The sequence below is a fragment of the Solibacillus sp. FSL W7-1464 genome (assembly GCF_038004425.1).
Lineage (GTDB): Bacteria > Bacillota > Bacilli > Bacillales_A > Planococcaceae > Solibacillus.
Map to the genome: position 1 here is coordinate 172,672 of NZ_JBBORC010000001.1, position 49,829 is coordinate 222,500.

Genomic DNA, 49,829 nt, shown 5'->3' on the forward strand with positions numbered 1-49,829 from the left:
TTGAATACGGACAATATGGAATTTCGATTAAAGCGATTGCCCCGGGTGCGATCATGACGCCAATGGTAGAGGGATCCCTGCGCCAAATGGGCGGCGAAAACTGGGAGGAAGTCGGCAAGGAGTTTGTGAAGCCGAATCCGATGAGACGTTTCGGCAAGCCGGAAGAAGTCGGTTATTTAGTAGCATTCCTGCTATCAAATGAAGCTGACTTCATTAATGCGGCAGTTATCCCAATCGACGGCGGCCAGTCTTATAAATATTAAATGTACTAACCCCCTTAAAGCCAAACTTTAAGGGGATTTTTTGTCTTCTTTAAAATCTCTTTTTAACGCTTCAATATCCGGCTTTCAAGTAAATATGTCACTTCATATTTCTCGGCCAATCTTCTTAAAAAGGATAATAATTCACTGAAATTTGTTGTTTGTATCAATTGTTCGTACTGTTTTTTCTCCACTTCGTTTGCGACCTTTTTAAAATAGCCCCACATATGTTGGCAAGCATTGCGCATGCTGCCTTCTGATGGTGTTAAGCTTAATGCCTGTTCGATCAGCGCTGAAATTTCCTCATAAGAAGCCTGGTTTTTCATTGCCTGACGAATTGCATTGTAATGATTTTGACTATAAAACATCACATTGTATTTTTCCTCACGCCAAAGGATTTCCGTCATCTTTTGGTCCATAAAAGATTCCTCCTCACGTTCAGCTTTTGCATAATCTACTAATTGTTCACATTATATAAGATAGATAAAAGTTTTGCTTTTATAAAGAGTCAAATCCAACTTATAGTGTAAAAAATTGTATAATGGAATTAGTTGTAAAATTATCAGAATTTACTTAAATTTTAAAGGGAAAGAGGGATTCCAATGGTAAATGATCTAACATCAGTGAATGGACAAATAACAGGAGATCCGGTATTCCGCGAAAAACCGGTCATACAGGCTGCCGAAACAATATTCGTCAATGAATTTACAGACGGTGTATTAAATCCGAATGCGCCTATGTTAGGACCTTTAAAAGATGGAGGGACAATCATTGCCAACACTGCTCCCGGCTGTTGGGGCCCGATGATTACACCGGCGATTCGCGGAGGACATGAAGTAACGAAGCCTGTCTATGTGGAAGGCGCGGAAGTCGGGGACGCGATCGTCATTCAGATCAAGTCGATTCAAGTTACATCGATTGCGACTTCTTCGGGAACAGATGAAGCTCAAAATGAACGTTTTATCGGTGATCCTTTTGTGAAGGTGAAATGTCCGGGTTGCGGGAAGCTCCATCCGCCGACAATTGTACAAGGAATCGGCCAGGAATCTGTTAAATGTATGACTTGCGGGACGGATACAACACCATTTAAAATTTCCAACGGCTATACGATGGCGTTTAATACAAAAGGGAATGTTGGTTTGACGGTAGGGAAAGAGGCGGCACGCCGGATTGCGCAAGACAGCAAAAACTATATGCGTACTCCGGAAAATTCGGTTCAAAATCCGATTACATCATTCGCGCCGAGTGATTTGATCGGGGTACTTGCAAGAATGCGTCCGTTTGTCGGTCAGCTTGGAACAACGCCATCAAAAGCAATGCCGGATTCTCATAATGCAGGAGATTTCGGATCCTTTCTAATCGGAGCACCGCATGAATTTACGATGACCGAAGATGAGCTGAATATTCACCGTACAGACGGACATATGGATATTAACCGTGTACGAGAAGGGGCTGTTGTCATTTGTCCTGTAAAAATTCCTGGTGGCGGTGTATACGTAGGAGATATGCATGCAATGCAGGGTGACGGTGAAATTGCCGGACATACGACCGATGTATCCGGTATTGTACAGCTGCAGGTAAGTGTGCTGAAAAAAGTAAACTTGGACGGTCCAATTGTGCTGCCGAATGTAGAAGATTTACCTTATACCGCAAGACCTTTTACGAAAGAAGAAAAACGCATTGCACGCGAGCTGGCTGAAGAGTTTGGTGTAAAGCAGGTTGAGGAGAGTTTCCCGTTGTCGATTGTAGGAACAGGCGTTAACTTAAATGTGGCCACAGAAAATGCACTTGAGCGTGCGGCAAAGCTATTTGAAATGACAGTGGAAGAAGTGAGAAACCGTGCAACCATTACCGGTGCAATTGAAATAGGAAGACATCCGGGTGTAGTGACGGCTACAGTTCAAATGCCGAAAACACTTCTGAAAAAAGCGCGACTGTTTAAAGCGGTTAAGCGCCAGTATGATTGAATACAGTTGATCAATCGTTAAAAGGACTATAATCATAGTTAATTAGATAAGTTTTTGTTCTTTATTTTTCGGGAAATAGGAAATTACTAGAAAAGTAGAGGGGATGAAGCGATGCAGCCATTGATCAAGAAGATAGAAGCTCTTGTCATCTCGATTAGCGTTCAGTCCGGTATTGGTATTATTGAAGCAATTAGTGAAAAAGACGGCAATAAGAAAGTCATATTTCAAATTACATCAAAAACACCTTTAATGACAAAGGACGGGCACCAAATCGGGGCGTCTGCCATTCCGGTAAAGGCAAAAATTATTGCCTTTATTGATTCCAGAAATCCGCTGCCGATGGTTTCCCCGCCACATACGACACCACTCTTGATCATTTTTGATCAGTTTGATAAAGAGGGGGAGGTATGTGTCGGTGCATTTGACCGGGTGCTTTACTGTGACCAGCTGAAGCTTAAACTCCATGTCAATGAAAAGACGGAAATAGTGGATTTGGCTGGAAAACGTATAGATCAGAAAGATTTGGAAGGAAAGATGCTGTTCGTTTTTTATGACCGTGCAACGAAAAGTAAACCAGTGCAAGCCAATCCATCAAAAATAATCATGACCTCTATTATGCATAAAGACTAGTAGAGTGGCATATCGATTTCTAGTTATCAGTTTGTATGTTTTAAGCAATATTTCATACGAGTTGGTACAAATGAAACGATATGCTTTTTTTATGGAAGCAGCTTGAAGAAGAGTTTAAAAACGTTACATACACATTTATTTTTTGGTATATTTTTGTATAGAAATAAGGTGGAATAAATGGAGGGATCTTTGTTGTTGCTATCATTTGATGAGCAGCTCTTTCAACGGACGAAAGGACAAGCAGGGGAAAAGTTGGAGCAAGCTTTGGAAGCAAATATTCAATTTGTAAAACAAACTGCAATTTGGGGCGCACCTATACAAAGCGATAAATTTTTATTGGAGCAGGAGCGTGCAGAGAAGTTTTGCTTTCAGTTAATCAAAAATTACTGGGGTAATTTGAATTTAACTTTTAATAATTTAATTCATGAAATGAATACAGTGAATGAAAAAGTGGAGCAGTTTTTTGCCGCACAGCAAAACAGTAAAGCATTATTTTCATTTTTACATACACAGGGGAAAGTGACGTTTGAGCAGCTGATAGAATTTATTTATTCAAAGCCTGTTCCTTTACCGCATGTACAAACAGAACTTGAGGATATTTATATTTACAAAGTGAACAATCATTTTCTTGTACTGCCGATTTATCGGGAAAATGAGAAGTACTGGAAAATGATTGGGGCAAAAAAGATTTATTCACTGTTTTTACAGGTCCCTTTAATGATGATTATGAGACCTGTTGAATTAATGAAAGATTTTAAAGCTTTGCTTGCCGGGCAATTGACAGCGAATCGGATTGCGACAATTATCCATAAGCTCGTACAGAAGATTGATTTTGAAAATCCAAAGTCGGATGAAGTTAAGCAACTGCATCTCTTAAATGTCCGCACACATTTTACAAGCGGGAGACGCCATATGCTGAAACTTCGAAAATGCGTTCAGGCATTACTGGAAAATTGGTCAACCGGAAAATTTGCTTTGAATACGAAAGAGCAAACACTGCTTGGCTATATGTTGTTCCAGGAGGCGGTTTATAAAAGAAATTATCGGAGTATTTTACTGCAAGGAATGTATTTAATTGAGGAAGAGCGCATTAATAATCATGCGATTGAACTTGTCGTTGAATACGCGGATGTATTGAGCAGTATGAATCCGCAGCCCGATACACTTGTGAAAGATTACCGGAAGAATTATTTGGAGCATGTCTTTTATGAACTGGTTAATAGTGTTGTAAAAGAGGAGCAGTTTGAGCTTGGAATGGAGCTGTTAAAAAATTATGAGCTTGCATCATGTACAACCATTTTTCAGCTGTTGCATGCCGAAGAAAAGGAAACAATGCTGCATCTGATTGAAGCGACTGTTCAACGTGATATTGCTTTGTCCGTTGATGGTTCTCCGCAAAATATCCGGGAATCGATCATTATTTGGCAACAGCACGCTTTAAAAAAAGACAGTGCCTATTATAATATTTCTGAAATGACATCACAGCATATTTGCAATTTGTTGAAAATACTTTTTTGGGCTGAAGAAGATATTTTAGTAGAGAAACTATTAGCAGTCTATAAGAAATATTTGCTCATACCGCATCATTTCCAATATTTGCGCCAGTTTATTGAGCGCCGTGTCGTTCAGTGTTAAAAATAAAAAGGTGAAGCAATGCCGATGCTTGCCTCACCTTTTTGTATTACCGTAATACACCTGCGTTTGTTAGTTGCTCGATTTCTTCTTTACTATAGCCATAAGCAGTTAGAATTTCCTCGGTATGTTCACCTATTTTTGCCCCGACATGTTTGTAAGTTGGTTCAACCCCGCTTATTTTCAAAGCAGTTCCGATTTGGCGCTGCGAGGACCCATCTGATTTCTGAACATCTACAAGCATATTCCGTGCTCTAATTTGCGGGTGTTCGCAAGCCTCTTCAAATGTAAGAACAGGCTCAACACAGCCGTGGAAATCTTCATTGAAAATTTCAAGCCATTGGTCAAAGGTTTTCGAACAAAACGCATCGGTAACTGCTTCTTTAAAGCGTTGCTGTGTATAGTAGGAGTCATTAAATGTACTGTCGATCAGTTCCGGGATGCCAAGCGCTTCACATAATAATTTGCGGAACTGAGGCTCCAGGCTGCCGACTGAAAAGTATCGTCCGTCTTTCGTACGGTAGTAATCATAAAATGTCCCGCCATTTAGAATTTCCTCTTCTGGCTGTGGCGAACGGCCACTTCCAAGATATTGCGTGCCATATAAAGCATTCATCGAAAACATCGCATCGGTCATCGAAACATCGATAAATTTTCCTTCACCTGTTTTTTCACGGTGAAGAGCGGCAGCTAAAATTCCGACCGCAGCATGCATTGTCCCGCCGGCAATATCCGCGATTTGAATGCCCATCGCAACAGGCTTTTTGTCCTTCAAACGGGAATGATTGAGCACACCGCCAATCGATAAATAATTATTATCATGTCCTGGCCGCGTTGCATATGGCCCCGTTTGCCCATAGCCTGTAATTGCACAGTAAATGAGACGCGGGTTGTATTCACGTAATGTTTCATAGTCAATTCCAAGGCGCTTCATCACACCAGGACGGAACCCTTCTATGACAATGTCGTAATCTTGAATAAGTTTCTTTATAATTTCTATGCTCTCCGCAGACTTTAAATTGAGCTGCAAAGATTTTTTTGAGCGATTTAAATGCTGGTGGAAGTAGGATTCCTTGTCCTCGTCATATGGTGGCATAATCCGCATTAAATCAACGCGGCGCTCCGACTCCACATGAATCACATCTGCCCCAAGATCCGCAAACATCATCGACGCAAGTGGTCCTGGCAATAGTGAACTAAAATCCAAAACTTTTAAGCCATTTAAAATAGTCATACCCATCCCCCTTATGTGTTGAACAGTTGTTTTTGTAAAAAATATTGAATGTGCTTCGAATGAGCAAAACACACCAACACTTCCAATAAAATATAAATATAAGAAAAAGAGTCCCCTTATTTTCTAATTCTTCTATTATCTATTATATTTTAAATACTCTGAAAATTATAGTGCGAAAATAAGCAAAATGTGCAGGAATATAGAAAATATTAACAAAACAAGTTAATAGGTGCTCTTATTGCTACAGCTGCCAGTGCCCCCATTGCAGTTAGTAATATTTCAAACTTAATTGCACTGAAAATTGTTGGACTCACTTTAAATGATTATGTACTCATGATGTTTATCCCATCGATGATTGGTATTTTTGTTATCGCGTGGCTGCTTTTTTTATATTTCAAAAAAGATATACCGAAAGTTTCTACCATGATACCCTTTAAACGTGCACACCTCCATTCTACTCAATTATATACACATCCTCTTGATCCGGCAGGCAATCCGGAAGATATCGACTGGAAGATGTTCAAAGTATGCTTACTCATTATTATCACAACTCGAATTGCGTTTTTTGCCCTCACCCCTTTTGGTATCTCGCTTGAATTTATCGGATTATTCGGTGCTGCCATCCTCATTATTTATCGATGGATTCGTATCCGCATTGGAATTAAAGACGTAATAAGAAATACACCATGGCAAATATTTTTATTTGCCTTTAATATGTATGTCCTTGTTTATGGGCTGAAAAATGTCGGTTTAAATGATTTCATTGTCTCTACGTTAAGAGAAATTATAGCCCAGGACGCGCTGCAGGCCACGATTATTATGGGAATGCTTACAACTGTACTTTCAAATTTAGTAAATAATTTGCCGGCTGTCATGTTCAGTACAATGGCAATTGTCGATATGGGAATGGAACCACTAATTGTACAGATTGCATATCTTGCCAGTGTAATCGGTAGCGATATAGGGGCACTTTTAACACCAATCGGTACACTTGCCACATTAATTTGGATGTTCGAACTTAAAAAGTATGGTGTGAAAATGACCTGGAGGAAATATTTGAAAGTAACGTTCCTTGTCATTCCAATTGGATTATTTGTCAGTTTATTTAGTTTGTATTTATGGATTATGTTGTTTGTTCAGTAGATAGGAGGAAGCAATTTGTATCACATATGGCAAGGAGATCAGAAAGAATATGTCACAGTCAGTTTATTAGGAGATCAGCTTTTCAAAGGGATTATTTTCGATAGCGGAAGCGACATTATTGTATTATTTAACGGCGAAAATTTTATTTATATCCCCGTCAGCCATATTGAATATATTGTAGCCGATACACCAGATACTGAATTTGCAGGGCCGACCAATTCCCCGGTTATTCCTTTGGATGATAATAAAAAGAATCTATCGTTCGAGAGTATCCTGAAAGAGGCAAAGGGGATTTACCAGGAACTATGCGTTATCAATAAAAAGTACGTATATGGCAAGGTTTTAGAAGTAATGGAAGATTATCTAGTGTTCTATTCACCTGTTCATAAAAAAATCTATATTCCGAAAAAACATATAAAATGGCTTATTCCTTATACGCCTGATGAGCTGCCGTATGGTTTGTCCGAAAGGGAATTTAACTGGAAGCAAACAGAAGAGGGATTTAAAGCGAATTTCGAACAGCAGCTGGAGGTATTATTGAATAAGCTTATTGTGTTAAATATGGGTGAAAAAACTCATCATATTGGGAAAGTAAAGAGTATAAATGGCAAGATGCTCGAGCTGAAAACGGCGAAAGAGAAACGGACATTTGTGAATATTGAACATATTCAAACGATACAATGCGTATAGGCAACGCTGTAATAGTGGCGTTATGTAATGCCTATCCATTTTAACATGTGCAGAAGCTTATATAGAAATCCGGTGGAATATAAGCAGCGATGTTTAAATAACAGAGCTAAAAGTAACGGAGACACAATTCAATTTGAATTAGTGTCTTTTTTGTGGTGGTATTACTGGACTCCCTTCTGAACATTATACAAATTTAATGAATTTTATTAGAAATTGTATAATGATTAGAAAATGAAACTTGAGCAAAAAAATGGGAAATTCACTTAATAATTAGGATTGAAAGCAAATATTAAAGGGTAAACGTTTTAAAGGAAAAGTAAAAAAATTGAAAATATACTATGAGTAAAGGTTATACATTATCGATTTTAATGTATAACGTTCAACGGAAAGCTACCAGTCTACATATATGAGGAAAACAAATGTCATTTTAATAATTGATAGGGGAGCGCAAATATGAAAAAAAAAGTCATTGTAATAGGAGCTGGTGTAGCAGGGATGGCAAGTGCAATACGCCTACAGCAAGCGGGTTACGAAGTGGAACTGTTTGAAAAGGAAGCAATGCCGGGAGGAAAAATGCATCGTATTGAAAAGGATGGTTTTAAGTTTGATCTGGGACCAACGATCGTGATGATGCCTGAACTTTACAGGGAGATTTTCGAATTGTGCGGAAGGGACCCTGATGACTATATACCAATGGAGAAGCTCGATCCGATGTTTCAAGTTTATTTTAAAGATGAGATGGACCGCCCGTATAAAGGCTCGTCCGACTTAACAGAAATGATGAAAACACTGGAAAGTATAAACCCTGATGATGCGCAAGGTTTTCTGGATTACTTACAGGAAATATATAAACGTTTTATCATCGCAAAGAATCACTTTATCCAACGGCCTTTCCGCAAATTCACAGACTTCTACAATCCATTTATGATCAAGCAAACTTTCAAATTAAAAACCTTCGACAGCGCCGACCATTTCATTGGCAAATATATTAAAGATGAACGAATTAAAAATATGCTTAGTTTTCAAACATTGTACATAGGCATTTCCCCATATAACGGGCCTTCACTGTACTCGATTATTCCTATGATTGAATTTTTATACGGGGTTTGGTTTATCAAAGGGGGGATGCACACAATGGCGACATCAATGGAAAAACTGTTTTATGAACTTGGTGGTAAGATCCACTACAATGCCAACGTCGAGAGAATTTCCATCGAGTCCGGCCGTGCCGATGGGATTTATGTAAATGGCAGAAAGGAAGAAGCGGATTACGTTATGTGCAACGCTGATTTTCCATATGCAATGAAAGAGCTCGTTCAAGATAAAAAGGCAAAGGGCAAATATACCGATGAAAAAATTGATGCGATGAAATATTCCTGCTCCTGCTTCCTTCTTTATTTAGGAACGAACCGTAAATATGAACAAGTAGAAGGTGTTCATAATTTTGTATTCAAAAGTGAGATGAAGAAAAATATAAATGATATTTTTTCAGGAGAAAAGCTTCAGGATGGCGCATTTTACATTCATATTCCATCAAAAGCCGATCCGTCGATGGCACCGGAAGGGAAGGAAGCCATTTATGTATTGCTGCCGGTATCCGAACTTTCAACAGCGAAGTATGAATGGAATGATGAAACGATTCAATATTACCGTGATTACTTGATTCGTGAAATGAAAAAAATAAAAGGGTTTGAAAATCTGGAAGAAGAAATTGTTTCGGAATCGTACACAACACCAATGGATTTCAAACAGCGGTTTAATGCATACAATGGCGCAACATTCGGATTGCAGCCAACATTAAGCCAGAGCAATCATATGCGCCCGCAAAGCAAAGCGACCCATTGTGAGAACCTGTACTTTACAGGCAGCAGTACGCATCCTGGTGCGGGTGTGCCAATCGTTCTCCTTTCTGCGAAAATAGCTGCCCAGGAACTTATATCAGATGATCAAGGGATTCAGTTTGACTACTAAACTATTTTACAGAAGGGGAGATCGATATGATACAGCACCAATTGAATGCGGATTTACTATATTGTGAAAACATAATTAAAAAGCATTCCAAAAGTTTTTATTTTGCATTTTCCGGACTTCCGGCTGAAAAAAGATATGCTGTCTATGCAATTTATGCTTTTTGTAGAATAGCCGACGATAGTGTGGACGAAAACCCGATTCCGGCAGTCAAGAGCGCGGCGTTAAATCAATTACGCCATGAACTCGATCTTTTCAGCCGTCATGAAGAACCGGATCATCCATTATGGAGAGCGCTGCGCCATGTATTCAATACATTTGATATGGATATACAGCCTTTTTACGATCAATTGACAGGACAAGAGATGGATATCCATTTTTCTTCGCCGAAAACACTCCAAAAATTAGAAGAGTACAGCTATTATGTAGCCGGCTCGGTCGGGTTGATGCTTCTTCCGATTATTGCAACAAAAAATCACCAATATCTCAAAAAGACAGCGGCTGATCTCGGTATTGCAATGCAGATTACGAATATTTTACGAGATATAGGCGAAGATTTTTATGAAAAGAACCGTATTTATCTTCCGGAAATGGAGCAATTACGTTTCGGGTATGGCGAAGAAAAGCTGGAACAACAGTTGATTGATGAATCGTTTATCATTCTTTGGGAACATTTGGCGGTACGAGCCGAAACTTTATATGATGAATTTTCAGATCATCTTTTGAAGTTTGATAACGATAGTAAAGCACCGCTTATGACGGCGGCAACTGTCTACCGGGAAATTTTAAATGTGGTCCGGGAAAATCAATACGACTGCTTAACGAAAAGAAACTTTGTTGCCCTGGAACGGCTGGAGCAGATTAGAGTGTAAATAAAAGATAAACAAAAGGGGGAGACAATATGTCCGGTAAGAAAAAAGTGATTGTAATAGGCGGAGGGCTTGGCGGTTTATCTGCAGCAATTTCGCTTCGGCAAAAAGGGTACGATGTAGCTGTATATGAAAAGAACAATCATTTCGGCGGAAAGCTGAACCGTTTAGAGCAGGATGGTTTCGGTTTTGATTTAGGACCATCGATTCTGACGATGCCTCATATATTCGAAACTTTATTTCAGCAAAGCGGAAAACAAATGAGTGATTATGTAAAGATTCAGCGATTGAGCCATCAATGGCGCTCATTTTTCCCGGACGGCAATACACTAGATTTATATGAGGATCTGCAAGATATGGAAAATTTGAATCCGTCGCTGACGAAAAAAGATATTAAACAATACAGTAAATTACTGGAATATTCCAAGGGGTTATACGAAATCACGGAGCAAGGGTACTTTGATCAGGGGTTAGACAATCTGAAGGAAGTTCTCCAACATCACGGTATTATTCAATCATTGCGGAATTTTGATTTATCGTCGACAATGTTTGACGCGATTGATAAAAGAATCAAGAACCCGCAATTTCGGGATATGCTGAGTTATATTGTAAAATATGTCGGATCTTCCGCCTATCATGCGCCGGCAGTTCTTAATATGATGATTTACATGCAGCACGCCCAGGGAATCTGGTATGTGCCTGGCGGAATGCACAATTTAGCAAATGCTTTAGTGAAGTTAGCTGAAGAAATCGGTGTGACATTCCATCTTGGGAAAAAGATCGTGAAACTGGATAAAAACAAACGAGTTATTACGGCAGCCTATACGGATGATGGCACGAAACTGACTGCCGATTATTTTGTTTCCAATATGGAAGTCATCCCGGCATATAAACAGCTAACCGAAGAAAAAGAAAGCTATACCGATAAATTAGATGAAAAATTCGAACCTGCAAGCTCGGGTCTTGTTTTACATTTAGGAGTTAAAAACTGTTACCCTCAACTGGCCCATCATAATTTCTTTTTCTCCAAAAATATGAAACGGCAAATGAATCTGATCTTTGAGAAGCATGAACTTCCGGATGATCCGGTCATTTATTTAGTAAATGTGAATAAAACCGATCCAAAACAAGCACTACCGGGTCATGAGAACCTTAAAATCCTTCCGCATATTCCTCACCTTCAAGATAAGCCTCTAACTCGGCAGCAATATACCGAGTTTGCGGAAAGGGTATTAATTAAGCTGGAAAATATGGGGTTGGACAATCTTAGAGAAAGCATTGTCACGAAAGATATGTGGACGCCGCATGATATTGAACGAACATATTCTTCAGACCGGGGAGCCATTTACGGTACTGTATCCGACAGGGAAATGAATAAAGGATTTAAACATCCGAAGCAAAGTGAACGCTATGACAATTTATATTTCGTCGGGGGAACTGTTAATCCGGGTGGAGGTATGCCAATGGTGACGCTCAGCGGGCAGCAGGTGGCGAAGAAACTGATTGAAAGAGATCGGAAGAAGTAATAGTGCTAGCTATAAGATAAATGGAAGGAATATGGTTGATGGAAACTTTGTATTTGGTTGTGCAAACACTATCCTTACTCGGTTTATTATGTGGTGTGCTGATGTTCTGGTCTACAAGAAAACCGCCGGTAAAAGAGGGGAACCAGCCATTACCTGCATTGTCGATTATCATACCAGCAAGAAATGAAGCGCTTCGTTTGCCGCCATTGCTTAAGTCGCTTCAGGCGCAAAGTTGGAAGCGTTTCGAAATAATTGTAGTCGATGATGGTTCCTCAGATCATACCGCTGAAATTGCATTGTCATATGGCGCGAAGTTATTAAAATGTAAACAGGTTGGCGAGATGAGCCCGGGTAAATCCAATGCCTGTGCGTATGGGGCACAATCTGCAAAAGGAGAATGGCTGCTGTTTTTGGATGCAGATGTTCAACTTGCCGCCGAGGATAGCCTTGAGCGTATTGTAAACAGTTTTGGCAGGCAAGAAGGAAAAGGAATATTATCCATTCAGCCATATCACTTGATTGTAAAACGATATGAAAATTTATCGGTAATATTTAATATTATTGTGCTGACAGGAATGAATGTATTTACTGTCTTGAAAGAAAAGTTTGCAACGGCAGGATCTTTTGGACCATGTATTCTTTGTGATAAGGAGAGCTATATTACATCGGGAGGGCATGAAGCTGCGGAAGAATCGATTATGGATGACTTTGCGCTGAGTGATGTTTTTATAGCGAAAGACTTACCGGTGACCAATTATGCCGGAAAAGGGGTTATTAATATGCGAATGTATGAAGAGGGTACGAAGCAATTAATGGAAGGCTGGACAAAAAATCTGGCAACAGCTTCGCAATCCACTCATAAATTTGTCATGCTGCTCATTCAGCTTTGGATTTTTGGTGTCATTATGGCAGCATTGGCGCCCTTCCTTACCTTTTTAACGGATTTTCCTGTAGCGTTCTTCAGCAGTATTGTCATCTATTTAATATACGGTGGGCATTTGTATTTTCTTGCGAGAAGAGCCGGGAATTTCCACTTCGTTGTTTTTTTGATCTATCCTTTTTTTGTTTTATTTTTTACAGCTGTATTTTTGTATTCATTATACCGTACGCATGTTTTGCATTCGGTAATGTGGAGAGGGAGAAAAATCAAAGTGTAATAGGAGGGAGGTATGACAGTTATTAATGCAATTTGGCTTCTCGTAGTAAACATCGTAGCATGGCTCGTTCTTCATTTTTCGATTTCAGCGCTCTGTTTCAAAATTCCTTTACGCTTTTTTCTGAAGGATCTTGCATTTTTCCGTATCGCAAAGTGGGAGGAGCATGGGGAGATCTGGAACCGGTTATTTTTAGTGAAGAAATGGAAAAAGCACTTAATTGATGGGTCGGCGATTGCAAAGAAAAGTTACAATAAAAGCCATCTACACGGTACGAAGCGGGAAGATTTACTCATCTTTGCAGCTGAAACAAAAAGAGCAGAGATGACGCATTGGCTGCTCATTTTGCCGGCGCCTCTATTTTTTCTGTGGAATCCGGTTTGGGCAGGCTGCATTAATATTGTCTATGCACTTCTCGCCAATCTACCATTTATTTTAACGCAACGTTATAACAGAGGACGAATTGAGAATATTTTGGATTTATCTAATCGTGGTAATTAGAGAAATAAAACTATACACTATCCGAACGCAAAATAAGACGTAAAGAAGCTTGCTGTGATAAAATTATATCGGAATAACGTATAAAGGAGACGATGAAATTGGGTCAGTCATTACAAGGTAAAGTAGCGGTTGTAACAGGTGCTGCACGCGGAATCGGTAAAGCGGTAGCGGTAGCATTAGCAAAAGAGGGTGTGAACGTCGGGATTATTGCACGTTCAGAAGAAGCACTACAGCACGTGGCGAAAGAAATCGAAAGCCATGGTGTCAAAGCTGCCTATGCAGTGGCGGATGTTTCGAATTTAGAACAAGTACAGAAGGCTGCTGCCCATTTAAAAGAAGAGTTGGGGTTAACGGATATTTTAGTTAACAATGCGGGCGTGGGGAAATTTGAAAAGCTCGTGGATATGGACCCGGCAGACTTTAAAGAAATTGTCGATATCAATGTAATGGGTACATTTTATGTATCACACACAATTGTACCGCAATTAATCGAAAAAAATGCCGGGGATGTTATTAATATTTCATCAACAAACGGTTTAAATGGTGCGGCAACATCAAGTGCATACAGTGCTTCAAAATTCGGTGTCATCGGTATAACAGAGTCGCTTGCAGCAGAAGTACGCCGCAATAATATTCGCGTAACAGCACTAGCGCCAAGTACGATTGCAACAGATTTGGCGGATGCACTGAACTTAGTTCCGGACGAAAAAAGAGATCAGTATATGCACCCTGAAGATATTGCAGACTATATTATCGCGCAATTGAAGCTGAACAATCGCATGTATATTAAAAACGCAACATTAATGAATACAAATCCGTTCTAATTAACAATGTAAGAACTGATTGAATTTGAAAAGCCCTTCACTCTGAAAACAGAATGAAGGGCTTTATTTTTAATGAACAAGATTATACTATTAAGCCTGCTGGAACTCCTCTTTCAAAATAGAGTAATAAACACTATCTACGAGAGTACCTTTAATCATGTGATTTTTTCGCATCGTTCCTTCATGGGTCATCCCTAAACGCTCCATGACTTTAAATGTCTTTTATTCGAGCGTGTTATAGGTTTGCTTATCATAACAAAATATACATTTTTGACTATAAAAGTATATGTTTGTCATCTACACTCAATTAGAAAGCAGAGATTAATCAAATGGAAGCTGAATAAATTGATCAATGATAAAGGAGGCGGCACCTAGAGCAATAGCACGATCCTTTAACGTTGAAAATTGTACAGAATAGTTATCTCGCTGAAAATGCATCGTATTCGAGTGGATTGTATCTAATATAGATTGCTCAATAAACTTCTGCGCTTTTATTATGCGGTTACCAATAATAATCTTTTCCGGGTTAAATGTTTGAATTAAATTGGTGATACCGAGTCCGATATAGTACCCGGTTTCCTTAAATAATTGTATAACATCTTCATGACCCTCTTCGGCTAAAGCAATGATCTGCTCTAATGATAATTCTCTTTCTTTTAGCATATAAGTCGCATCATGGATAAGGGCATATTCTGAGGCGTATGCTTCCCAACATCCATTACGGCCGCATGTGCATTTACGCCCATTCATATGTATGATGGCATGTCCGCTTTCGCCCGAAAAGCCGTTAACACCTAGATAAATATTATGATCAATAATAATCCCGACACCTAGTCCGATGCCTATACTTAAATATAATAGATTTGAAGTTTCTTTATTATTTTCAAAAATATACTCTGCATAGGCACCGGCATTTGCCTCATTTGAGATATAGATGGGGAAGTCGAAGCGATCACGTAAATAGCCGCTAATATCAAAATTTTCCCAACGTAAATTAGGTGCAATAATAATGACACCGTCTTTATTGACAGAACCAGGAACAGCAACCCCTAATCCGACGATCGAGAATGGGCTGGGGGGTACATTTTCCATGAGTAACTTTATTAAATCCAAAATACTTCTTAAATATGCTTCAAGTTGAACTGATGATACGAGTTGGAAATGGTCGAAAACAATTTCCCCTTTTAGATTAAAGACTGCTCCGTATAAATAATTAACGCCAATATCAATGCCAAGTGCAAAACCCGCAGTTTCATTAAACCTTAATAATTGGGACCTTCTCCCTCCAGTTGAAAAATCTTTGCCATCTTCTACGATTAATTGATTCTCTATTAGTTCTGTTACCAGATTTGCAACAGTTGCTTTTTTTAATCCGATTTCTTCAATGATCTCTCCTCTAGAAACAATCCTTTTAGAGAAAATATAATTTAAAATTTGTTGCTTATTAAATTTTTTCCCTATTTGTTGATTCCAAGACAAAGTAACAATCCCTCCAATACAAAACGATCAAAATTTAATTAAAGTATAACAAAAAAACTTTGTTCATCCAATAGACAAACAAATTTTAACATGTTATTCTATTTTAAATTAAGAATATTACAAATATTAGAGGGGTGTACGTCATGCGTAAATGTAAGGGCTTTCTTTATGTGATGCTAGTAGTAATGTCCATGTTATTGGTTGCGTGCGGTCAAGATTCGGGCAATTCAAGTAATGCAACAGGGGAAAATTTGAAAATTGGTTTATCAGTATCAGATTTAACACTGGAACGTTGGCAACATGATCGGGATTTCTTCGTAGCAAAAGCTGAAGAGTTGGGAGCTGAAGTAGTCGTACAGTCTGCAAATGGTGATGAAGCAAAGCAATTATCGCAAATTCAAAATATGCTTTCTCAAGATTTAGATGCATTAGTTATTATAGCGATTAATTCAGACTCTTTATCTACTGTTGTAGATCAGGCAAATGCAGAAGGTGTGCCGGTATTGGCATATGACCGGTTAATTAACGGAACAGATATCAGTGCATACGTTTCGTTTGATAACGTACGCGTGGGTGAAATGCAGGCGGAGTATTTGGTGAATTTAAAACCTGATGGAAACTATTTCTTAATGGGTGGATCTCCAACGGATAACAATGCAAAAATGTTCCGTGAAGGGCAAATGAATATTATTCAGCCATTAGTTGATAAAGGTGATATTACGATTGTCGGTGATCAGTGGGCGAAAGATTGGGATGCAAATGAAGCATTAAAAATTATGGAAAATGCTTTAACAGCAAACAAAAACGATATTGATGTTGTCGTAGCTTCAAACGATAATACGGCTGGTGGTGCAATCCAGGCACTAGATGCTCAAGGATTAGCTGGTAAAGTGTTAATTTCCGGGCAAGATGCTGACCTTGCCGGTGTTCAGCGTATTGCGGAGGGCTTACAGACAATGACTGTTTATAAGCCGATTAAAGCAATTGCCGAAAAGAGCGCGGAAGTAGCTGTTCAATTAGCAAAAGGTGAAGAAATTTCAACTTCCGATTCTGTAAACAATGGCCAAATGGATGTTCCGTTCATTAAGCTAGATCCGATTTCAGTAGGTAAAGATGAACTTATGACAACGATTATTGAAGATAACTTCCATAGCTATGATGATGTATATAAAAATGTACCAGAAAGCGACCGTCCGTAAATAGTGGCTAAAGGAGGGGAGAATTCCTCTCCTTTCTTTTAAAAGAGGATATCAAGAATGGTGGTGGAAACATGACTGAATATGTTTTAGAAATGAAAGGAATAACAAAAGAGTTTCCAAGTGTTAAGGCACTGGACAATGTTACTTTTTCAGTACGGAAAGGTGAAATACATGCCTTATGTGGTGAAAATGGTGCAGGGAAATCGACATTGATGAAAGTATTAAGCGGCGTTTATCCGGCTGGCACATACAGTGGGAAAATTTTAATCAAAGGCAAAGAAGCAAGTTTCAAAAACATTAAAGAGTCCCAGGATGCAGGAGTGGCAATTATTTACCAGGAACTTGCGTTGGTTGGTGAAATGACGATTGCTGAAAACTTATTTTTAGGACATGATTTAATGCGCTCGCCCGTTATTAATTGGAATGAGATTTATAAAAAGTCGATGGTAGCACTTGAAAAGGTTGGGTTAGATCTGGACCCGCAAATGAAGGTATCCGAATTAACTGTAGGAAAGCAGCAACTTCTTGAAATTGCAAAAGCTTTAACGAAGGAAACGGATATTTTAATTTTAGATGAGCCAACAGCTGCTCTTACAGAAAGTGATGTAGCTGTTTTAATTAAGCTGTTAAATGAACTTCGAAAACAAGGTGTAACATGCATATACATTTCGCACAAATTAGGAGAAGTTATGGAGCTTGCAGATTCTGTAACAATTTTACGTGATGGTCAGACAATTTCAACGAACTCCATCGAATATCTAACTGAGGAAAAGATCATTACAATGATGGTTGGTCGTGAACTCACGGAGTTATTCCCTTATGAGGTACACGAAATTAGCGATGAAAATGTATTACATGTAGAAAATTACACTTCATACAATAAATCAGGAAAAAAAGTGGTATCTAATATCAATTTCAGTGTTAAAAAGGGTGAAATTGTAGGCTTTTCCGGCTTGATGGGAGCGGGTCGCTCAGAGCTATTTATTAGTCTGTTTGGCGGGATGCCCGGAAAAAAAGAAGGTACGGTCAAACTAAATAATAAAACCGTAACAATTAAATCACCAGCAGATGCCATTAAAGAGGGATTTGCTTATGTATCGGAAGATCGTAAGCGATACGGTCTAGTGCTAGGAATGGATATCGCAAAAAATACGACACTAATTGCATTAAACAAGGTAATGAAACTAAATGTGATTAGCCAGGCACTTGAAGTAAGAGCGGCAGAAGAGATTACAACTAAGATGAAATTAAAAGCACCTAATCTTGACATCGAGGTAGGTAAGCTAAGTGGTGGAAACCAGCAAAAGGTTGTTTTGAGTAAGTGGATTATGAATAATCCAAAACTATTAATCTTGGATGAGCCTACTAGAGGAATTGATGTTGGTGCCAAATATGAAATTTATAAAATTATGAATGAGCTTGTTCAACAAGGTGTAGGGATTGTTCTAATTTCATCTGAGCTGCCCGAAGTTTTAGGAATGTCAGATCGCATTCTTGTTATGTGTGAAGGAGAAATTACGGGTGAATTTACAAGAGAAGAAGCAACTCAGGAAAAAGTAATGATGTGTGCAACTGGAGGGGAAAAACGTGATTAATGAACAGACGATCAAAAAAGAAAGTAAATTATCCTTCAAATTCGATTTACAATCCTATACCTTAATTATTGCTTTAATTTGTATTGCTATTATTTTCACATTCTTTACTGGAGGAGAATTCTTATCTTCTCGTAATATTTCCAATCTATTTACCCAAATGTCAATCATAGCTGTACTTGCGGTAGGGATGACATTGGTTATTGTGGCGGGACATATCGATTTATCGGTAGGTTCAATAGTAGGGGTTACAGGTGGAATTGCCGCAATGCTGCAAGTTTGGCAAGGATGGAGTACACCAGTTGTTGTCCTCGCAGCCATTATAATTGGCGGTTTAATTGGATTATGGCAAGGATGGTGGGTTGCATACCGAGCAGTACCAGCATTTATTGTGACGCTTGGCGGGATGTTAATATTCCGAGGGGTTTTAATTGGTTTATCGGATGGTCAAACGATTTCATCATTAAATCCAAGTTTTAAACAAATCGGCAACAGTTACTTACCGTTTATACCAGGTTATATTGTAGCTGCTATAGCCGTTATTTTAATGATCGCATTCACGGTAAATGGTCGTAGAAAGCGTAAGGAAATGGGCTTATTATTATTGCCTTCAGTAATCGATTATGGAAAAGTGACAGTTTATTCTGTTGTTTTAGTGGTCATTACGTATATGCTGAATCGTTATTTAGGTATTCCTATCCCGTTTTTAATTGTAGCGGTAATAGCGCTTGTTTTCATGTTCATTACAACGAAAACGGCATTTGGACGTCGGATTTATGCCATTGGCGGCAACCCGGAAGCAGCAGCATTATCGGGGATAAATATTAAACGAAATACGCTATATGTATTCATCAGCATGGGGGCTTTAGCGGGAGTAGCGGGTGTGTTATTAACCGCACGTTTAAATGCGGCAACAGTATCTGCCGGTAACAGTTATGAACTTGATGCCATCGCAGCCTGTGTAATTGGCGGTACATCTCTAATGGGTGGTAAAGGGAAGATTTTTGGAGCAATTATAGGTGCACTGATTATGGCAAGTATTGATAACGGAATGTCGATGATGAATATCGGCGCATATTGGCAGTATATCGTAAAAGGGCTGATATTAATTTTGGCGGTATGGGTCGACATCATTTCAAAAAATAAATAAATCGGAGGAATATTATATGGCATATTTCAGCAATATTTCAGCAATCAACTATGAAGGACCAAAATCAACAAACGACTTAGCTTTTAAATACTACAATCCAGAGGAAGTTGTAGGCGGGAAAACGATGGAGGAAATTTTACGTTTTGGCGTAGCCTATTGGCATACCTTTACGTATGATGGCGGAGATCCGTTTGGTGCGGGAAATATGGAGCGTACTTGGGATAAATTTTCCGGCATGGACCTGGCAAAGGCACGTTTAGAAGCTTCATTTGAATTCTATGAAAAGTTGAATGTGCCATTCTTCTGCTTCCATGACGTAGACGTTGCACCAGAAGGCCAATCATTGGCGGAATCACATAAAAATCTGGATGAAATAATAGACATGATGGAAAAATACATGGCTACATCTAAAACAAAGCTCCTTTGGAATACAGCCAATATGTTTTCAAATCCACGCTTTGTTCACGGTGCTGCGACTTCACCAAATGCAGATGTATTTGCCTATTCGGCTGCGAAAGTAAAAAAAGGCTTGGAAGTAGCAAAGCGCTTAGGTGCTGAAAACTATGTATTCTGGGGTGGTCGTGAAGGTTATGAAACACTGCTTAATACAAATATGAAGTTGGAGCAGGATAATCTTGGTAAATTCCTGAATATGGCGGTGGATTATGCGAAAGAAATTGGCTATGAAGGTCAATTCCTGATTGAGCCAAAGCCAAAAGAGCCGACAAAACACCAATATGACTTCGATGTAGCAACAGGTATTGGTTTCTTGCGTACGTACGGATTAGAGGATAAATTCAAATTCAATATAGAAGCAAACCATGCAACATTAGCGGGACATACATTCGAGCATGAACTACATACAGCTCGTATTAACGGCATGCTGGGCTCAGTGGATGCCAACCAGGGCGATACATTACTTGGATGGGATACGGATGAATTCCCTACAGACCTTTATACAAACACGTTAGCAATGTATGAAATTTTGAAAAATGGCGGCCTCGGGAAAGGCGGTTTGAACTTTGATGCAAAAGTCCGCCGTGGATCATTTGAGCAGGATGATTTGTTTTATGCACATATTGCGGGAATGGACTCATTTGCAGTCGGGTTGAAGGTTGCGCATAAGCTATTGGAAGATGGTGTGTTGGAAAACTTCGTAGACAATCGCTATGGCAGCTTTAATGAAGGAATCGGCAAACAAATTGTTGATGGGACTGTCGGATTCAAGGAATTGGAAGAATATGCTTTAGAGCTCGGGGAAATAAAAAACAGCTCTGGTCGCACGGAAAAATTGAAAATGATTATAAATCAGTACATTTTAAATGCTATAGCTGAATAATTGATAAAAATACTTTTTGAGGCTAGAGCAAAAGATTTTAACTTTTGATCTAGCCTTTTATGCAGTATAAGGGTGGAGGCAGAAAAATGAAGTACGTAATCGGGGTTGACCTAGGAACAAGCGCAGTAAAAGCACTGTTAATGAATGAACAAGGAACCATTGTCGATGAAGCATCAAGAAGCTATCCGCTTGTTCATGAAAAGCCAAGTTATTCAGAGCAAAATCCAAATGATTGGGTGACTGGAACTAAAGCGGCGATTCAGGAAATCGTTAAACGGTTTACGGGAGATGTTTCTACTATTGTGGGGATTAGTTATTCTGGTCAAATGCATGGATTGGTGTTGCTTGATGAAAATAATGATGTTTTACGGCCTGCAATCTTGTGGAATGATACGCGGACGACAGAGCAATGTAAGCAAATTGTTGAACAGGTCGGGCAGGAGAATCTGCTTAGAATCACTAAAAATAATGCTCTTGAAGGTTTTACGCTACCAAAAATTTTGTGGGTGAAGAAATATGAACCGGAAATTTTTAAAGCGGTAAAAACTTTTCTTTTACCAAAGGATTATGTACGTTTTGTCATGACCGGAAATTTGCATATGGATTATTCCGATGCGGCAGGCACATTATTACTGGATATAGAAAAGAGCGAGTGGAGCCAGGAAATAGCTGCAGTGCTCGGGATTGATTTAGCAATCTGTCCGCCACTTGTTTCATCAACAACAGAGGTAGGTCAACTAACAGAGGAGTTCGCTAAAAGCACAGGATTAACAACTTCAACTAAAATCTATGCTGGTGGTGCGGATAATGCATGTGGGGCAATTGGTTCTGGTGTTGCAGGCGATGGTAAAACAATGGTCAGTATTGGTACATCAGGTGTTCTATTATCATATGAGGAATCCAATTCAAAGGACTTTGAAGGAAAGGTACATTACTTTAATCATGTCGTAAAAGATGCTTACTACACAATGGGAGTTACATTGTCGGCCGGGCATTCCCTTAGCTGGTTTAAAGAGAAATTTGCGGAAGGGCAGTCTTATGATGAATTATTTGCGGGGGTTGATACAATTGCTCCCGGAAGTAAAGGGTTATTATTTACACCATATATAGTAGGTGAACGCACACCTTATGCAGATTCTATGATTCGTGGAAGCTATATTGGCATTGATGCGGCACATACAAAGCTGCATTTTGCGAGGGCTGTGATGGAGGGAATCATTTTTTCACTGCGAGATTCTTTAGAGATTTTCCGTGCCAGAGGTAAAGACATTTCAGAAATGATTTCCATTGGCGGTGGTGCAAAAAATCCAGTCTGGCTACAAATGCAGGCCGATATTTTCAATGTTACAGTATATAAACTGAAAAATGAGCAAGGGCCAAGTATCGGTGCGTGTATGATTGCAGGGGTTGGGGCGAACATCTACGCAGATTTCGAAGAAGCTGTTCAGGCTTGTGTGCAAGTAGATGGGAAATTTGAACCGAATCCTGTAAATGCTGAAATATACAATCAGCTATATAAGGTGTATCAGCAAATCTATCCCCAGACAAAAACATTAAATGAGCAATTAAAAACTTTCCGTTAGGAGGAATTCATAATGAACACAGTAAAATGGGGCGTATTAAGTACGGCTGATATTGCACAAACGCAATTAATTCCGGCTTTAAAACGCGCTGAAAATGCGGAGATCATTGCGATTGCCAGCCGTGGTCCAAAGATACATGCGATCGCTGAAAACCTGGAAATTAAAAAAGCTTACGAGAGCTACGATGAATTATTAAATGATCATGAGGTAGAAGTGATTTATATTCCGCTCCCAAATGATTTACATAAAGAGTGGGTCATTAAAGCAGCAAAGGCAGGAAAGCACATTTTATGTGAAAAACCAGCTGCGTTAAACGAAGCAGATTTAGAAGAGATGATTACAGTTTGTAATGAAGAGAATGTACAATTTATGGAAGCGTTTATGTACCAATTTCATCCACAGCATATACGTGTGAAAGAAATTATTGGTTCCGGTGAAATTGGGGAGGTAAAACTTTATAAATCAAGTCACTCGTTTTATTTTGAAAACCGTCAAGGCAATATCCGCATGGACGCACAAAAGGGTGGGGGTGCCATTTGGGATGTGGGCTGTTACTCGGTTCATGCAATGCAACTCATTTTGGAGAAAGAAGTTAAATCAATTTCATTTAAAAAGATTGTGGATTCGGAAACAACTGTTGATGTTTCTGCATTTGGAATAGTCGAGATGGAAAATGAAATCCACGGCATGATCGACTGTAGTTTTGATATGACGGAACGTAATGAATATGAAATAGTTGGAACGAAGGGAACAATTAAAGTAAAGAATGCATTTAGGCCAGATCGTTTGAGCGGTAATGGACAAATAACTATTAATACATTAACGACAGAACGCATTGAACAAATCGGCGGAGACATATACAAGCTAGAGGTAGAATACTTTTCCGATGCTGTACGTACAAAGAGAGATCTTGCACTACAGCATAATTATTCAAGGCAAAATGTAAGAATTCTGCATGCAATTCAGCAATCGGTAACCACAAATCAACAAATCGAATTAGCAGATTACCTTTGCAATGATTGAAATAAGACCTTTTGGCCAAGTAAACAAGCAACCCGTTTATGCAGTTATCTTAACGAATGCAAACGGGATGTATGTAAGCAGTTGTACATTAGGGTGTACGATTACAGCAATCGCTACCCCCGATGCTAATGGAATAGTTGAGAATGTGGTTTGTTCATTTGATACGGCAGAAAAATATAAACAATATCCGCAGTTTTTTGGTGCGGCGATTGGACCTTTTGCAGGGCGTCTTGAAGATGCTATTTTAGAAATCAATGGAGTTTCTTTTCGAGCGAGGGCCAATGAGGGACATCATTTACTGCACGGCGGAAATGATGGCTTTCACAATCAGCTGTGGCAATTTGAAACAGGGGTTTCCTCACGTGGCCAATTTGTAAAATACTTTCTTAATTTCGAATCCGTTGATTTTCCTGGAAAGTTAAATATGTCTATTACCTATACATTAACAGCCGGTAACGAGCTAATTATTTCGTATGAGGGTATAAGCGATGCAGATACGATTTTAAACTGTACAAATCATAGCTATTTCAATTTAAGCGGAAATTTAAAGCGTACAATTGAAGGGCATGCACTAAAATTTGCCAGTAGAGAAATGCTTTATATTGACGAGAATGGGGTACCGCTAGGCAATATAGAAAACGTAGTTGGAACAATATTTGACTTTAATGAAGAGAAATATTTAAAGGAAGTCATTGAGAGTAACTCTACGCAAGTTAAGTTGGCGAGCGGAGGTATAGATCATCCGTTTTTATTAAAGAAAAATGAAATCGAATTATTGGAGGAAGAAAGTGGCCGCAAACTTACAATCATAACGGATGAACAAGCTTTAGTTGTTTATACGGGCAGTAAAATTGGCACTGGCTACTCCTTTAAGGAAGCGCCCGCACAAGATTTTTTAGGTATTTGTTTAGAAGTACAAAATGTACCAAATAGCATAAAATATAAACATTTACCAAGTTCTATTATAAAAAAAGGAGTTCCTTATCAGCGCGAAACAATCTACAGATTTACAAAACTATAAAAAGCTATAGAAGAAGCACCATTCGATTATAAAACGAATGGTGCTTTTTACTTTATATATTCGAATGATGGGCAGTCGAAGTAGAAATTTTTTCTTCTCTACCATTTGTTTTTCTCGTTAAAGAAAAGACTGCACATGCTAATGCAACAAGTACAAGTGCGCCACCATACCAAGCTGCATGTGAAAGTGTGTCTGTTTGAGTTATTACGATTCCGCCAAACGCTGATCCCATCGAAATCCCAATCTGTAAAGCCGAATTATTAAAGCTTTGCTGGATATCGGATGTAGCAGGATCTGTCTGAATTAAGTAGCTTTGCTGTGGTGGTGATAAACTCCAGCTTAGCGCTCCCCAAATCATCATAATTGGTATGAAGATGATAAGAGAGAAGGTTGTGAATGGCAGGATGAATAGTACGACTGCGAATGAAACAATGACGAAAATAATACTTTTTGATGCGCCGATTTTATCCGAAAGCGTTCCGCCAAATGCGCCCCCACTTACTGCAGCAATCCCGAATAATAGGTAGCAAACACTGATCCAGCTGGAATTCAGACTTAGTTCTGTTTCCAGAAATGGCGTGAAGTACGCGTACATCGTATAGTGTCCTGCCAGCATAAACATTGTTGCTAGATGCGCACTTCCGATTTTGGAACTTGCAACCGCCTTTAATTGTTGCGAAAGTGGAACTGACATTTCCCCAGGAACCTTCTCTAAGAAGATTGAAATGAGGATAAATGAACCGACCGATAAAACTGCAATCCCTAGGAAAATTACACGCCATCCGAAATAATCGGAAATTAAAATGCCAAGTGGTACACCTAATACAAGCGAAGAACTAATTCCCATATAAATGAAACCAAGTGCCTTCGCACGATGCGCCGGTGAAACAACTTTTGCAGCGATGATTAAAGAAAGCACGGTAATCAGTGATGTACTCATCGCACTTAAAATGCGGGCAACCATCATAAATGTGAATGTCACACTGAAATACATCATGATATTACTGATGAAGAAAATAAGCAACGAAATAAGATACAACTTTTTTCGTTCAACTTTACTAGTTAAAACTAATAACACAGGACCGGCGATTGCATAAATAAGTGCAAATACGGTAATCAGCTGTCCGGCAGTACTTATTGAAATATCCATATCAGTTGCAATGACTGGGAGAATGCCTCCAACAATCAATTCTACCAACCCGACAGCAACCGTTGATAATGCGAGTATTAAAACTTTGAAATTCATATTTTGTCTTACTTCCTTTCTTTAAAAAATAAAAAAATCCTGATTACAAAAAATGAAAAAAGATCATTTTCTGTAATCAGGATTTTATGGTTCCTGGTAGAGACCCTCAAGCCATATTCTTGAGGTTATACAGTTACTATTAACTTGGATGAATGAGCACTTTGATAGTTTACTTGTTTTCGAAAAAAATTTCAAGTATATGTTATTCGGTAAAAAAAGCTGCCCTCTCAATAGGGCAGCTTTTAATTAAAAGTTGAAGTTGTCAGGATCAGGACCGATACGCAAATCTTGGTTAAGACCATTAATCAGTTCCATATCTTCAGTAGTCAGTTCAAAATCGAAAATATCGGCATTTTCTACAATGCGATGTTCTTTCGTTGATTTTGGAATCGTTACAACACCGTTCTGAAGATCCCATCTTAAAATGACTTGAGAAACTGTTTTATTATATTTAGCAGCCAATTCGTTTAAAAGAGGGTTGTCCAATAATTTGGCCTGCATTAAAGGAGACCATGCTTCGAACTGAATGTCGTTGTTTTCACAGAATGCTTTTACTTCCGATTGAGCTAAGCGTGGGTGGTATTCCACTTGGTTGATTACCGGTTTGATTTCCGCATCTTTCAATAAGTCTTCCAAATGATGAACCTGGAAATTACAAACGCCGATTGCTTTTACTTTACCTTCTTTATAAAGTGTTTCCATCGCGCGCCATGCATCTTTGTATTTATCTACAACCGCCCAGTGGATAAGGTATAAGTCCAAATATTCAAGACCTAATTTCTTTAAGCTTGTTTCATAGGCAGCAAGTGTTTCTTCATAGCCTAAATCTGTATTCCATACTTTAGAAGTGATGAATAATTCTTCTCTTGAAATCCCTGTTTCTTTCATTGCTTCACGGATTGCTTCGCCGACGCCCTCTTCATTTTGATAAACGGCAGCTGTATCGATACTGCGGTAACCGTGTTTAATTGCAAATTTCACTGCATTTAACAGATCAGGACCTTCCTCTACCAAATATGTACCGAGGCCTAGCCAAGGCATTTGAACACCGTTATTTAATGTTGTTGTATCTTGTAAATTTTTAAGCATCGTAAAACCTCCATCTAAAAAATAACCGAAATGATACTGAATTGTGTAGCTTCAATAATATACCATAAAATTTATATCACACCTAGTATTTGAGCAGTCTTCTACCCGCAGAAAAGAGGCCGGGACATAACCCAAAAATGCTATTTTTCCTCTGAGAGAAAAATAGCATTTTTTGCTGAGCGTTAAAATTGATTTCCATTCCGGGACGCTTTCCGCGGGCGTGGCCTTACACGAACGTCTCAGGCGTCACGCTATTCCCGCAGGAAGCTTTGCTTGTAGCGAAAGGCGTAGTCGTCAGCTAGTGTTTTAACAGTGCGAAAGGTGAAACCGTCAGCACGAACACTCGCCCTACATTCCAATCAATTTTGCAAAATATCCGTTTCTTAATAAAGGATTTCCTATTATTTAACGGTCATTCTACTTATGTCCCAGCCTGTTTTCATCTTGTTTAATGTTACATGAGTCAGTTATTGCTGTTGACGACCTATTTCCTTATTTATACTTTAAACTTATGCATTACTTGCTGTAATTGATCTGCCATTTGGTTTAAAGCTTGAGCAGAGGATCCCATTTCTTCCATAGAAGCATGGATTTCCTCTGTTGCAGCTGCGACTTCTTCAGCTGCAGCAGCAGTCGTTTGGGCGTGTGTCACTAATGAAGTTGCTGTAGAAGAAGTTTGTTCGACAGAAGCAGCCATTTCCTGTGCAGTTGCAGTAACATCATTCACTTTAGGAGCAATAGTCTGTAGTGCTTCTAAAATCTGCTGGAATTTGTCGGCTGTCTCGCTTGTCAGCTTTATTCCTTGCTGAACATCTATCTTCGCATGATTCATTAATGAAACGGAATTTGCCGTGTCTTCCTGAATTCCTTTAATTAACACATTGATTTGCTCTGTTGATTGCTGTGAACTCTCTGCAAGCAGACGAACTTCCTGTGCAACAACTGCAAAACCTTTTCCATGCTCACCCGCACGAGCAGCTTCAATGGCTGCATTTAGCGCTAATAAATTTGTTTGGTTTGCTATACTGTTAATAACATCTACAATACTTCCAATTTCATCAATACGTTTTGATAATGCGCGAATTTTTTCATCTGATTGTGCTACAGAGCCATCAATTGAATTCATTTGGTTCACTGTGTTTTGAACAACAGTATTTCCTTCGTTTACTGTACTGATTGCATTAGTGGATAGAGAAGTGACATCGAGTGAACGATCTGCAATTTCAATAATATGTTGAGCTAATTGCTTCATCGATTGTGCATTTTGCTCATTACCTTTTAACTGCTCGTCAGTGCTGGCGGCTACTTCTTGTACTGCGTGTGCGGATTGCTCTGTCGCCTCGATTGTTAAATTTGTACTTTCTTTCAACGAAGAAGCGGCTTCTCTCACACCTTCCGCACTATGCAACCCTTGTTGTATTAAAATACTTAAGTTCTCGCGCATTGTATTAAATACTTCGCCTAAATGTCCAACTTCATCTTGGGAATTTATATTTACTTTTACGGATAAGTCACCTTCACTAATAAGGTTTGCTTTTTTAGTTAATTCCTGAAGCGGTCCATTGATCGATCGAATAATCAAATAGACAAAAACTGCTCCGAAAATAAAGGCAATAAAAACAACCGTTAAATCATTAAACAAGTTTTTATTTGCAACAGCCTCTGCTTCGCTGTCAAATGTTTTCGCAAGTACTGTCCATCCTGTTTGTTCATTTTTAACGTAAAAAGTTTTTGTTTGATCGTCTTTAATGACACCATTGTTACCATTAATATTAGTACTGATCGACTCTCCGGCTGCTGAACCGATCTCAATATCAGGTGCTGCCATATAATTGTTTTTACTATCCAAAAGCATTGTGAAGCCTTTCTCGCCAATCGATACTGAATCGTTAATTTCTGCTAACTTTTGAATCGCCAAATCAATTCCGATAACCCCTGATTTGTCCGCTAATTGTTGTGCAATCGTTACGACAAGAGTGCCTGAGCTTGTTGCAATATAAGGATCGGTAATGATTACTTCTCCCTTTGCTTCAACCGCCTGGATATACCATGGACGTTCCCGTGGATCGTAGCCTGCTTCGTATTGGTGTGCGGGGCGGCGGAGCATTTGACCATCAGCTGTCCCTACATAGGCTATATTGATTTCTGGGTGAAGTCCGAGATATTCATCAAATAGTAAATTAAATTTGTCATCATTTTCGAGAATATCCTGTGAAATATATGATGAAAAATATGACAGCTGCTGAAGCTTCGGCTGAATTGTTTCTGTAATCTTTGTATTCAATAAATTCAAGTTTTGTTCAGCAGTTGACTCATGTTCTTCATAAATCAGGTTTTTAGTGTTGTTATATGAAAAAAAAGATACGGTTAGCGTTGGCAATAAAAGTACAATGGCAAATGCAAAAATAAGTCGATATTTAATAGACCAGTTCGTAAAAAAATTCAAAATTATAACATTCCTTTGCTGTATAGGATAATAGCTTCAAAAAAATAAATCTATAACGCAATACTTTATTACTAAAGATGTTATATTGCAATACATATTTAATTAATAAAATTCAGAAACTATAAAATATTTTGCAAGGGGAGTAAATATCTTGCTTAATAGAGGGAGTTGCTTTTGTTTTAAAATGCAACTGCTTTTATCGCAAATGGGTTAGGGAAAATTATTTTACATAAGCGAGCACAATAAAAAATGCCATTCCAACTAAATTTGGAATGGCATCGCTCTCTGGCAATGCAGATACAATATTGCTGATAACGATATTTAAGTCAAACCCTGCAATTTTGATGCACGGCTATTTTTTATAATTCGGAACCGCGCTTATCTTCTGCTACCATAATTAAAATCTTGCCTGCTTCAAATTGTTCGTTGTAACGCTCGGCCTCATCTTCAGGAATCCCCATACCAACTAAAGCACCGACAATTCCGCCGACCATTACACCGGTAGCCAATCCTGTCAATCCGGCAGCGATTGGACCGGCCGCAACAACAGGTCCGATTCCTGGAATGGCAAGTGCACCGAGTCCGACAATAACACCGCCAAGTCCTCCTAATGTGCCGCCTGCAGCAACCCCTGTAATGGCACCTTCCATTGCATTTGCGCCGGTTTCATTGGAGATTGCATCTACATCCGATACATTTTTACTAATAATTGAGATTTCCTGAGCACTATATCCTTGTCGCTTTAACTCCTCAACTGCTTTGATTGCTTCTGCTTCTGTATCATAATAACCTACGACATGTTTTGCCATTTCCCTCATCCTCTCAAATCTCTTTGCTTATACTGAAATTTACCCTTGAGGAATATTTGTAAACATGAGGAAACAGGTGGAAGAACTCTTCATTTATGATTGAACAAAAAAGAAAGCCAACCCGATAAATCAGGAAGACTTTCTGCTGTTTTACTATAATAGTGTTGTCCCGCGAGTAGTTTCATCTACCATAATTAAAATTTTACCGGATTCAAATTGTTCGTTGTAGCGTGTCGCCTCATCTTCGGGAATCCCCATACCAATAAGGGCACCCGTCAAGCCGCCGACACCTGCACCAGCCGCCGCGCCTGTAATACCCGCCACAATCGGACCTGCTGCTACAATCGGACCGATACCTGGAATCGCCAATGCGCCAAGACCTGCAAGAACGCCGCCAATTCCGCCTAATGCACCGCCCGCAGCCGCGCCTGTAGCTGCACCTTCAGCAACGTTGGCACCTGTTTCATCGGAAATCGTATCAACATCCGATCGGCTTTTACTGATAACTGAAATATCTTCAGAACGGTAACCTTGTCGTTTTAGATCTTCAATTGCATCGATTGCCTCTGCTTCTGAATCATAATATCCCACAATATGTTTTACCATTTCTATCATCCTCCTCATCTGAATGTTGCACAATGTAAATTTACCCGCGTCATTTGATTATAAACATTGCACGTCAAAACAGATGCTGATTGGAGGGGAACCGGAGACATCAGGATAAATATAAGTTTGCCAACCCGAAGCCGGCAAAGGCAAATGACAGGCCGACCGTATATGTGAGTAAAGAATAGAGTACAAATTGCATCGACTGTTTTGCATGGACAAGTGTCAGGCTTTCCAATTTGAAAGTAGAAAATGTAGTGAAAGCACCTAAAAATCCGATACTCAAAATGAGATTTACATTTGCATGAATATGCATATTAACTAAAAAACCCAGTGCAAATGAGCCGAACACATTTACCGTAAAAGTGCCGAAGTGAACAAATCGGTTTTTATGATTGAGCCGCTTGGAAATGACAGCGCGCAAAATGGCACCGAAAAATCCGCCAACCGCCACTAACAAGAAATTGATCATACAGGTTCCTCTCTTTCCGAAAAGCCTTTCCCGATTTTCATGCCAAACCCAACAAATAGTAATCCGAAGATGGCGCTAATAAAAATATAGAGGATGGCTGAAAAATAAAAGTGGTGCTGCAGCAGCTGGATAACCTCGACACTAACTGTGGAAAAGGTTGTAAACGAGCCGATTAAGCCTGTTTTAAATGCTGAAAGATAGTAAGGATTTTTTATTAGTTTTAGTTCAAGACCGGAAGAGAGCATCCCTAATAGAAAGCAGCCTGCCAAATTTACTGCAACCGTTGCAAAAGGGAAGACAGCTGTATCGTTTGTTAAGAAGAGCAAGGAAACGCTATATCTTAATGCTGCTCCAATAGCACCGCCGATTCCTATTAAAATCATTTGCAAATTAGTCAACCCCCTTAAATAAAACAGACTCCCGCCAGTTCATCAAACTGACAGGAGTCATTCGTCTATAGGCGATTATGGGCGAACGTTATCGCCTATCATGTTCTATTTACTACATTAGTTTATCAATTAATGGTAAGTCAAGATGCTCGAAAAAAACGCTCTGCACTTTTGTCAATGAGTATCACAGACTATGCCTGAATCTCTTTAGCAAGAGGAGACAAATTGTTCATTCCCCGTTATTCTTAAATAATGGAAACAGGAGGAATAAATGTGCAACCTTTAATTCATGGAATCCTATTGGCATTTGGCTTAATTTTGCCATTAGGTGTTCAAAACGTATTTATTTTTAATCAAGGCGCAACACACAGGAAATTTACGAAAGCATTGCCTGCAATTGTAACAGCAGGCATCTGTGATACGATTTTAATTTATTTGGCGGTTGCGGGAGTATCGGTAATAGTCTTCAGTTTTGAATGGTTGAAAATTGCACTTTTTTTAGCAGGGTTCTTTTTCTTGGCATATATGGGATGGGTAATCTGGAAAGATAATCCTACGATAGATACGAAACGGGAAAAAAAAGAATTTTCAGCTCGACGCCAAATAACATTTGCTGCATCCGTGTCGCTACTTAACCCGCATGCTATTTTAGATACAATCGGGGTAATCGGAACAAGTTCATTAGCTTATACAGGTTATGAGAAATGGATGTTTACAGTGGCTTGTATAATCGTATCGTGGATCTGGTTTCTGTCGCTTGCCATTGTCGGAAGAAAGATTGGACAAATTGACGAGAACGGGAAATTTTTAAATTATCTTAATAAAGTATCTGCAGTCATCATTTGGATAATGGCGCTGTATATGGGCTATCAGTTTTATGCATTGATTGGTGAATAGGAAAGACGACCGAGCCATTACCAGGCCGAAGATATCGATTAATATTACGCTAGGGAAATTATACTCTTTACCGGAATGCTATAAATGCATCTATAAACTCAGAAACCAACAATTCCTCAAAACGTAGAAAACATAAAGAAATTAAATTGACCTGATGATAGTTTCACTTTTAGAAATTGGAGGAAGTGAAGAAGGTTTTTAAGCAAGTGAAGAAAACAAATAAAAAAAGAAACGCCGCTCACTTTGGCCAGGTTATCAAAAAGGGGATGGTATGAATGCAGTTTTTATGCTGATTGCCATGCTTATTCTATTGGCATCCTTTGTAATATGGGGAGTATCCTTCTTTTATAAAGAGCATTTTATTGTTCATGAGATGATGAATGCCCTTGCTGCTGCAGGGGTAAGTGTATGCTTTGGAATCGGGTTCATTGGGCTGGTATTTGGGATAAAGAACTGGTTTGGAAAAATGATGGGCGCAGTTAGTGCAATAATCATGATTGGAGTCGGTTACTCTTTTGCAGAAACATCAGCACTCCTTTATAAAGACAAAGTGGCTTATGAAAATCAAGACTTTGAAGAGATGGTTGCCTTACCGATAGGCGAGGAATATGAACCGCCCGACTACGGTCTGCCAAAACTGATGAAGCTTGAGTTTGAAAAACTGACAATCGATGTGTATAATTTGGAAATTCTCCGGAGAGATTACGAAGCAAATTGGAAAGGGAAACCGCTTGAAATAGTGTATCTGCCAAACAGCCGTTTTGCGGTAAGTGTAAAAGAATATGTAGAATAAACGGTTAGTCATATTGGCTATAAGAAACAACTCGGAAAACAAGGGAATTTTATGTTTTTCGAGCTTTTTTAATGTATGGAAAAGAGTGGGGTTCTTGTAGCCCTAAAGAACGACTTAGACCGAGAAGGCAAATAATTGCGTTAAATTATGTTAAAATATTTAATGGAGCTATTTAACTTACGCTCACAACTATCTGCGCGGTAAAAAAATCATTTCTTTTTTTGTTTCTGAATTGAAGGGATCAATTGCAGATGATTACCCGTAACCGCCCTTTCCCTTATAAAGATCCATCCGCCACTAATAAAAGTTCCATTGAAACAAAAGAAGTATAAGTACAGAAAGGATTTGATTGAATGAGATCTGATATTACTGCAGATCAGAATTTAAGAGAACGTGACTTATATCAAGAAGAAGCAACGAGTGACTATACGTTTGACCGAGTACCGCGTGAAGAGCGCAAAATGGGCTGGTTAAGTATCACGAATATTACATTTGGCATTGCGACTGCCATCTTCTATTTCCAGATGGGAAGCGTTATGGCACTACAGTTCGGCGCGGTCAATGCGATTATATCGGCTGGCTATGCCATCATTGTTGCAGGTATCCTTGGAAGTATCATTGTTTATTTATCGGCTAAGTCCGGCATGAACGTCAACTTATTATCCCGCGGAGGATTCGGTTATATCGGAGCCTCATTAACCTCATTAATTTACGCATCAAACTTTATTATGTATTGTGCATTTGAAGGTATGATTTTAGTCGCTGCAGTTCATGCATTTTTCCCGGCTATTCCAATCTGGCTTTTAATTGTAATCTTTGGTTCCTTAGTAATTCCGTTAAACTGGTTTGGCATTAAACAATTGGACAAACTTCAAAAATGGTCATTGCCGATTTTTGGATTATTCCTCATTACCGCCATTGTTATTGCTATTAATACCCCATCACTAAACCCCGGAAATTTCTGGACCTATATGCCTGAAGGTGTTCAAATAGGCGGTACGGCATTGCTGTTATGTATCGGAATGCAACACGGCATCATGGGGCTTACGGCTTTGATTGCCTCGGATTATGCACGTTTCCTGAAACCGAAAGACTTGAAAATCGGTTCTATTGCCATCGGTTTTATTCCGCAAATCTTCTGTTTTGGTGTAATGGGCGGGCTTGGCATTTGGTTCGGCGTAAAGTTTTCTGAAGCTAATCCCGGTGTTTATATCGTGACATTGTTAGGATTTGGTGGTGTGGTATTCACGGTACTGACGCAGGTCCGTATTAATATAACGAATATTTATAGTAGCTCACTTTCTCTCTCGAACTTTTTTGAAAACATGTTTGGTTTCACACCAGGCCGTCGTTTTTGGGTTGTAGTAGGTGGTGTCGCGGCGATGATCTTAATGCTTGGGGGTATTGTCGATCATCTTCAGATTGCGATGACCTTCCAAGGTGTAGCACTGATGAGCTGGGCAGCCGTTCTCGTCACGGAAGCACTCGTTCTCAAAAAATGGCTGAAAATAGGCCCACGCTATTACGAATCCAGACAGGAAAACCTGTTTAAATGGAATCCGGTTGGTGTCATTGCTTTGATTGTCCCAACTGTAATCGGCACAATTGCAGCGCTCGGATATATGGGCACTTTCCTGCAAAATACTGCTGCCTTTTTCGCAGCGCTTATGGCAGCAATTCTGACTGTCATTTTAGGGTTGACGACAAAAGGGCGTTACTATAGCAAGAAAGAAGCGAACGATATTCCGAAAGAGGATTGGATCGCTTAAAAATATAAACCGCACTTCCGTTTTAGTGGAAGTGCGGTTTTTAATTGTTGGAAGATGGGGAAAATAAAATGTTAAAACTTTATCATTTCTTCTTCAGAAAAGTACCAAATTATACTTGTTATAGGGGAGTTTAATATATACATTGTATTTAGAGTTATAGTAAAATAATACTATGGAAACTGTAGAGATAAATTGAAAGCGGGTCGTTTTTATGGAGATTGTTGTAGGGGGTATAGTAATCGGCCTAATCATATTATGTATACATCTGTACAAGGTAAAATCGAAGTTGCAACAAAAAATTGATTTAATTGATCCAATGATTAAAACGACTGAAGGCATTCGGGATATTTTATATTACTGCGAAGTCTATCCGAAACTAAAGTATCTTTATTTAAGCCCAAATATTAATAATATTTTAGGACCGCTTATGCTGGAAGATCATTTGAGAAATCCGGATAAAATTTTTGAGATTGTTCACCCGGATGACTGCCAAATTATAAGAATGAAGCAGATGGGAGCCCTTAACTTTGATGAGCCGATAACGGTAAGATTTCAAAACCACTTAGGACAGTATATCTGGTTTGAAGAATATGCGACACCTGTGTACAAAGACGGCAGAGTAATCGCGGTACAAGGCGTTTACAGAAACGTTCATAGTCATCATATTTTACAGGAGCAGCTGAAATACAAATCGACTCATGACGGATTGACAGGTTTATATAATCGGGAGTATTTCCAATTAAAAAAGAAAGAATATAATGAACTGGCAATCCCTATGTCCGTCATTATCGCAGACTTAGATGATTTAAAAGAAGTTAATGATCAATATGGACATCAAATGGGTGACCGTTTAATTATTGCCGCAGCTGATTGTTTGAAAAAAATGGCCGATGAAGAAATGATTGTTGCAAGAATAGGCGGGGACGAATTCATCGTAATGAGCCCAAACAAAAATGTTTTGGAAGTCGAACAATATATAGAAAAAGTGTACTTGGGAATGGAACAATTTTCAAAAGATTTACCATTTTCGCCTATTCGAATTTCAATCGGCTATGAGTATTCACCTTCTTCCTATGGCATCATGAGACAACTGTTTAGTAAGGCTGATCAGAAAATGTATAAAAATAAAAAGATGAAAAAGATGTTTATCGGAAGCTGAAAGGCTATTCGATGAACATCTCATCTATTCGTAGACTAACCTCGCCATGAGGTTAGTTTTTATTTTGGGTAAAGCCACATGCTGTTTGGGCTCAAGAATCCCGTTATTTCTTTTGTTTCCCCACAAACTCCAATGAATAAATATGGGTTTGGGATAGAGCGATGACTTCTTCAATAAAATCTTCTTTGGATTCTTTAAAATTGCTGTTGATCCAATTTTGAATGAGTCCGTAAAATCCGTATGCAGCATATCGTTTAAAGTATTCCATGTTTACCGGAATATTATTGATGGTCTGGAATATGAACTGCTCTTCGTATATTTTTAATATCGATTGAGGAAATTTTGTATGTAAGCCTGTTAATGTATCATCGTATGTAATCAGTTCAAAAAAATTACGGTTCTCGTATATGTAGGAAATAATATTAAAAGAAGGGGCATTCAGTTTTGTCGTATATACTTTTTGTCCGGGTATGTATGGCTTTCCAACGGACTCTTCCAATCCTGCAAGCATTGTTTCAAGTAACTCTTCTGCCAGCTGATATTTGTCCTGATAATGCACGTAAAATGTACTGCGATTGTAGGAAGCGTGATCGACAATATCCTTTACGGAAATGGCATGATAACCTTTCTTTTTAATCAGATCGATTAACGCTAGTTTAAAATGGTCTTTTGTACGACTTTTTCGCTTGGATGTATCCATTTGGTTATTTTCCATGACAATCCCTCCGTGTTAAAAAAGACAGAATGATAATAAGTGTCTACTAATTATACATTTTACAATATTCTACTGATTGTTGTATTTGTAGAAATTGTTACAATTGAGTAGTAAACAATGTTGCATATTCTTTTAGTTTGAATAAATTTAACTTTAATGTGCATCATTTCTATAGATCATTATACTGGAGGAATAAAAGATGGGTAAATTACAAAGTAAAGTAGCAGTCATCACTGGCGGTGCATCAGGTATTGGTGCAGCAACAGCAAAATTATTTGTCTCTGAAGGTGCTAAAGTCGTACTAGTTGATTTAAATGAAGAAAAAGGTAAAGCTTTCGAAGCGGAATTGAAAGCGCTTAACGCGGAAGCATTATTTGTTAAAGCAAATATTACAAGTGAAGAAGAAGTAGCAAATATATTTAAACAGACAATTGAAGCATTTGGCAAAGTAGATATTGTATTTAACAATGCAGGCATCGGCCGTGTTTTCCCTTCACATGAATTGGAATATTCGGAGTGGCGCAATACAGTCAATGTCGACTTAGATGGTGTTTTCCTGGTAGCGCGTGAAGCAATCCGTGAAATGCTGAAGTCTGGTGGAGGTTCAATCATCAACACCGCTTCAATGTACGGATGGGTTGGTTCACCTGGATCGGCAGCATACAATGCGGCAAAAGGTGGCGTAATTAACCTGACACGCTCACTTGCACTTGAATATGCAGAGCAGAATATTCGCGTGAATTCACTATGCCCGGGATTCATTGACACACCGATTATCCCTATAGAAAGCAAACAGGCATTAGCTTCGATGACACCGATGAAACGTCTTGGACAAGCAGAAGAAATGGCAAAAGCCGTATTATTTATGGCAAGTGACGATTCTTCATTCATGACAGGCAACAGCTTAACGGTTGATGGTGGATATACAGCTCAATAATTTCTGATTTTAAGCGCACTTTCAATTTGGAAGTGCGTTTTTTATGCGTGGGTAGTTTTTATTAGAACAGTTGCGCGGGATATTAGAAAAAGTGTTGTCGATATTAGCTAATCATAAACGGATATTCGAACAAAGCGGACTCTTATTAGAACAATGAAAAGATATATTAGAACATCGGCGTTTTATTAGAACAAATAAAAATATATTAGAACAATTCCATATATATTAGAAAATCGAATGCATTTAAATTCCTGCTAACCGCAAATAACTATTTCTGTTAGAATAAATTTACAGTAAATTCTAACAATTCAGGGGGATAATATGGAAGAGATTCAAGAGAGAAATTTAAACAGTGATGCAATTACGAAATTGGACGAAATAGTGGAGTCAATTTTAGGAGAGGATAAGGCAACTTTTACGCTGCGGGACAGAACTTTCGGAGAGATTGTTTATACATACCGAGGGGATTGTTTAATGCGCCCGGCGTCCAATATGAAAATCCTGACGGGTACGGCTGCAATTGCGGAGCTTGGACTGGACTACCGATTTAAAACAGAAATTTATATCGATGGAAATATTGAAGGCTACACGTTATACGGAAATGTTTATGTGAAAGGCTACGGTGATCCGACAATAAATGAAGCAACTCTTAAGTTTTTTGCGGAAGTTTTACGAAAATACGGCATCCATCAGGTGAAAGGTAAGCTAATCGGGGATGATACATATTTTTCAGGGGATACGTTGCCTCCAGGTGTTGATGAAGAAGGGGAAACCCATTATTACGGGGCCCGTATTTCACCTATTACGATGTCACCAAATGATGATTTTGATGCGAGCACAATAATTGTCCAGGCAACTTCCGGAAATATCGGGGAAAAGCCGAGTTTTACAGTCATCCCGCATTTAAGTGGTCTCCAAATTTCTAATGAAGCAAAAACAGTAGACAGAAATGCCGAAAGTACATTGGAAATCCGTCGCATTAATAATACAAGCCAAATCGTAATTACAGGAGAAATACCGGAAGAAGAAACGGCAAAAGTTTGGGTGTCCCACCAGGATCCTACGAAAAACACGCTGCTGTTTTTCAAAGAATTATGCAAAGATGCAGACATTCGCTTTGAACCGGAAGAGGCCATCGATAGCGGCGCAACGCCAGACCATGCCAAACTAATACACACGCACGAGTCTCGTTCGATTGCAGAGATATTTTCAATTTTTATGAAGCTAAGCAATAACAGCATCGCCGATATTTTCCTGAAAACGATGGGGAAACAAAAGCATGGAGTAGGGGATTACGAGCATGGCCTAAAAGTAGTGCGCGCTTATTTGGAAAAGCGGCAAATTAATTTTACAACGTGGCAATTTGCTGATGGTTCGGGACTGTCACATCATAATCGTCTGCACTCGAATGGTATATCCGAGCTGCTCTTTGTGCTGCAAAAGGAACCGTATTTCCAGAACTTTTACGAATCCCTGCCAGTTGGTGGAAATACCAACAGACTTGTTGGCGGAACACTAAAAGACCGCTTTTTAGAGCCGGAACTGCAACAGCGAATATTCGCCAAAACAGGCTATATTCATCAAGTGAATACATTATCCGGCTATGTAACAGGAAAAAGCGGGAGGGACTATATTTTCTCGATTATGCTTGAAGGAAGGGAAGAGGGAATTCCGTTTTTGGATGAAGGGTTGAAGGCGATTATTGAGGTAGTATAAAAATAAAAAACAGTCTCAATTATTAGCTGTTGTCTAATAGTTGGAGACTGTTTATTAAGGAATTAAATATACTGATAAAATAATCCGTCGCGTGTATCAAACCAAATCAGTTTCCCGTGCTTTTTACGAGGAATTGTAGCCTGCAAAGCCCATTCAGGGAACTGTTTGTATAACTGAATCTGATCACCTGTTGCCAGCGCGATAAATGATACGTAATGGTCTTTTGTCATCGGGTGGTCTGCAGAAATGCACCATTGCATATCGATCTCTTCTATATTTAGTTTTTGTTCGTCCGTAGCTTTTACAGCAGCTAATGGCTCCAATTTCCGTCCACAGCACGAAACTGTAAAATTCCCTGTTGCTAAACCGATATTCGAACAGCTTGGACATACATAATAGCTTGAATTTTTCATATTGCCTCCTACGAAATCGTTTTGATTTATTTCACCTGTCAGTAAATTTTCTATTGGAATATCGAAGAGGGCAGCGAGCTGAGGAATAAGTGTGATATCAGGACATCCGATTCCTCTTTCCCATTTTGAAATGGTGCGGTCCGATAAAAACAGTGCATCTGCTACTTGCTTTTGTGTCATCCCTTTCCCCTTACGCAATGTATAAATTAATTGGCCAATTTTTTCATTATCCATTCGTTTCCCTCCTACTGTTTTAGCATAAAAGGATTGAAGCCGATTCGCAACAAACGGAGCGTGGAGTTGGATGGGGAAAACGGGATTATAAATTCTGTTTTCCGACAATGGGGAAGCTTAAACCGTTCTTTTGATGAGGATATTAACCTTTATATACAACACAAAACAAAAACATCCAATTTTCTCCCCAGAGGAAAAATGGATGTTTTTCAATTTGCCCCGACGACTTTTTCAACTCACTACTCACTACTCACTGCTTTTCCAATACCTTTCGTTCAATCAGTTCAACGCCTTTATACATCATCGTTGCCAATACAATGATGATGAGAAGTGCCAGGAATACTAACGTAAAGTTAAACACTTGGAATCCGGAAATAATCAGATAGCCGAGACCGCTTGATGATACTAAAAACTCCCCGACAATAACCCCAACCCATGACAAGCCGACATTCACCTTTAAAGTAGAAATAATCGTCGGGGTAGAGGCGGGAAGAATTACATGTCGGAATGTTTCATATTTGGATGCCCGGAAAAGCTGCATCACTTTAATATAGTTTTCGTTTACTTGCTGAAACGCGGAAAAAATAACAATGGTCGAAATTATAACCGAAATGAGTACACCCATGACGAGAACTGCCAACATATTCGGTCCGAAAACTACAAGAATCATCGGTCCGATCGCTACTTTAGGCATTGCATTCAATACGACAAGGTAGGGATCCATTACATTGGCAAATGTTTTGGAAGACCATAGCGAAATCGCGAGCAATGTTCCGAGAAGAGTCCCTAATATAAAGCCGACAACGGTTTCGAACAATGTAATGGCAATATGCGGGAATAAGGTGCCGTCCGTTATTTTTGTGATAAAAAGGCTCCCAACCGCACGCGGGCTACTGAAAATGAGCGGATCCAGTATGCGGAAATGTGTAGTAACCTCCCAAAATAGAAGAAGGCCGACAAGGAGCAATATTTGGAAAGAGAAAATTTTGCGTTTTTCACGTCGCCGCTTTTCATTATATTGCTGTTGTAGCTGTTCAATATTCATCCGAATCAAGCTCCTTCCATATTTCCTGGAATAGTACTTGGAAGGCAGGGGCGTTTCTTGCTTCAAATGGTGCCAGTTCACGAATTTCCTCCGGGATGATGAAGCTTTTTACAATAGTCCCCGGACGAGGGCTAAAGATAAATACTTTATCACTCATCGCGATGGCTTCACTTATATCATGCGTAACCAAAATAGTCGTCGTTGAAAACTGTTTCAACGTATCGGATACAAAGTTTTCAAGTGATAATTTGGACCGGAAATCGAGCGCAGAAAATGGTTCATCAAGCAAAAGTAATGTTGGTTTCACGGCAAGTGTACGGGCAAGTGCAATACGTTGGCGCATCCCTCCTGAAAGCTGGGGCGGGTAAAGCTTTTTCGTATGTGCCAATTCGAATTGTTCGAGCAATTCATCAACAATTGAGCGATCTTCTTCTTTTTTTAACAGTTTCAAACCGAGTGCGACATTGTCTTCGATTGTTTTCCATGGAAACAAAAAATCCTGCTGAAGCATATAGCCGATTTCAACATCCGGTTCAGCAAAATTAATCGAACCGGTAGTTGGTTTTAATAAGCCTGCCAGTAAAGAGAGCAGTGTGGATTTCCCACAGCCGCTCGGACCTAAAAAGGAGACGAATTCCCCTGAATTAACTGTAAAATTCACATCTTCAAGAGCTGTTGCCACTTGCTGTTCTTTAAAGAAATGATGGGTAACATTTTTCACTTCCAAATAAGTCATTTACTTCACAACCGCATCTGCAAATGACCGGTTTACTAAATCTTTGTAAGCTGGCTCAAACTCCAGGACGCCTGCTTCGGTCATTACATCAAGAAGATTTTGGAATTCATCTTCACCGATAATCGGATCTTTTGCAAAAGACTCCTGATCGCGGTAACGCGTCACAACCTGCTCAATAATTTTTTGGTCGGTATCTTCAAAGTAAGGAGCAATCGCTTTTGCAACGTCAGCACTGGATGCTTCGTACACCCATTTTTGTGCTTTGTAAAGTGCCTTCGTAAAGCTATCCATCATTTCTTTTTCCGAGAATGTACTTTCTTTTGCCATAAATACCGTATATGGAATGGCACCAAGTTCTTCGCCGAATGAAGCAACGATTTTTCCGATGCCTTGCTGTTCAAAAATACTTGCAGTCGGCTCGAAAAGTTGAACATAGTCACCTGTACCTGAAGCAAAGGCATTCGCAATATTGGCAAAATCGATATTTTGAATCAGATTTAAATCATTATGCGGGTCAATCCCTTGTTTTTTCAGCACAAATTCACCGGCCATTTGCGGCATCCCACCAACACGCTGACCTAAAAATGTGCTGCCTTTTAAACCATCCCAGCTAAAGTCGACATTCTGATCACGCGCAACTAAAAATGTTCCGTCTGTTTGCGTTAGCTGAGCAAAGTTGATGACTTTATCATTCGGATTCTGCCCTGATACATAAACCGACGTTTCAGCCCCGATCAAGGCAATATCAATGCCGTCCGATAAAAGCGCGGTCATCGTTTTGTCTCCGCCGGGGATCGTTGACAGTTCAATCGATAATCCTTCTTCTTCAAAAAAACCTTCTTCAATCGCTGCATAAAGAGGAGCATAGAATATAGAACGGGTAACTTCGCCTACTTTTACTTCCTGTAAATCCTTCTGTCCACAGCCGACCAACAACAATAAAAGCCCAACGAAGAGGGCAGTTCTAAGCCATTTCATTTGGTCATCCTTTTCTCTAATAGTGTTGTTGTATCGTATGCAGTAAAGGGGTGAGAGGTGTTACTTCGACATTTCCGTTTCACCAGGCAAGGCGGTCATGGTACGATAAAGATAATTATTTAGTAAGGTGGAGAAGGATATGGATTTAAATCATCTGAAAGGACAGCTTGCAAAACCGCAGCCTCTGTTTTTAGGGGAAGACACTGCTTTTCGGTCGGCCGTGCTCATCCCGCTCGTGAAAAAACAGGGCGAGTGGCATATTTTGTTTGAGGTGCGTGCGTTCACGATGCGCAAACAACCTGGCGATATTAGCTTTCCAGGCGGAAAGATTGATGAGACAGATGAGTCGCCGCTCGCTGCAGCGCTTCGGGAAACACATGAAGAGCTCGGAATCGATCAACAGTCGATTGAACTAGTAGGGCATCTCAGTCCATTTGTTATATCACCGGCTTTTGTTGTCTATCCGTTTATCGGGATCATCGAGCAGTCGGAGCTGAACACATTTAATAAGGATGAAGTCGAAGAACTGTTCACGGTCCCGTTAAACTGGTTGCTGACACATGAACCATATGTACATTATGTTCCGGTTGAACCGAAGCCCCCGATTGATTTCCCGTACGATAAAATTGCGAATGGCGAAAATTACGAATGGCGCGCAAGCCGGATGGAAGAATGGTTTTACGAATACGGTAACTATACAATTTGGGGTTTAACCGCACGATTATTAAAGCATTTCATAGAAAAATTAAAATAAAAAATTCAGGCGTCTTCCTATTACCGGGGAGACGCCTTTTTTGGGGGTATTTCTACTATTTTCCTTAGTTTATTAATAGTTATGCGGGGAAGGGAAATAGAGAGTAAGTAATATAAAGGAGGTATATTTTGACTAAAAATAATTCATTTGTGGACACAGGCAGACCGGTGATGGAAGGGAAAAACGGGGCGGTTACGTCACCTCATTACTTAGCCACACAAGCGGGTAAACGGATTCTTGAACAGGGTGGGCATGCAGTTGAAGCAGCGATTGCCGTCAATTCCGTACTTGCTGTTGTAATACCCCATATGGCGGGACTTGGTGGCGATTTATTTGCCCTTGTGTGGGATGAAAATGAAAGTAAAGTAAGAGCGTTACACGGTAGTGGAAAATCAGGAAGCATGGCGACGAGGGAAGCATACAAACAAAAAGGGTACAACGAAATTCCTGAGCGCGGACCACTAGCGGCCAATACAGTTCCCGGCACGGTTGATGCATGGTGGAGTCTACACCAACAGTATGGAAAACTGGAGTGGTCACAACTGTTTGAAGATGCGATTCATTATGCCGAAAATGGATTTTCGGTTTCAAATAAATTAAGTGGTTTTATTCAGGAAAGGACCGATGTCATCAGGGAGTTTCCGACTACCGAAAAAATATTTTTAATTAACGGTCAGCCGTTGCAGGCGGGGAAAATTCTCATACAACCGGATTTGGCATGGTCTTTCAGGCAGATAGCCAATGGCGGAAGAAATGCGTTCTATCAAGGGGAAATCACTGAGAAAATCATAAAGGCTTTGGATAAGCATAATGCTTTCCTCACAATGGACGATTTCAAGAATCATACTTCTGAATGGGATGAACCCCTTTCAACAAACTACAGGGATTACGAAATTTTACAAGTAAAACCGAATACACAAGGGATTGCTGTATTAATGATGCTGAATATGATTGAAAAATACGATATAAAGGCACTGCAGGACGGTACAACGGATTACTATCATCTGCTGGCAGAAACAAGCAAGCTGAAATTCCGGTATCGAGATGAATGGGTTTCCGATCCCCGATTTATTCAGATCCCTTATGACGAACTACTCTCCAAAGATTTTTCATCGAATGTAAATGAGCATTTCTCCTGGGACAAAGCCTATATGGAAGATGAATTAAATAAACTACCATCCATTAAAGAAAGTAGAGATACAGCTTATCTATGTGTCACCGATGGAGAAGGGAACTGTATTTCACTTATCCAAAGTATTTTCCATGAGTTTGGCTCAGCGTTTATTCCGGAAGGCTGCGGATTCCTGCTTCAAAATAGAGGGGCATCCTTTAGTCTCGATGCAGAACACCCGAACACCCTTGAGCCGAATAAGCTTACGTTCCATACAATTATTCCCGGTATGGCTTTAAAAGACGGCAAACCCTATATGTTATTCGGGTCAATGGGCGGAGAAGGGCAACCCCAAACTCAATGTGCCATGTTAACGAGAGTAATCGACCTTGGATATAATATTCAGCAGGCGATTGAAGCGCCCCGCTGGCTGTATGGACGAACATGGGGAGAAGAAAGCTCGACTTTAAAGGTGGAAGCAAGAGTACCGGTGTCCATTGTTAATGAGTTAAAACAGCGCGGACATGAGGTCGAAGTAGTGGAAAACTTTTCTCAAAAAATGGGACATGCCCAAGGAATTGTAATCGACAGGGATAGGGGCGTTTACAGTGCCGGGGCGGATCCGCGCGGTGATGGGATTGCTTTAGCATGGTGATTATCCAAGACATAGCTTTAATGGAGGAATTCGCATATGGAAAATAATCTTCCGGTTGATCTATTACATTGGTCTTTGACAGTTTTGCCGTTGGTTCTGCTTTTAATAATGATGCTTGTTCTTAAATGGTCAGGGGGTACGTCTGGCTGGATAGGAATGGCAACCGCAACGATCATCGGTTACTTTGCTTTCAAAGCGCCTCTCGATAATCTGGCGGTCGGATTTGGGAAGGGACTTTGGGAAGCTTTCTATATTCTGCTTGTCGTCTGGTTTGCACTGCTGTTGTATCATTCGACAGAAGAAGCGGGGGCGTTTGAAGTGATAAGAGAGGAAATACAGGAACATAGTAAAAACTATTTATTCCTCATTCTCGGTTTTGGCTGGGTGTTCTCATCCTTTTTACAAGGAGTAGCCGGGTTTGGTGTGCCGATAGCTGTTGTCGCACCTCTTTTAGTAGGACTGGGAGTAAAGCCGGTCCAGGCGATTGTCATTCCGCTCATTGGTCATGCATGGGCGAAAATGTTCGGTACGCTTGGAATCGGATGGATTGCGACGAAGAATGCGGTACAGATTGATGATACAACGGCTACTTTGCTTTACACGGGAGTTCTGCTATGGATTCCTAATATTATTGCCGGATTAATGATTTGCTGGATGGTCGCAAAGTGGAAAGGAATAAAGGAAGGCTTCCCTGCTGTTGTTGTCATCTCCCTTATTCAAGGCGGGGGTCAATTGGCACTCGTGACGTTCAATCCGGAACTTAGTGCATTTTTACCTAGCATCCTTGCATTAGGAGCGCTTTTCCTGCTCGCCAAAATGAATCGCTATAAAGAAAATACAGGGATTGAAGAGGAAACGGATATTATGAAAGAAGCGGATACGGAACCTGAAGACAAGCCCAATATTTCACTCCACCAAGCTTTTATGCCTTACTACGTTTTATCGGCATCAAGCATTTTATTTCTCGGTATTCCGCCTGTCCAGAGCTTTATCGGTCAGCTTGAGTTCGGATTTTCATTCCCGGGTGTAGAAACCGGGTATGGTTTTGCGATGGACGCGGAAGAAACTTATTCGCCGATAGCGCCTTTTACCCATCCAGGATTCTATTTGCTCGTTTCATTTATATTTGCCCACTTTTGGTATAAACGTTTAGGGCTTCAGAATAAAGAGACAACGAAAAATGTTTTCTCCAAAATGAAGGGAAATGCAGTAGGAGCATCAGTGGCAATTGCAGGTTTCCTGACAATGACAATGATTATGGAATCTACGGGACAGACGAATGTGATGGCATTGGGGATAGCGGAAGTTTCAACACCGACTGTCTATGTAGCACTTGCAAATGTTATCGGGATTATCGGGGCATTCATGACTTCATCGAACACGTCATCCAATGTCCTGTTTTCCCCGCTCCATGGATCTGTAGTAGACACAATGGATAATTTGTCGTTGCCTCTCGTGATTGCCGGTCAGTCAACGGGGGCATCGGTCGGGAATGTAGTGGCACCGGCTAATGTAATATTAGGAACAAGTACAACCGATAGCCAGGGGAAAGAGTCCGAAGTATATAAAAAGGCATTCCTTTTCCTGATTATCTCAGGTGTTCTAGTTTCAGCGACAAGTGTACTCATGTTTCTTCTTATGAATTAAAGTAGAGAGCAAGAGGGGAATTTCGAATTCAATAAAAAGCGTCGGATGTTTTACAATATGTAAAAGGTTCGGCGCTTTTATATGTACTCTATAGAAAATCCTATATTATTTTTAGCCGATCAAAATGCAAATCCTATGGTAAAATCATTGTATTGCCCTAATGTTGAGACGTACATAAAGAAGAACAGGGGATTATAACAACCAAAGAATCAGGAGGCATTTATGAAAGGGAAAAAGGTGCTTTATATAGGAGTAGTTGTAGCGATTGTGATTGCTGCAGCTTTAGATATCGCATTTAAAGGTTTAGGATATCAACTGCTGCAAAAAATATTTTCATAAGTCCGTAATCACCCGCTGCATATTCAATGTAGCGGGTTTTCTATATAAAAAAGCAAACCTTTGTAAGTAAAGGCTTGCTTAAAAACTACAAATTATAAAGCTGTGTATATTTATCCTGTAAATAGTCGGCCAAATATTTTGCGGAAAGTGGTTCACCGGTACCTTCCAGTATTAACTCATTCGGCTTTTTCAACGCACCGAATTGATGGACTTTATTCGTCAGCCAATCTTTAATAGGTGCTAATTCACCGCGTTCGCAAAGCTCATCAAAGTTCGGAATATCCTGATCCATTGCATGCTTCCATTGGGCCGCATACATGAAGCCCAACGCATAGCTTGGGAAGTAACCAAAGCTGCCGTCACTCCAGTGCATATCCTGCAGTACACCTTCTGCATTATTTTGCGGACTTATACCTAAATATTCTTCGTATTTTTCATTCCAAACGCGCGGCAAATCTTCCGCCTGCAAATCTCCATTGAAAATCTCTCGCTCAATTTCATAGCGAATCATGATATGAAGCGGGTAAGTAAGCTCGTCTGCCTCAATTCGTATTAACGAAGGCTCCGAGAAATTGATCGCCTTTAAAAATGCTTCAGCCGGTACGTTCCCAAATTGTTCAGGAGAGTGCTTTTGTAAAATAGCGTAATGATGTTTCCAGAAGCTTTCGTTCCGGCCGATAATATTTTCATAAAATAGTGATTGAGATTCATGAATTCCCATCGAAGCACCTGTAGATAACGGCAGGCCATTTAATGAGGCATCGATATTTTGCTCATATAAAGCGTGTCCGCATTCGTGAATCGTGCCAAAAACAGCGGAACGGAAATCATTTTCATCATACTTCGTCGTAATCCGAATATCTCCACTGTTTAAACCGATCATGAACGGATGAACCGTTTCGTTTAAACGGCCTGCTTCAAAGTCGTAGCCAAGCTGCTTCAATAATTCCAGTGAAGCGGTATGTTGTCCGCTTTTCGGGAAGTGTTTGAATAACAGGGAAGTGTCCGGTTTATTTTTTGATTCTCCGATTGCTTTTACTAAAGGAACAATCACTGCTTTTAGCTCACCGAATAACTCGTCAAGCGTATCAGTCGTCATATTCGGTTCGTATTTATCCAATAAGGTATTATAGGCAGAACCGTTTTTAATACCCCAGTACTGAACAAACCGCTTCTGATAATCGATTACTTCTTTTAGGTACGGCAAGAAAATCTGGAAATCGGATTTCTCCTTTGCCTCTTCCCATGCTGCTTCCGATTTCGCTTTTAAAATCGTGTAAGCTTTAAATTCCTCAGCCGGTATCTTTTTAGATTCGTCATATTCTTTCTTAACTTCCTCATAAAGACGCTGTGTCACAAAGTCCAGTTTCTCATTTTGAAGCTCGGACAGCATTTTTCCCAGTTCGTCACTTGTTTGAAGAGCAAATAATTCTGCAGACAATGTTCCGATCACTTCCGCACGTTGCTCCAACCCTTTTCGGGGAGCCCCTGTACGCATATCCCAATAAATAACGGAAAGCGCCTCCGAATAGTTTTGCATTTTCTTCACATAATTAATAAAAGTTTGTTGCATAATAGATCACCCACTCCTTTCACATTTATTATATAGTACTTGGAATCTGTTTTTTTAGTATAAAATATAAAATAATTTAAAAGTATATATAAATAAGTAGAAATTAATGATGAAATAAATATTGAAAAAAAGTTTTCAAAAACTGTTGACGGTTTATTAAAAGGAGTGTAATATTCTAATAGTCGTCAGCAACGAGCTGATAACAAACGAGAAAATGAACCTTGAAAACTGAACAAGCAACGTTAATGAAACAAGCTTCTTAAATGAAGCAAACAATAGATTTCAACTTCTAACGAAGTTGAATCGCTAGCAAAGCAAATGAGCTTTCAAACTACTTTTATGGAGAGTTTGATCCTGGCTCAGGACGAACGCTGGCGGCGTGCCTAATACATGCAAGTCGAGCGGAAATTTTATTGGTGCTTGCACCTTTAAAATTTTAGCGGCGGACGGGTGAGTAACACGTGGGTAACCTACCTTATAGATTGGGATAACTCCGGGAAACCGGGGCTAATACCGA

The 49,829-nt window shown here is 39.5% G+C and carries 44 protein-coding genes, 1 rRNA gene and 1 riboswitch (2 of these 46 only partly in view); of the genes, 29 read left to right on the forward strand and 16 right to left on the reverse strand.

The genetic code is table 11. The annotated features are described in order from the left end of the window. On the forward strand, window positions 1-263 hold the 3' end of the coding sequence (locus tag MKZ25_RS00860; RefSeq protein WP_340799721.1) for an SDR family oxidoreductase. 520 nt of this gene lie to the left of the window's left edge; 263 of the gene's 783 nt are visible here — the last part of the coding sequence; the start codon falls outside the window, past its left edge; it ends in the stop codon at window positions 261-263. Between the two features lie 62 nt (window positions 264-325). Here MKZ25_RS00860 and MKZ25_RS00865 read toward each other — a convergent pair whose 3' ends face one another. Then, entirely contained in the window at window positions 326-679 is a 354-nt protein-coding gene (locus MKZ25_RS00865; RefSeq protein WP_340799722.1) for a YbgA family protein, read from the reverse strand. 183 nt (window positions 680-862) lie between these two features. On the opposite strand from MKZ25_RS00865, the gene MKZ25_RS00870 reads away from it, so the two are divergent. The 3 genes from MKZ25_RS00870 to MKZ25_RS00880 all read left to right on the forward strand — a co-directional run bounded on the left by MKZ25_RS00870 (window position 863) and on the right by MKZ25_RS00880 (window position 4,492). Continuing rightward, a complete protein-coding gene (locus tag MKZ25_RS00870) occupies window positions 863-2,227 on the forward strand; it encodes an acetamidase/formamidase family protein (protein ID WP_340799723.1) in 1,365 nt (454 codons plus the stop codon). A gap of 111 nt (window positions 2,228-2,338) precedes the next feature. Beyond that, the gene (locus MKZ25_RS00875) at window positions 2,339-2,857 is read left to right on the forward strand and encodes a hypothetical protein (RefSeq protein ID WP_340799724.1); all 519 of its coding nucleotides are present in this window, start codon (window positions 2,339-2,341) and stop codon (window positions 2,855-2,857) included. Window positions 2,858-3,049: 192 nt separating this feature from the next. Continuing rightward, window positions 3,050-4,492, forward strand: coding sequence for a Fe-S-cluster redox enzyme (locus MKZ25_RS00880; RefSeq protein WP_340799725.1), 1,443 nt, complete (start codon window positions 3,050-3,052; stop codon window positions 4,490-4,492). Between the two features lie 46 nt (window positions 4,493-4,538). Here the strand turns inward: MKZ25_RS00880 and MKZ25_RS00885 are convergent, their stop codons facing one another. Further along, a complete protein-coding gene (locus tag MKZ25_RS00885; RefSeq protein ID WP_340799726.1) occupies window positions 4,539-5,723 on the reverse strand; it encodes a CaiB/BaiF CoA transferase family protein in 1,185 nt (394 codons plus the stop codon). Window positions 5,724-5,960: 237 nt separating this feature from the next. On the opposite strand from MKZ25_RS00885, the gene MKZ25_RS00890 reads away from it, so the two are divergent. The 8 genes from MKZ25_RS00890 to MKZ25_RS00925 all read left to right on the forward strand — a co-directional run bounded on the left by MKZ25_RS00890 (window position 5,961) and on the right by MKZ25_RS00925 (window position 14,398). After that, entirely contained in the window at window positions 5,961-6,866 is a 906-nt protein-coding gene (locus tag MKZ25_RS00890; protein WP_340802946.1) for an ArsB/NhaD family transporter, read from the forward strand. A gap of 15 nt (window positions 6,867-6,881) precedes the next feature. Further along, window positions 6,882-7,556 carry a DUF6897 domain-containing protein gene (locus MKZ25_RS00895; RefSeq protein WP_340799727.1) on the forward strand — a complete coding sequence of 225 codons (675 nt, stop codon included), beginning with the start codon at window positions 6,882-6,884 and terminating at the stop codon, window positions 7,554-7,556. A 453-nt stretch (window positions 7,557-8,009) separates the two neighbouring features. Further along, window positions 8,010-9,527 carry a phytoene desaturase family protein gene (locus MKZ25_RS00900; protein WP_340799728.1) on the forward strand — a complete coding sequence of 506 codons (1,518 nt, stop codon included), beginning with the start codon at window positions 8,010-8,012 and terminating at the stop codon, window positions 9,525-9,527. Window positions 9,528-9,553: 26 nt separating this feature from the next. After that, the gene (locus MKZ25_RS00905) at window positions 9,554-10,396 is read left to right on the forward strand and encodes a phytoene/squalene synthase family protein (RefSeq protein ID WP_340799729.1); all 843 of its coding nucleotides are present in this window, start codon (window positions 9,554-9,556) and stop codon (window positions 10,394-10,396) included. 29 nt (window positions 10,397-10,425) lie between these two features. Beyond that, on the forward strand, window positions 10,426-11,919 hold the full coding sequence (locus MKZ25_RS00910) for a phytoene desaturase family protein (protein ID WP_340799730.1): 1,494 nt from the start codon (window positions 10,426-10,428) through the stop codon (window positions 11,917-11,919). A gap of 38 nt (window positions 11,920-11,957) precedes the next feature. Further along, window positions 11,958-13,076, forward strand: a complete 1,119-nt coding sequence (locus MKZ25_RS00915) for a glycosyltransferase (RefSeq protein WP_340802947.1) — start codon at window positions 11,958-11,960, stop codon at window positions 13,074-13,076. 12 nt (window positions 13,077-13,088) lie between these two features. Further along, window positions 13,089-13,574 carry a glycosyl-4,4'-diaponeurosporenoate acyltransferase CrtO family protein gene (locus MKZ25_RS00920; protein WP_340799731.1) on the forward strand — a complete coding sequence of 162 codons (486 nt, stop codon included), beginning with the start codon at window positions 13,089-13,091 and terminating at the stop codon, window positions 13,572-13,574. A 98-nt stretch (window positions 13,575-13,672) separates the two neighbouring features. Then, entirely contained in the window at window positions 13,673-14,398 is a 726-nt protein-coding gene (locus MKZ25_RS00925; RefSeq protein WP_340799732.1) for a 3-ketoacyl-ACP reductase, read from the forward strand. A gap of 321 nt (window positions 14,399-14,719) precedes the next feature. On the opposite strand, the gene MKZ25_RS00930 is transcribed toward MKZ25_RS00925, so the two are convergent. Then, window positions 14,720-15,877, reverse strand: coding sequence for an ROK family protein (locus MKZ25_RS00930; RefSeq protein WP_340799733.1), 1,158 nt, complete (start codon window positions 15,875-15,877; stop codon window positions 14,720-14,722). A gap of 143 nt (window positions 15,878-16,020) precedes the next feature. Here MKZ25_RS00930 and xylF point away from each other — a divergent pair, with 143 nt between their 5' ends. The 7 genes from xylF (at window position 16,021) to MKZ25_RS00965 (ending at window position 24,784) form a co-directional block, all read left to right on the forward strand. Then, entirely contained in the window at window positions 16,021-17,076 is a 1,056-nt protein-coding gene (xylF, locus tag MKZ25_RS00935) for a D-xylose ABC transporter substrate-binding protein (RefSeq protein ID WP_340799734.1), read from the forward strand. Between the two features lie 71 nt (window positions 17,077-17,147). Further along, complete coding sequence (locus tag MKZ25_RS00940) at window positions 17,148-18,671, forward strand: xylose ABC transporter ATP-binding protein (protein WP_340799735.1); 1,524 nt, start codon at window positions 17,148-17,150, stop codon at window positions 18,669-18,671. After that, window positions 18,664-19,818, forward strand: a complete 1,155-nt coding sequence (locus tag MKZ25_RS00945) for a sugar ABC transporter permease (protein ID WP_340799736.1) — start codon at window positions 18,664-18,666, stop codon at window positions 19,816-19,818. The genes MKZ25_RS00940 and MKZ25_RS00945 overlap by 8 nt, the downstream gene beginning before the upstream one ends. Window positions 19,819-19,834: 16 nt before the next feature. Beyond that, window positions 19,835-21,157, forward strand: a complete 1,323-nt coding sequence (gene xylA / locus MKZ25_RS00950; RefSeq protein ID WP_340799737.1) for a xylose isomerase — start codon at window positions 19,835-19,837, stop codon at window positions 21,155-21,157. An 86-nt stretch (window positions 21,158-21,243) separates the two neighbouring features. Continuing rightward, the gene (xylB, locus tag MKZ25_RS00955; RefSeq protein WP_340799738.1) at window positions 21,244-22,740 is read left to right on the forward strand and encodes a xylulokinase; all 1,497 of its coding nucleotides are present in this window, start codon (window positions 21,244-21,246) and stop codon (window positions 22,738-22,740) included. Between the two features lie 12 nt (window positions 22,741-22,752). Continuing rightward, window positions 22,753-23,763 (forward strand): Gfo/Idh/MocA family protein, encoded by a 1,011-nt coding sequence (locus MKZ25_RS00960; RefSeq protein ID WP_340799739.1) that lies wholly within the window; start codon window positions 22,753-22,755, stop codon window positions 23,761-23,763. Beyond that, window positions 23,756-24,784: an aldose epimerase family protein gene (locus MKZ25_RS00965; RefSeq protein WP_340799740.1), complete on the forward strand. Its 1,029-nt coding sequence runs from the start codon at window positions 23,756-23,758 to the stop codon at window positions 24,782-24,784. The genes MKZ25_RS00960 and MKZ25_RS00965 overlap by 8 nt, the downstream gene beginning before the upstream one ends. Before the next feature lie 52 nt (window positions 24,785-24,836). Here MKZ25_RS00965 and MKZ25_RS00970 read toward each other — a convergent pair whose 3' ends face one another. The 7 genes from MKZ25_RS00970 to crcB (MKZ25_RS01000) form a co-directional block, all read right to left on the reverse strand. Beyond that, entirely contained in the window at window positions 24,837-26,030 is a 1,194-nt protein-coding gene (locus MKZ25_RS00970; RefSeq protein WP_340799741.1) for an MFS transporter, read from the reverse strand. A gap of 53 nt (window positions 26,031-26,083) precedes the next feature. Beyond that, window positions 26,084-26,183, reverse strand: a riboswitch (purine riboswitch). Between the two features lie 93 nt (window positions 26,184-26,276). Then, window positions 26,277-27,119: an aldo/keto reductase gene (locus tag MKZ25_RS00975; RefSeq protein ID WP_340799742.1), complete on the reverse strand. Its 843-nt coding sequence runs from the start codon at window positions 27,117-27,119 to the stop codon at window positions 26,277-26,279. A gap of 496 nt (window positions 27,120-27,615) precedes the next feature. After that, the gene (locus MKZ25_RS00980; protein WP_340799743.1) at window positions 27,616-29,565 is read right to left on the reverse strand and encodes a methyl-accepting chemotaxis protein; all 1,950 of its coding nucleotides are present in this window, start codon (window positions 29,563-29,565) and stop codon (window positions 27,616-27,618) included. Window positions 29,566-29,924: 359 nt separating this feature from the next. Beyond that, the gene (locus MKZ25_RS00985) at window positions 29,925-30,374 is read right to left on the reverse strand and encodes a general stress protein (RefSeq protein WP_340799744.1); all 450 of its coding nucleotides are present in this window, start codon (window positions 30,372-30,374) and stop codon (window positions 29,925-29,927) included. Between the two features lie 153 nt (window positions 30,375-30,527). Next, window positions 30,528-30,980, reverse strand: coding sequence for a general stress protein (locus MKZ25_RS00990; protein ID WP_340799745.1), 453 nt, complete (start codon window positions 30,978-30,980; stop codon window positions 30,528-30,530). 109 nt (window positions 30,981-31,089) lie between these two features. Next, a complete protein-coding gene (gene crcB, locus MKZ25_RS00995; protein WP_340799746.1) occupies window positions 31,090-31,452 on the reverse strand; it encodes a fluoride efflux transporter CrcB in 363 nt (120 codons plus the stop codon). After that, window positions 31,449-31,835 carry a fluoride efflux transporter CrcB gene (gene crcB / locus MKZ25_RS01000; RefSeq protein WP_340802948.1) on the reverse strand — a complete coding sequence of 129 codons (387 nt, stop codon included), beginning with the start codon at window positions 31,833-31,835 and terminating at the stop codon, window positions 31,449-31,451. The genes crcB (MKZ25_RS00995) and crcB (MKZ25_RS01000) overlap by 4 nt, the downstream gene beginning before the upstream one ends. A gap of 279 nt (window positions 31,836-32,114) precedes the next feature. Here crcB (MKZ25_RS01000) and MKZ25_RS01005 point away from each other — a divergent pair, with 279 nt between their 5' ends. The 4 genes from MKZ25_RS01005 (at window position 32,115) to MKZ25_RS01020 (ending at window position 36,459) form a co-directional block, all read left to right on the forward strand. After that, window positions 32,115-32,738, forward strand: coding sequence for a LysE/ArgO family amino acid transporter (locus tag MKZ25_RS01005; RefSeq protein ID WP_340799747.1), 624 nt, complete (start codon window positions 32,115-32,117; stop codon window positions 32,736-32,738). Window positions 32,739-33,009: 271 nt separating this feature from the next. Continuing rightward, complete coding sequence (locus tag MKZ25_RS01010) at window positions 33,010-33,531, forward strand: hypothetical protein (RefSeq protein WP_340799748.1); 522 nt, start codon at window positions 33,010-33,012, stop codon at window positions 33,529-33,531. Between the two features lie 353 nt (window positions 33,532-33,884). Beyond that, entirely contained in the window at window positions 33,885-35,300 is a 1,416-nt protein-coding gene (locus tag MKZ25_RS01015) for a purine-cytosine permease family protein (RefSeq protein WP_340799749.1), read from the forward strand. Window positions 35,301-35,511: 211 nt separating this feature from the next. After that, the gene (locus MKZ25_RS01020) at window positions 35,512-36,459 is read left to right on the forward strand and encodes a sensor domain-containing diguanylate cyclase (protein WP_340799750.1); all 948 of its coding nucleotides are present in this window, start codon (window positions 35,512-35,514) and stop codon (window positions 36,457-36,459) included. A 103-nt stretch (window positions 36,460-36,562) separates the two neighbouring features. On the opposite strand, the gene MKZ25_RS01025 is transcribed toward MKZ25_RS01020, so the two are convergent. After that, window positions 36,563-37,174, reverse strand: coding sequence for a TetR/AcrR family transcriptional regulator (locus MKZ25_RS01025; RefSeq protein WP_340799752.1), 612 nt, complete (start codon window positions 37,172-37,174; stop codon window positions 36,563-36,565). A gap of 199 nt (window positions 37,175-37,373) precedes the next feature. Between MKZ25_RS01025 and MKZ25_RS01030 the strand changes: the two genes are divergently transcribed. Together MKZ25_RS01030 and dacB are read left to right on the forward strand one after the other, a co-directional pair. After that, a complete protein-coding gene (locus MKZ25_RS01030) occupies window positions 37,374-38,111 on the forward strand; it encodes an SDR family NAD(P)-dependent oxidoreductase (protein WP_340799753.1) in 738 nt (245 codons plus the stop codon). Between the two features lie 321 nt (window positions 38,112-38,432). Beyond that, window positions 38,433-39,827, forward strand: a complete 1,395-nt coding sequence (gene dacB, locus MKZ25_RS01035) for a D-alanyl-D-alanine carboxypeptidase/D-alanyl-D-alanine endopeptidase (RefSeq protein WP_340799754.1) — start codon at window positions 38,433-38,435, stop codon at window positions 39,825-39,827. Between the two features lie 62 nt (window positions 39,828-39,889). Here dacB and MKZ25_RS01040 read toward each other — a convergent pair whose 3' ends face one another. From MKZ25_RS01040 to MKZ25_RS01055, 4 genes are all read right to left on the reverse strand, one after another. After that, a complete protein-coding gene (locus MKZ25_RS01040) occupies window positions 39,890-40,474 on the reverse strand; it encodes a helix-turn-helix domain-containing protein (RefSeq protein ID WP_340799755.1) in 585 nt (194 codons plus the stop codon). A 250-nt stretch (window positions 40,475-40,724) separates the two neighbouring features. Next, window positions 40,725-41,519, reverse strand: a complete 795-nt coding sequence (locus MKZ25_RS01045; protein ID WP_340799756.1) for an ABC transporter permease — start codon at window positions 41,517-41,519, stop codon at window positions 40,725-40,727. Beyond that, window positions 41,509-42,255 (reverse strand): ABC transporter ATP-binding protein, encoded by a 747-nt coding sequence (locus tag MKZ25_RS01050; protein ID WP_340799757.1) that lies wholly within the window; start codon window positions 42,253-42,255, stop codon window positions 41,509-41,511. The genes MKZ25_RS01045 and MKZ25_RS01050 overlap by 11 nt, the downstream gene beginning before the upstream one ends. Further along, window positions 42,256-43,233, reverse strand: coding sequence for an ABC transporter substrate-binding protein (locus MKZ25_RS01055; RefSeq protein ID WP_340799758.1), 978 nt, complete (start codon window positions 43,231-43,233; stop codon window positions 42,256-42,258). 139 nt (window positions 43,234-43,372) lie between these two features. On the opposite strand from MKZ25_RS01055, the gene MKZ25_RS01060 reads away from it, so the two are divergent. The 3 genes from MKZ25_RS01060 to MKZ25_RS01070 all read left to right on the forward strand — a co-directional run bounded on the left by MKZ25_RS01060 (window position 43,373) and on the right by MKZ25_RS01070 (window position 47,400). After that, on the forward strand, window positions 43,373-43,987 hold the full coding sequence (locus MKZ25_RS01060) for an NUDIX hydrolase (protein WP_340799759.1): 615 nt from the start codon (window positions 43,373-43,375) through the stop codon (window positions 43,985-43,987). 128 nt (window positions 43,988-44,115) lie between these two features. Beyond that, window positions 44,116-45,753: a gamma-glutamyltransferase gene (ggt, locus tag MKZ25_RS01065; RefSeq protein ID WP_340799760.1), complete on the forward strand. Its 1,638-nt coding sequence runs from the start codon at window positions 44,116-44,118 to the stop codon at window positions 45,751-45,753. Between the two features lie 36 nt (window positions 45,754-45,789). Next, window positions 45,790-47,400: an L-lactate permease gene (locus MKZ25_RS01070; protein WP_340799761.1), complete on the forward strand. Its 1,611-nt coding sequence runs from the start codon at window positions 45,790-45,792 to the stop codon at window positions 47,398-47,400. 424 nt (window positions 47,401-47,824) lie between these two features. Here MKZ25_RS01070 and MKZ25_RS01075 read toward each other — a convergent pair whose 3' ends face one another. Then, complete coding sequence (locus MKZ25_RS01075) at window positions 47,825-49,312, reverse strand: carboxypeptidase M32 (protein ID WP_340799762.1); 1,488 nt, start codon at window positions 49,310-49,312, stop codon at window positions 47,825-47,827. A 336-nt stretch (window positions 49,313-49,648) separates the two neighbouring features. Here MKZ25_RS01075 and MKZ25_RS01080 point away from each other — a divergent pair. Further along, window positions 49,649-49,829, forward strand: a 16S ribosomal RNA gene (locus MKZ25_RS01080) (it continues 1,375 nt past the right edge of the window).

Coding starts and splice junctions, on each gene's coding strand:
- MKZ25_RS00905 (WP_340799729.1), top strand. CDS start 9,554: ATGATACAGCACCAATTGAATGCGGATTTACTATATTGTGAAAACATA.
- MKZ25_RS01020 (WP_340799750.1), top strand. CDS start 35,512: ATGGAGATTGTTGTAGGGGGTATAGTAATCGGCCTAATCATATTATGT.
- MKZ25_RS01055 (WP_340799758.1), bottom strand. CDS start 43,233: ATGAAATGGCTTAGAACTGCCCTCTTCGTTGGGCTTTTATTGTTGTTG.
- MKZ25_RS01040 (WP_340799755.1), bottom strand. CDS start 40,474: ATGGATAATGAAAAAATTGGCCAATTAATTTATACATTGCGTAAGGGG.
- MKZ25_RS01075 (WP_340799762.1), bottom strand. CDS start 49,312: ATGCAACAAACTTTTATTAATTATGTGAAGAAAATGCAAAACTATTCG.
- xylF (WP_340799734.1), top strand. CDS start 16,021: ATGCGTAAATGTAAGGGCTTTCTTTATGTGATGCTAGTAGTAATGTCC.
- MKZ25_RS01010 (WP_340799748.1), top strand. CDS start 33,010: ATGAATGCAGTTTTTATGCTGATTGCCATGCTTATTCTATTGGCATCC.
- MKZ25_RS00875 (WP_340799724.1), top strand. CDS start 2,339: ATGCAGCCATTGATCAAGAAGATAGAAGCTCTTGTCATCTCGATTAGC.
- MKZ25_RS00865 (WP_340799722.1), bottom strand. CDS start 679: ATGGACCAAAAGATGACGGAAATCCTTTGGCGTGAGGAAAAATACAAT.
- MKZ25_RS00870 (WP_340799723.1), top strand. CDS start 863: ATGGTAAATGATCTAACATCAGTGAATGGACAAATAACAGGAGATCCG.
- MKZ25_RS01060 (WP_340799759.1), top strand. CDS start 43,373: ATGGATTTAAATCATCTGAAAGGACAGCTTGCAAAACCGCAGCCTCTG.
- dacB (WP_340799754.1), top strand. CDS start 38,433: ATGGAAGAGATTCAAGAGAGAAATTTAAACAGTGATGCAATTACGAAA.
- xylA (WP_340799737.1), top strand. CDS start 19,835: ATGGCATATTTCAGCAATATTTCAGCAATCAACTATGAAGGACCAAAA.
- MKZ25_RS00960 (WP_340799739.1), top strand. CDS start 22,753: ATGAACACAGTAAAATGGGGCGTATTAAGTACGGCTGATATTGCACAA.
- MKZ25_RS01015 (WP_340799749.1), top strand. CDS start 33,885: ATGAGATCTGATATTACTGCAGATCAGAATTTAAGAGAACGTGACTTA.
- MKZ25_RS00975 (WP_340799742.1), bottom strand. CDS start 27,119: ATGCTTAAAAATTTACAAGATACAACAACATTAAATAACGGTGTTCAA.
- MKZ25_RS00915 (WP_340802947.1), top strand. CDS start 11,958: ATGGAAACTTTGTATTTGGTTGTGCAAACACTATCCTTACTCGGTTTA.
- MKZ25_RS01050 (WP_340799757.1), bottom strand. CDS start 42,255: ATGACTTATTTGGAAGTGAAAAATGTTACCCATCATTTCTTTAAAGAA.
- MKZ25_RS00940 (WP_340799735.1), top strand. CDS start 17,148: ATGACTGAATATGTTTTAGAAATGAAAGGAATAACAAAAGAGTTTCCA.
- MKZ25_RS01030 (WP_340799753.1), top strand. CDS start 37,374: ATGGGTAAATTACAAAGTAAAGTAGCAGTCATCACTGGCGGTGCATCA.
- MKZ25_RS01025 (WP_340799752.1), bottom strand. CDS start 37,174: ATGGAAAATAACCAAATGGATACATCCAAGCGAAAAAGTCGTACAAAA.
- MKZ25_RS00990 (WP_340799745.1), bottom strand. CDS start 30,980: ATGGTAAAACATATTGTGGGATATTATGATTCAGAAGCAGAGGCAATC.
- crcB (WP_340799746.1), bottom strand. CDS start 31,452: ATGATCAATTTCTTGTTAGTGGCGGTTGGCGGATTTTTCGGTGCCATT.
- MKZ25_RS01045 (WP_340799756.1), bottom strand. CDS start 41,519: ATGAATATTGAACAGCTACAACAGCAATATAATGAAAAGCGGCGACGT.
- MKZ25_RS00900 (WP_340799728.1), top strand. CDS start 8,010: ATGAAAAAAAAAGTCATTGTAATAGGAGCTGGTGTAGCAGGGATGGCA.
- MKZ25_RS00920 (WP_340799731.1), top strand. CDS start 13,089: ATGACAGTTATTAATGCAATTTGGCTTCTCGTAGTAAACATCGTAGCA.
- crcB (WP_340802948.1), bottom strand. CDS start 31,835: ATGATTTTAATAGGAATCGGCGGTGCTATTGGAGCAGCATTAAGATAT.
- MKZ25_RS01070 (WP_340799761.1), top strand. CDS start 45,790: ATGGAAAATAATCTTCCGGTTGATCTATTACATTGGTCTTTGACAGTT.
- MKZ25_RS00965 (WP_340799740.1), top strand. CDS start 23,756: ATGATTGAAATAAGACCTTTTGGCCAAGTAAACAAGCAACCCGTTTAT.
- MKZ25_RS00910 (WP_340799730.1), top strand. CDS start 10,426: ATGTCCGGTAAGAAAAAAGTGATTGTAATAGGCGGAGGGCTTGGCGGT.
- MKZ25_RS00985 (WP_340799744.1), bottom strand. CDS start 30,374: ATGGCAAAACATGTCGTAGGTTATTATGATACAGAAGCAGAAGCAATC.
- xylB (WP_340799738.1), top strand. CDS start 21,244: ATGAAGTACGTAATCGGGGTTGACCTAGGAACAAGCGCAGTAAAAGCA.
- MKZ25_RS00885 (WP_340799726.1), bottom strand. CDS start 5,723: ATGACTATTTTAAATGGCTTAAAAGTTTTGGATTTTAGTTCACTATTG.
- MKZ25_RS00970 (WP_340799741.1), bottom strand. CDS start 26,030: ATGAATTTCAAAGTTTTAATACTCGCATTATCAACGGTTGCTGTCGGG.